Genomic DNA, 57671 nt, shown 5'->3' with positions numbered 1-57671 from the left:
CGTTCGACGTCCGCGACGGGCCGCGGCGCCGGCTCCAGCGCAAGAAGCGGCCGCAGGCGCTGGATGACCCGGCAGACGGTGGCCGGGGAGATCCCGAAGAGCGGGGCGAGCTGCCGCATCGTGAGGTTGGTGCGGTAGTAGACGGCCACCAGCAGGACCCGGTCCGCCAGCGGCAGGCACCACGGCCGGCCGCCACCGGGACCATTACCTCCCCGCTCCCGTACCGCCTTCACCAACTTCTCGAACCGGCCCATCCGTAAGCCGGTGAATGTCTCCACCCACAACGGCTCAGCCCGCAACACCCCGCCCATACAAGAGGAATGCCCTATCCCAGACGTTCTGCAACAACCTTTACGAGCTCGTGCGCGGTAGGCGGTGAGGCGTCGTGGGCCCTCGGCGGGGCCTGATGTTTCACATGGTGCATGCCGGAGTCTGGTCAGCGGTCTGTTGGTGGGAAAGTAGGGCGGCGACGGCTTGCATGGTGTCACTGATGTGCTCGCGGCGGCCGAGGTGGCGGGCCAGTGCCCGCCAGTTCTTCAGATGGGCGATGCCGTGCTCGACGCGGATGCGTCGTGAGGAGTGCGCCTTGCGCTGGCGCTCGTGCATCTCTTCGTACCAGTCCGGGGCGTTCTTCTTGAACTTGCGGTGCGGTGGCGTCACCACGCGCCCGCCAGTCTGGGCGCCCAGACCCTGGTAGCCGGCATCCGCGAGGATCTCCAATGCTGGTCCGCCGTCCAGGAGCTTGACCAGCCCTAATTGGCGGGCGTGGGTGATGTCTGCGCAGCTGCCGTGCTGAGCCGGGCTGCAGAAGAGGACGCGGCTGTCGCCGTCCGTGACGACCATGGTCTTGACCGCGTTCTGCTTGCTCTTGCCGGAGATGAACTTGTCCCGGTCCTTGCGCCCGGCGGCCGGGCGCCTGACGCGGATCTCGGTTCCGTCGATGATGCCGGTCTTCCCGCTGGCTCCGAGGTGGTCGAGGACCTCGGCCAGTGTCCGCAGCCGCACACCCGGGCCGATGGTGCACCCCCGCTCGGCGAGCAGGGGCCGCACCTCGCCGATGGCCCGGGTGATGGTGGAGCGGTCCACACCGAACCAGCAGGCCAGCACGTCATGAGTGACGGCATGGCGCAGATGCACGAGCGTCGCCAGGAGCCGGTCGACGAACACCAGCCGGTGCTTCGCACCCGCGCCCACAGCCCGCTTCCGCGGCCTGGACGCGAGCTTGGCCTGATGCCGGTCGTGCCACAGCGGCCCCACCTCAGCGACGAGTTCGGCGATCACGTCAGCCGACAGGCCGGTAATCCTCCGATCGCTGATGATCGCTACACGAGACGCGTTCCCCACCACACGACCATGATCGACGATCAGGCGCCGGACGCCTCACCGCCTACCGTGCACGAGCTCGTTAGGGACGAGACCCCCTGTGGTGGATCGCCCCCGACAGCTCGGCCAGCGGGCGCCCCGTGCCGCCCCAGCGGTGCTGGATGATCTCGGCGGCGATGGAGACCGCCGTCTCCTCCGGCGTACGGGCTCCGAGGTCGAGGCCCACGGGTGAGGCGAGGCGGGACAGGTGCGCCTCGTCCACCCCGGCCTCGCGGAGCCGGGCGAGGCGGTCGTCGTGGGTGCGGCGGCTGCCCATGACGCCGATGTACGCGGCGGGGGTGCGCAGGGCGGCGACCAGCAGGGGCACGTCGAACTTGGGGTCGTGGGTGAGGACGCAGATCACCGTGCGGGCGTCGACCTCGGTCGCCTCCAGACAGTCGTGCGGCCAGGCGCACACCACCTCGTCGGCCGTCGGGAAGCGTTCCCGGGTGGCGAAGGCGGGGCGGGCGTCGCAGACGGTGACCCGGTAGCCGAGGAAGGAGCCGATGCGGGCGGTGGCCGCCGCGTGGTCGATGGCGCCGAAGACGAGCATCCGGGGCGGCGGGGTGTGGGACCGGACGAAGACCGCGACCTCCGCCATCCGTCGCTGGCCGCGCGCCCCGTACCACTGGATGCCGGTGAGGCCCTGTTCCAGCAGGCCCCGGGCGTCGTCCGTGACGGCCGCATCGAGCCCTTCCGTACCGAGAGTGCCGGTGACGCCGGTGGCGCGGACCACCATGCGGGCGCCGGTCTCCGCCGCACCGGAGAGGACCGTGGCCTCCGCGACCGGCACATCGGCGGCGATCAGGTCGAGGAGGGCCGTGAGACCGGCCGGCTCGGACCCGGTGGCGTACGCGCGGACCAGCACCTCGATGGTGCCGCCGCACGTCAGCCCGACGCCGAACGCCTCGTCGTCGCTGATCCCGTACGACACCACGCGGGGTGCCGCTCCGGCGAGCACCTCGCGGGCGACCTCGTACACATCGGCCTCGACACAGCCCCCGGAGACGCTGCCGAGCACGGTGCCCTCCGCGTCGACGGCCATGACCGCGCCCGGTTCGCGGGGCGCGCTGCCGTGCACGGCGACGACGGTCGCCAGGGCGAGGGGCGTACCGGCGGCGCAGCGGGAGCGGAGGCCGGGCAGGATGTCGCGCACCCTGCCAGCATCCGCCGTCCCCGGGCCGGGTGCACGGGGAAGGGGTGCGTCAGTGGGTGCGGTCGTAGGCGGCGACCAGCTCGCTGCACCGCTTCACGTCGGCGGCCATCGCCACCAGGAGGTCGTCGATCGTGTCGAACTTCAGCATCCCGCGGACGTACGCGAGGAAGTCGACGGCCACGTGCAGCCCGTACAGGTCGAGGCCGACGCGGTCGATCGCGTAGGCCTCCACCGTGCGCTCGGTGCCGTCGAACTGCGGGTTGGTGCCGACCGAGATGGCGGCGGGCATCGACTCGCCCGCCACCTCCAGCCACCCCGCGTAGACGCCGTCGGCCGGGATCGCGGTGTGCGGGAGGGTCTCCACGTTGGCCGTGGGGAAGCCCAGCTCGCGGCCGCGCTGGGCGCCGCGCACCACGATGCCCTCCACCCGGTGCGGACGGCCGAGGATCTCGGCGGCGCCGGTGACATCGCCCTCGGCAACCAGCCGGCGGGTGAGGGTGGAGGAGAACGGCTGGCCGCCGCCGGCCGCACCGGTCACGAACAGGTCGATGACCTCGACGCCGTAGTCGTAGGTGGCGCCCAGCTCGGTGAGCAGGGCCACGTTCCCGGCGGCCTTGTGGCCGAAGCGGAAGTTGGGGCCCTCGATGACGGCCTTCGCGTGGAGCTTGTCGACGAGGACCTTCACGATGAAGTCGGCCGGCGACAGCTTGGAGAACTCCGCGGTGAACGGCAGGATCAGCACCGCGTCCACGCCCAGTGCCGCCATCAGTTCGGCTCGGCGGTGGTGCGGGGCCAGCAGCGGCGGGTGGCTGCCGGGGCGGACGACCTCGCTGGGGTGCGGGTCGAAGGTGACCACGACGGACGGGACTCCCAGCTCACGGGCGCGCTCGACGGCCCGGCCGATGATCAGCTGGTGGCCGCGGTGCACGCCGTCGTAGGAGCCGATGGTGACGACGCTGCGTCCCCAGTCCTGGGGGATGTCCTCCAAGCCACGCCAGCGCTGCACTGTGACCGCTCCTCGCCCGAACCCGTGTACGTGTGTAGGTGTGCCGTTACGCAGGTCTAAGACTGCCATGCTCACGCCCCGCCGCCTGCATCGGCATCGGCATCGCCCGACGTGATGTCTCCGACGCCTCCACGGTGTGCCGGGCGCTGGGGCCGACCACCGCGGCCCACTCCTGCGGGGCGTCGCTGAGCCAGCGGAGGACGAGGGCGGCGAATCCGGGCACGTCACGGGCGAGTTCGACCAGGCTGCGGTCGAAGCGGGCGGCGCCTTCGGGGGTGCGCACGAGGAGCATGCCGGTGCGGTGGACGAGCGCGCGCGTGCGGATCTCGGGGCGGCCGTGGGCTCCGTCGGCGGCGGCCCGGAGGAGGGCGTCCAGCACGTCCGGGTCGCGTCCGGTGGTCCCCTCGAACTCCAGCAGCACCTCCAGCAGCTCGGCCCGCAGCGGCCGGGAGGCGGTGGACCCGGCCCCGGCGAGGACCCGGGCGAGGGCGGCGCGTACGGGGGGCGGGGCGGGGCGGTCCCGGAGCAGGCCGGTGACCAGGGGCAGCAGCAGGGCGCGGGCGGCGGGCCCGTGTTCCAGCCGGAGGTCCACGTACTCGGCGGCGTGGGTGCCGTCGTCGGGGTGGGCGTCGATGTACTCCCGTACGAGCCCGGCGACGTGCAGCGCGAGGGCGGGGGTGTCGAGCCCGGCGAGGGCCCGCAGCACCGCCGCCGCGGCCTCGCCCGGGTGGGCCAGCCGGGCGCGGAGGGCGGCGAGGACCGGCTCGGGGTGGGCCGGGAAGACCTCCGCGAGCAGCTCCACGGTGAGGCCGGGCTCCCCGTGGGCGAAGAGGCGGAGGGCCTGCGGGAGGTGGCGGCCGCGCGACTTCGGGTCCCGGACGAGGAGGGTGAGGGCGGCCGGGTGCAGCTCCCGGTCCTCCGGGCGCGCCACCAGGATCCCGGCGGCGGACCGGAGCAGCGCCCGGTCGCCCTCGGCGGTGATCCGGGGCTGGAGCAGTCCGGCGTACCGGGCGGCGGCGGAGCGGCGGGCCGGGCGGTCCTCGTCACGGGCCCACCGTTCGACGGCCCGGCAGAGCGCGGTGGGCTCGTCCTCCGCGAGGGCGGCGAGCAGCTCACCGGCCCGGGTGTGCGGGGTGGCGATCAGGGCGTCGGCCAGCTCGTCGACGGCCAGGTCCCGGCGGGCGTAGAGCAGGGCCTGCGCGGCGTCGGCCACGGTGGGGCGCAGGCTGCCCTCCTCCGGTGCTCCGGGGACTTCGGGGGCGCCAGCGGCGCCGGGGGCGCCGGCGGCGAACAGCAGCGGGCGCTCGTCGGTGAACCAGCGGCAGAGCAGCGGCTGCACGGTGGAGGGGTCGTAGCCCAGACGGCGGGCCACCGCGTCGAGATAGCGCTCGTCGCCGTCGGTGCGAGGCACCCCGTCGGCGGGGACCAGACGGCGGAGGAGGTCGATCCGGTCCTCCTCGGGCAGCCGGAGCCGCCGCCAGAACCAGGGGCCGAACTCCCCGTACGCCCCCGGCCCCGCCGGTCCCCCGGCGGCTCCCGCGGTGGCCGCCGCGCACCGGGTGATACGGCCGGCGAGGACCCGCAGGACGCCCAGATACGGGCGGGCGTCGGCCACCCGGAGCAGGCTTCCGGCGAGCAGGTGCGCCGCCCACCAAGCGGCGTCCTCGTCCCGGGGGCCGCGGCGGGGGCGTTCGCCCTGCTGCCCCTCGTACGTCCACAGCCGGTCCAGCGCCTCGATCAGGTCGGCCATCCGGTGCGCGAGGGCGGCGGTGCCCTGGCGGCGGCCGAGCAGCACCATCGCCTGGATCACCGGCCCGATCCGGTGCCGGGGCACGGGAAGGGAGCGGGGCTCGCCGTCGCCCTCGGGCGGCGCGTCACCGAGGCGCGGCTCCCCGGCCCCGGGGGAACCCGCCACCGGGTCCGGCGCGCCCCTCCTCCTCCGGTACGCCGTCCGGTCCGGGCCGAGCGCCCCACCGGCACCGGGCCCACCCGCGGCACCGGGCATGCCCGCGACACCAGGACGGACGGCGACACCGACACCAACACCGGCACCGGCCCCACCGGTCCGCCCACCGGCGGCGCGCCGCCCCCCGCTCCCCCGGTGCCAGCGGTGCACCAGGGAGCGCAGGGCCGCGTCCAGGTCCAGGTGCGCGCCCTGGACCCAGTCGCCCAGCTCCTCGTGGGCGAAGCGGTAACCGGCCCCCGCCGGGACGAGCAGCCCCTCCGTGAGCACGGCCGAGGCCCACCCGGTGCGCCAGGGGAAGATCTCCTCGAACGCCTCCCGGTCCAGCTCCCCCTGGCCCGGGCCCAGACAGCGCCGGGCCGCCTCGTGGACCTGGCCCGCGACCCGGGCGGCCAGCCGGCGGACGGCGGCGCCCCGGGGCTGCTCACCGGCGGCGGCCGCGATCCGGACGGCGATGCGCACGCACATCAGGTCCAGGTGGGCGCCGAAGACGTCCTCCGTGTCGGGGCGGCCCTGGACGCCGGGCGGCAGGGCCTCGCGGACCTCCGCGAGCAGCCGCAGGGTGAGCGGGTGCCGGTCGTGGCCCGGGGCGAGGGCGTGCGGCGGGATGTCGAACCGCTCCCGCGCCTGTTCGGCCTGGGCCCGGGTGAGGTCGGCCAGGCGCAGCGAGGACGGGAGGCCGCGGGCGGGCCGCCGGGGGCGGTGCAGGGCGTCCGGCGGGTGGAGGGCCCCGGCGGTCTCCCAGTGCTCGGGCCGGCAGGCGACGACGAGCCGGACGCGGTGCTCGCGCAGCCAGCGGGCGGTGCCCGCCGTCCACTCGGCCAGCCGGTGGGCCAGCAGCGGCGGCATCTCCTCGGGGCCGTCCAGGACCACGAGGAGGGGGTGGCCCGCGTCGGCCGCGAGGCGGGCGACGCGCTCGGCGGTCGCCGTCGCCATGTCGCCGGGGGCCCCGGTGGCGGCGACGATCCGGGCCGAGCGGGTCAGCGTACGGTCGGCCGCTTCCGCCACGGAGGTGTCGTCGGCGAGCAGGTCGGCGCCGCGCAGCCAGAGCGTGGGGGCGGGCGCTCCCCGGTCGGCGCGGCGGGCGGCGAGGGCGGCCAGCTCGGTGGTGCGGCCGGTGCCGGGTCCGCCGACGAGGCCCAGGACCGTGGCCGTACCGGCTTCGAAGGCGGTGAACTCGGCGTGGATGTCCTCGCGTTCGACGGGGACGGTGCGCGGCTCGGGCCCGTCCGCCGAGCCGACGGAGGTGGCGGTGAGCTGGAGGACCCCGGCGAGGTTGAGGTCGGGGCCGTAGGCGGGGGCGGCGGTGGCGTTGCGGGCGAGGAGGGCGTCGAGGGTGGCGTCGGCGCCGCGCGGGAGGGGCAGGGCGAGCCCGGCGGACTCGTACGGGGTGGTGAGGGCGGTGCACAGCAGGCCGAGCACCGCGCCCGTGGCCGGGTCCGTGACCGGTCCCCCGACGGCCGCTCCGCCCGAGCGCAGGGCGTCGCGCCCGTCGGTGCCGAGGGCCAGCTCCAGGGCTGCCGGGACCGGATGGGTGCCGTCCGGGGCGGTGTAGGTGGCGGGGGCGGTGCCGAGGACCCGGGCCTCGCGGCGGCCGTGGGCGGCGATCCCGACGTAGCTCCCGGGCTCGATCCGTTCCCGTACGGCGATGGGCAGCGGCTCCACGTCGAGCGTCCCGGAGCCGCCCGTACGCAGGAGGGCGAGGCCGAGGGCGGGGAGCGGGGTGATGTCGTCGGCGCCGATGGAGCAGGTGCGGCCGTCGGTGCCGTGCAGGAGGTACGGGCCGGGGGCGGTGGTGGCCTGGTGGGCGGTGACGACCGTGCCGCGGTCGTCCGCGACGAAGCCCGTCCCCCGCGGCCGGCCGGCCTGATCACAGATTCTCACCAGCGTCGACCGGTCCCCACTGCCCATGGTCCGACCGTAGGCCGCCGGTGATCGTGCGGCGTAGCGCGGAGGGCGAAAGCGCCCCCCGCGCCCCCGGTGTTCACTCCGAGCGCCCGTCCAATGGGGTGAATAGCCGTGACCTGGACGGAGCAGGGATGGTGCCGGGGTGGGGGAAGGTGGAGCGGGCACCGGTGGGGGGTGGGTGCCCGCTCCACATGATCCGGGGATCAGGTCTCCGCGTGGTCCGGGCGAGGAAGAGGCCTCTCCTGATTCCGGGACCGGGTGGCGATCAGTCCTCTCCTGGTCCAGGTGGGGATCAGTGCTCCCCGGTCCATTCAGGGATCAGATCTCCACCCGGTCCGGGGCCAGATCTCCACCCGGTCCCTGGAGCAGGTCTCCACCCGGTCCCGGGGTCAGGCGAAGACGGCGAGGCTCTTGGCCTTGCCCTTCTCCTCCTCCACGAGCACCAGGAACGCCCCGTCCGGCCCGAAGACCGCGACCGGCCCCGGCGGGTGGGCGGGCATGTCCAGCCGTACGCCGTTGAGGAGCAGCCGGGCGCGCTTCTCGTCGACGTCCCAGCGCGGGAAGGCGGACGCGGCGGCCTCGGCGACCGGCATGACCGTCAGCTCCTCCTGGTGCTGGTCGAGCGTGCGGGCCGTGTCCAGTCCGTACGGGCCGACGCGGGTGCGGCGCAGCGCGGTGAGGTGGCCGCCGACGCCGAGTCCGGCGCCGAGGTCCCGGGCGAGGGCGCGGATGTACGTCCCCGAGGAGCAGACGACGGAGACGACCAGGTCCAGGACGGGGGTGCCGTCCTCGGCGACGGCCTCGCGGACGTCGTAGACGCGGAAGGAGGAGACGGTCACCGGGCGGGCCGGGATCTCGAACTCCTCGCCGCCGCGCACCCGCGCGTAGGACCGCTTGCCGTCGATCTTGATGGCGCTGACCTTGGACGGGACCTGCATGATCGCGCCGGTCAGGGCCGCCACCCCGGCGTCGATCCCCTCGCGGGTCACCCCGGAGGCGTCGGTGGAGGAGGTGATCTCGCCCTCGGCGTCGTCGGTGACGGTGTCCTGGCCGAGCCGGATCGTGCCCAGGTACTCCTTCTCGGTCAGCGCGAGGTGGCCGAGGAGTTTGGTGGCCCGCTGGACGCCGAGCACGAGGACTCCGGTCGCCATCGGGTCCAGCGTTCCGGCGTGGCCGACGCGGCGGGTGCGGGCGATGCCGCGCATCTTGGCCACCACGTCGTGCGAAGTGAAGCCGGACGGCTTGTCGACGATGACAAGGCCGTCCGGCGTCGGGTTCTGGTCGGTCATGCGGAGGCCGGGCCCTCGTTCTTCTCGGAGGGGCCGTCGGTCTCGTCCTCGTCGTCCTCGGGCTTGCGGTACGGGTCCGCGTCACCGGCGTACGTCGCGCCGGTGGACACCTGGCGCACCTCCGCGTCCTTGGCGCGCGCCTTGTCGAGGAGGTCCTCGATGGTGCGGGCGTTGTCCGGGAGGGCGTCCGGGACGAAGGCCAGGGTCGGGGTGAACCGGACCCCGGTCTGCCGTCCGACCTCGGAGCGGAGGACGCCCTTGGCGCTCTCCAGCGCCGCGGCGGAGGCCGCGCGCTCCTCGTCGTCGCCGTAGACCGTGTAGAAGACCGTGGCCTCCCGCAGGTCGCCGGTGACCCGGGCGTCCGTGATCGTCACGAAGCCGAGCCGCGGATCCTTGATCCGCCGGTCCAGGGTCTCCGCGACCACGACCTGGATGCGATCGGCCAGCTTGCGGGCCCGCGCGTTGTCGGTCACCGGTCCGTCACTCTTCCTTCTGGTGTTCGCTTGCGTGTCAGTCTTCGTCACTGTGCAGCCGCCGCCTCACCGACAGCAGCTCCACCTCGGGGCGGGCGGCCACCAGCCGCTCGCACCGGTCCAGCACGTCCGTCAGGTGTCCGGTGTCACCGGAGACCACGGCGAGGCCGATCTCGGCCCTGCGGTGGAGATCCTGCCCGCCGGTCTCCGCCGCACTCACCGCGTACTTGCGCTGGAGTTCGGCGACGATCGGACGGACGACGGAGCGTTTCTCCTTCAACGACCGTACGTCGCCCAGGAGCAGATCGAAGGACAGGGTCCCCACATACATGTGTGTCCGGATGTCCCGCCGGTTCGGGTTCGTGCCCCGCCAGAGCTTGGCGGGGACAGCAGAACCGTACCGGAACGGCCGGGGCCGATCGACGGAAATACGACCCGTCGACCGGCCCCGACCGTGGTGGCCGGGTTCCGGGGGCGAACCCCCGGAACCCCGCCGAATCCCAGCGGATCCTTGCGGACCCGAGGTGGATCAGCCTCGCGGCTTCTCGCGCATCTCGTACGTCGCGATGACGTCGTCGATCTTGATGTCGTTGAAGTTCCCGAGGTTGATACCGCCCTCGAAGCCTTCGCGGATCTCGGTGACGTCGTCCTTGAAGCGGCGCAGACCGGAGATGTTGAGGTTCTCCGCGATGACCTTGCCATCGCGCAGCAGGCGCGCCTTGGTGTTGCGCTTGACCTCGCCGGAGCGGACCAGCACACCGGCGATGTTGCCCAGCTTGGACGAGCGGAAGATCTCGCGGATCTCCGCCGTACCGAGCTCGACCTCTTCGTACTCCGGCTTGAGCATGCCCTTGAGGGCCGCTTCGATCTCTTCGATCGCCTGGTAGATGACCGAGTAGTACCGGACGTCCACGCCTTCGCGCTCGGCCATCTGCTCGGCACGCCCGGCGGCGCGCACGTTGAAGCCGATCACGATGGCGTCGGAACCCGTCGCCAGGTTGATGTCCGACTCGGTGACCGCACCCACACCGCGGTGCAGGACCCGGATGTCGACCTCTTCACCGACGTCGAGCTGGAGCAGCGAGGACTCGAGGGCCTCCACCGAACCGGACGCGTCGCCCTTGATGATGAGGTTGAGCTCCTGGACCAGACCGGCCTTGAGCGCCTCGTCCAGGTTCTCCAGGGAGAACCGGACACCCTTGCGGGCGAAGTTGGCGTTGCGCTCGCGGGCGGCACGCTTCTCGGCGATCTGACGGGCCGTACGGTCCTCGTCGACGACCAGGAAGTTGTCTCCGGCGCCCGGGACGTTGGTGAGACCGAGGACCAGGACGGGGGTCGAGGGACCCGCTTCCTGCACGTTCTGACCGTTGTCGTCGAGCATGGCGCGGACGCGACCGTAGGCGTCGCCCACGACCATCGTGTCGCCGATGCGCAGCGTTCCGCGCTGGACCAGGACGGTCGAGACGGCACCGCGACCGCGGTCGAGGTGGGACTCGATCGCAATACCCTGCGCGTCCTGGTCCGGGTTGGCCCGCAGGTCGAGCGAGGCGTCGGCGGTGAGGACGACGGCCTCCAGGAGCGCCTCGATGTTGAGGCCCTGCTTGGCGGAGATGTCGACGAACATGGTGTCGCCGCCGTACTCCTCGGCCACCAGACCGAACTCGGTGAGCTGACCGCGCACCTTGGTCGGGTCGGCGCCCTCGACGTCGATCTTGTTGACCGCGACCACGATCGGCACCTCGGCCGCCTTGGCGTGGTTCAGCGCCTCGATCGTCTGGGGCATCACACCGTCGTTGGCCGCCACCACGAGGATCGCGATGTCGGTCGACTTCGCACCACGGGCACGCATGGCGGTGAACGCCTCGTGACCCGGGGTGTCGATGAAGGTGATCTTGCGCTCTTCGTCGTTGACGTCGGTCGTGACCTGGTAGGCACCGATGTGCTGGGTGATGCCACCGGCCTCGCCCGCGACCACGTTGGTCTTGCGGATCGCGTCGAGGAGTCGGGTCTTACCGTGGTCGACGTGACCCATGACGGTCACGACCGGCGGACGGGAGACCAGGGCCTCTTCGCCGCCCTCGTCCTCGCCGAACTCGATGTCGAAGGACTCGAGCAGCTCGCGGTCCTCCTCCTCGGGGCTGACGATCTCCAGGACGTAGTTCATCTCCTCGGCGAGGAGCTTCAGCGTCTCGTCGGAGACGGACTGCGTCGCCGTGACCATCTCACCGAGGTTCATCATCACGGCGACGAGCGACGCCGGGTTGGCGTTGATCTTCTCCGCGAAGTCGGTGAGGGAGGCACCGCGCGACAGCCGGACGGCCTGTCCGTTGCCGCGGGGCAGCATGACGCCGCCGACCGACGGGGCCTGCATGGCCTCGTACTCCTGGCGCCTCTGCCGCTTCGACTTGCGGCCACGACGCGCGGGACCGCCGGGACGGCCGAACGCACCCTGCGTGCCACCGCGGCCACCGGGACCACCCGGACGACCGCCGAAGCCGGGACGGCCGCCGAAGCCGCCGCCACCACCGGGACGACCGGCACCGCCGCCGCCACCGCCGGGACCGGCCGGGCGGCCGGCGAACCCGCCGCCACCGCCACCGGGACGACCGGCGAAGCCGCCGCCGCCGGGACGACCGCCACCGGCACCGCCGGGACGACCGCCACCGCCGGGACCACGGCCGCCGCCACCAGGACCGGGGCGCGGGCCGGCAGCGGGACGCTGCGGCATCATGCCCGGGTTGGGGCGGTTACCGGCGGGACCGGCACCGGGACGCGGGGCCTGCGGACGGGGCATGCCGCCCGGAGAGGGACGGGCACCGCCCTGGGCCTGACCGCCCTGGGGACGCGGGGCGCCACCGGGGCCGCCCTGCGGACGCGGGGCGCCGGGGCGCTCCTGGCCGCCGCCGGGGCGCGGGGCACCGCCGGGACGGGGCGCCGAGGGGCGCGCCATGCCGGTGGAGCCGCCGGAGGTGAAGGGGTTGTTGCCCGGACGGGGACCGGCCGGACGGGCGCCGCCGGGGCGCGGGGCACCCTGGCCGGCGGGACGCGCGGGGCGGTCGCCGCCACGCTCGCCACCACGGCCGCCGTCACGCTGGCCACCGTCGCGCTGACCGCCGGCCGGGGCCGGACGGGCGGGGGTGGGACGCGGGCCCGGGGTGGCGCCCGTGGGCCGCGGGGCGGCCGGACGCTCGGGGGCCGGAGCCGGAGCCGAGAACTCGGCGGCCGGGACCGGGGTCACCGGGGCCGCCTTCGGCGCGGGCTTCGGGCCCGGACGCGGGGCGGGGGACGGCGCTGCGGGCGCCGCCGGGGAGCTGCTCGGGGCCTCGGCGGCGGCCGGCTTGGGGGCCGGTGCGCCGGGCTTGGGGGCAGCGGGACGTGCCGCAGCGGCCGGGGAGGGCGCTGCGGGCTTCGCGGGCGTCGCCTTGCGGGGCGCGCCCGGCTTCGCAGCGGACTTGCCGGCGTTGCCGCCGGGCCCCTGCAGTGCGTCGGTCAACTTGCGTACAACCGGCGCCTCGATCGTCGAGGACGCCGAACGGACGAATTCACCGAGTTCTTGGAGCTTGGCCATGACGACCTTGCTCTCGACGCCGAACTCCTTGGCGAGTTCGTATACCCGGACCTTAGCCACTTCGCTCCTTTTAGGTCCGGGTTACCGCCGGACCGTCGCTACTTCATGGGCGTACTCATCGCGTACTCATCGAGTGCTCATCGCAATCTCGACCTACTTCCAACTCGCGAGGTACCTGACCGCACGGGGTCCCGTGCCGTTCACTTTCTTACGGTGTCACCCGCTCGATGAACCGCGTGAGTGCCGCGGTGTCGAGCGGCCCCTTGGCCTTGAAGGCCCGGGGGAATGCCCGGCGGCGAACCGCCAGGTCCAGACAGACAGAGGTGGGGTGCACGTAAGCACCCCGGCCGGGCAGCGTACCGCGTGGATCAGGGGCGCAGGCGCCCTCGTCCACCACGATGCGCAGCAGCTCGCTCTTGGCCACTCGCTCCCGGCATCCCACACAGGTCCGCTCAGGACAAGCGCCGGCTTGCGTCCGGCCAGACACGATTAAGTCTACCTCCCCGTACCGACCTCACCCCTTTGGGGCAAAAATCGAACGGATGTTGTCGTGATCTCAGCTGCGTACGGCCAAGATCTATTCCCTGGAGCGGCTCCGGGTCAACGCCTTTCCGAGCGCTCCCGGGCCCGCTCGGCCCGCTCGCGGTCGGCGCTCTCCCGCTCCTCGTCGGTCTCGGTGTCGGGCCGGATGTCGATGCGCCAGCCGGTGAGGCGGGCGGCGAGGCGGGCGTTCTGGCCCTCCTTGCCGATCGCCAGCGAGAGCTGGTAGTCCGGCACGGTGACCCGCGCGGAGCGGGCGCCGAGGTCGACGACCTCGACCTTGCTCACCCGGGCGGGCGAGAGCGCGTTGGCGACCATCTCGGCCGGGTCGTCCGACCAGTCCACGATGTCGATCTTCTCGCCGTGCAGCTCGGCCATGACGTTGCGGACCCGGCCGCCCATCGGGCCGATGCAGGCGCCCTTGGCGTTGAGGCCCGAACGGGTGGAGCGGACCGCGATCTTGGTGCGGTGCCCGGCCTCGCGGGCGATCGCGGAGATCTCGACGGAACCGTCGGCGATCTCCGGGACCTCCAGCGCGAAGAGCTTCTTCACCAGGTTGGGGTGGGTGCGCGAGAGCGTCACGGAGGGGCCGCGGACGCCCTTGGCGACCCGGACGACATAGGTGCGCAGGCGCAGGCCGTGGGTGTACTCCTCGCCCGGCACCTGCTCCTGGACCGGGAGGATGGCCTCCAGCTTGCCGATGTCGACCAGGACGTTCTTGGGGTCCTTGCCCTGCTGGACGACGCCGGTGACGACATCGCCCTCGTGGCCCGCGTACTCCCCGAAGGTCTTGTCGTCCTCGGCGTCGCGCAGCCGCTGCAGGATGACCTGCTTGGCGGTGGACGCGGCGATCCGGCCGAAACCGGAGGGGGTGTCGTCGAACTCCTTGGGCTCCTGGCCCTCTTCGAGGTCGGCCGGGTCCTCGGTGGCCCAGACGGTCACATGGCCGCGCTCGTCGATCTTCACGCGCGCCCGGCGGTAGCTGCCGTCGGTGCGGTGGTACGCGATGAGGAGGGCCGACTCGATCGCCCCGACGAGCACGTCGAACGGGATCTCCTTGTCCTGCGCCAAGCCCTTCAGAAGCTTCACATCGATGTCCACGGCTACGCCTCCTCTTCCTTCTTGTCCTTGCGGTTGAATTCGATCTCCACGCGCGCCTTGGCGATCTCGTCGAAGGCGAGGCGGCGGGCGGTGGGCTTGCGGCCCTTGACGCCGGGCACTTCGAGGTCGAGCCCGTCCTCGTCGACGGCGAGGATACGGGCGACCAGTTCACCGGAGCCGTCGGCGGCGAGGTGGAAGCGGGCCAGCCGGCCGGTGGCGCGGACGTAGTGGCGGGGCTCGGAGAGCGGGCGCTCGGCGCCCGGGGAGCTGACCTCGAGGACGTACTCGCCCTCGCCCATCACATCGGTCTCGTCCAGCTTCTGGGAGATCGCGCGGCTCAGCTCCGCGCAGGTGTCCAGCTCCACGCCCTCGTCCGAGTCGACGATGATCCGCAGCACTCCGCGTCGGCCGGCCCGGGACACCTCGATCTCCTCGAGGTCCAGCTGCTGCGCGCTGACGAGCGGTTCCAGCAGCCCGCGCAGCCTCTCGCTCTGGGTGGTGCTCATCCGGGTGACTCCTCGGCCGCGTGTGCTGTTGTGGGGATCGTGGTGTGTCAGGTCAAAGGGTATCCGGTCGCCAGGGGTGTTGCCGTCCGCCTGCCCCGTTGCCGCGGGTACGCTCGCCTGCGGTGATCAGTTCAGGACAGATCCTGTCAGGATCGGTCCCGGCCCGAAGGAGAAACGTGCGGCGCACGGGGACGACCCGCAGGGGGGCGCTCACCGCGACGGGGGCTCTCGCACTGGGTGCGGTGCTGACCGGCTGCGGGGAGGACGACGAGGGCACGCGTGCGGGCAGACCCGTGCTCGCCGAGGCCGGGGCGGTCCGGGCCGACAAGGCGCTGCGCCGGGCCGCGGCCCGCACCGGCGCCCTGGCGCTCGCCCACTACGACCTGGTCACCGAGGCCCACCCGGACGCCGCGGCGGGCCTGGCGCCCCTGCGGGCGGCCGTGCGGCAGCACATCGGGGCCGTGTCGGCGGGGGGCCCGCAGCCGTCGCCCGCCGCACCGGGCCCCGTCTCCGCCGACCGGCCCACGGCCCTCAAGGAGCTGGCCGCGGCCGAGCGCCGCCGCGCCGACGCCCACGCCGAGGCGCTGCTCACCGCGGAACCGGAGCTGGCCCGGCTGCTGGCCTCCGTGGCGGCGGGCGCGGCGGCCCACGCGTATCTGCTGACCGAGCTGGCCAAGGAGACCCCGTCATGACCCTTCGCTCCGAGGACGAGGCCCCCTCCCCCGCCCTCACCGCCGCCCAGGCCGCGCTGGCCGCCGAACACGCGGCGGTCTACGGGTACGGGGTGCTCGGCGGCCGGGTGGAGGCGGGGCGGCGCACCGAGGCGCGCGCGGCGTACGACGGGCACCGCGCACGCCGGGACACGCTCATGCGCACCGTGCGTGACCTGGGCGGTGCGCCGGTCGCCGCCGACGCCGCGTACGCTCTGCCCTTCGCGGTTGCCGACACCGCGTCGGCGCTGCGGCTCGCCGCCGTCCTGGAGGACCGGGTGGCGGGCGTCTACGCCGATCTCGTACGGGCCACCGAAGGGCCCGCGCGCGCCGAGGCGGCGGGCGCCCTCCGGGAGGCCGCCGTCCGGGCGGCCCGCTGGCGGGGCGGCAACGTAGCCTTTCCGGGGCTCGCCGAGCGGGCCCCGGACACCGATCCGGCGGAGACGGGCCCGGTGGGGGCCGCGGGGGCACCGACCCCCTGAGCCCCGGGGCCGACCGAAGGACCGGAAAGGGAACAAAGGACGTATGGGTTGCGAACCGCCGCAGCGCCTGGTGCGCGCGCTCGGCGAGATGTACGGGGACGGCACGGCGGCCGACTGGCTGGACCGGCTCCCCGCGCTCACCGAACGGGCCGTCGGCGCCGCCGGGCCGGACCTCGCCGTGGAGCGGGTGGCCGCCCCCGGCGGGCGCAGCGCCCTGGTGCTGCTGGTGCGGCGGGCCGACGGGACCCCGGCGGCGCTGAAGATCGCCCCGCCGCCCGCCGAGCCGGAGCGGGAGCGGGCGGCGCTGGCGCACTGGAACGGCTGGGGCGCGGTGAAGCCGCTGGAGCCGGACGCGGAGCTATCGGGCTCCGGGGCGCTGCTGCTGGAGCGGCTGCACCACGAGGTGTCGCTGCGCTCGCTGCCCGAGGCCAAGGCGCTCCTGGAGGCGGCGGGCACGCTCCGGCGGCTCTGGGTGGAGCCGCCCGCCGGCCACCCCTTCGAGACGGTGGCCGAGCGGACCGGGCGGCAGGCCGGGGCGATGCGGGCCGCGGCCGAGGCGGACCCGGCGCTCGCGCCCCTGGTGGAGGCGGCCCTCGCGGCCCGTACGGACCTGGTGGCGGCCTCCCCCGAACTCCTGCTGCTGCACGGCAACTTCCGCCAGAGCAAGGTCCTCGCGGGCGAGCGCGCCCCCTGGCTGACGGTGGGCCCCGAGCCGCTGGTGGGCGAGCGCGCCTACGACCTGGCGCGGCTGGTGCGCGACCGGGCGGAGGACCTGGTCGCCTCCTCGGGCGGCGGGGCGACGGCCCGGCGCCGGGTGAAGAAGCTGGCGGAGTCCCTGGAGGTGGACCAGGCCCGGCTGCTCGGCTGGACGCTGTTCCGGGCGGTCGAGTCGGGGACCCGCGCGCTGACGGAGGGGCGGCGGCAGATGGGCGAGGTCAACCTGGAGTTCGCGGGCTGGCTGTAGCAGGTGAGGACGTGCGGGGAGGCCCCTGGCGGGTGGTGTGCCGGGGGCCTTCGCCGTACGACGGACGCCTCCTGAGCGGGAGCCGGCCTCGTACGTTCCGGTACGGCGGAGGCCCCCACGCCGTGCGGCGTGGGGGCCTCCGCCGTGTCCGTACGGGAGCGGATCAGGCCAGGTCGGCCGTGAGGCGGGCGATCGCCTCGTCCACCGTCAGCTCCTCGCGCTCGCCGGTGCGGCGGTCCTTCAGCTCCAGGACGCCGTCGGCGGAGCGGCGGCCGGCGACCAGGATCTTCGGGACACCGATCAGCTCGGAGTCGGTGAACTTCACGCCGGGCGAGACGCCGGGGCGGTCGTCGACCAGGACGCGCAGGCCCGCCGCGTTGAGCTTCTCCGAGACCTCCAGGGCCAGCTCGGTCTGGAGGGCCTTGCCCGCGGCGACGACGTGGACGTCGGCCGGGGCGACCTCGCGGGGCCAGCAGAGGCCCTTGTCGTCGGCGGTCTGCTCGGTGAGCGCGGCCACGGCGCGGGAGACGCCGATGCCGTACGAACCCATCGTGACGCGGACGGGCTTGCCCTGCTGGCCGAGGACGTCGAGCTGGAAGGTGTCGGCGTACTTGCGGCCGAGCTGGAAGATGTGGCCGATCTCGATGGCGCGGTCCAGGGTGAGCCCGGTGCCGCACTCGGGGCAGGGGTCGCCCTCCTCGACCACGACGACGTCGAGGTACTCGTCGACCTCGAAGTCACGGCCCGCGACGACGTTCCTGGCGTGCTTGCCGTCCTGGTTGGCGCCGGTGATCCAGGCGGTGCCGGGGGCGACGCGGGGGTCGGCGAGGTAGCGGACCTTCTCCAGGCCCTGGGGGCCGACGTAGCCGCGTACGAGGTCTTCACGGCCGACGAAGTCCTCGGCGGTGACCAGCTCGACGACGGCGGGCGCCAGGTGCTCGCCCAGCTTGCCGAGGTCGACCTCGCGATGGCCGGGGACGCCGACGGCCACGATCTCGCCGTCCACCTTGACCAGCAGGTTCTTCAGGGTGGCGGAGGCGGGGACGCCCAGGTGCTCGGCGAGGGTCTCGATGGTCGGGGTGTCGGGGGTGTCCAGCTCCTCGACCGCGCCGTGCGCCGAGCCGTCGACCGGGGCGAGCGCGAAGGTCACGGCCTCGGTGTTGGCGGCGTAGTCGCAGTTCGGGCAGTCGGCGAAGGTGTCCTCACCGGCGGCGGCGGGCGCGAGGAACTCCTCGGAGGCCGAGCCGCCCATGGCGCCGGAGACGGCGGAGACGATGCGGTGGTCCAGGCCCAGGCGCTCGAAGATCTTGATGTACGCGGCCCGGTGCAGGGCGTAGGAGTGCGCCAGGCCCTCGTCGGTGGTGTCGAAGCTGTACGAGTCCTTCATCTGGAACTCGCGGCCGCGGAGCACACCGGAGCGGGGGCGGGCCTCGTCGCGGTACTTGGTCTGGATCTGGTAGAGCATCACCGGCAGGTCCTTGTAGGACGTGCACTGGTCCTTGACGGTCTGGGTGAAGATCTCCTCGTGGGTGGGGCCGAGGAGGTAGTCGCCGCCCTTGCGGTCCTGGAGGCGGAAGAGGAGGTCGCCGTACTCCTCCCAGCGGCCGGACGCCTCGTAGGGCTCCTTGGGCAGCAGGGCGGGGAGCAGGACCTCCTGGGCGCCGATGGCGTCCATCTCCTCGCGGACCACGTTGGAGATGTTGTCCAGGACCTTCTTGCCCAGCGGCAGCCAGGTCCAGATGCCGGCCGCGTTGCGGCGGACGTATCCCGCGCGGACCAGCAGCTTGTGGCTGAGCGTCTCGGCGTCCGCCGGGTCGTCGCGCAGTGTCTTGATCATCAATCGGGACATGCGCTGGACCTGGGCCATGATGAACTCCTGCTCGCGAAAGTGGTGAGCCCGAGGTTAACCGGGCGGTGCGGGCGGGCGGAAATCCATTCAGCCCCGGGGGCGCAGCAGCGGCAGGGGCGCGCCCATGACCGCGTACGGGAGCGGGGCGCTGGGGAAGACCACCCGGCGGGCCAGGTCGCGGTAGCCGAGGGCGTGGTAGAGCGCGCGGGCCGGGGAGTCGCGGTCGATCGCGGAGAGGATCGAGCGGGGCTGCGGGACGGCGTCGGTGATGGTGGTGATCAGGGTGCGGCCGATGCCGCGCTGCTGGTGGTCGGGGTGGACGTGCAGCTCCGTGATGACGAAGGAGTCGTCGAGCCAGCCGTCGGTGCCGGTGGCGCGGAGGTGGGGCTCGACGACGGTGGACCACCAGTGGGCGCGGTCGTTGGGGAGCCCGTAGACGAAGCCGACGAGCCGCCCGTCGGGGGTGAGGGCGCCGAGTGCGCGGGCCTGGGGGTGGTCGAGGTGGCGCAGGACGATGTGGCGGCGTACGTCGACCTCGTCCTGGCTCAGCCCGAAGGCGACCGCCTGGACGTGGAGGGCTTCGTCGACGCGTGCGGCCAGGTCGATCGGGCCGACCTCGATGCCGGGGTCCGCGGGGCCGTGCGCGGTGACTGGTGCCATGCGCGAACCATACTGGCCGGGGCGGGCGGGCCGGTACGCGCGGCGGCCGGAACGGTACGCCCGACGGCGCGTACGCGTTCGGGGGTCAGGAGCCGCGTACGCGTCCGGGGCAGAAGCACGTACGGGGCAGAAGCGCGTACGCGTACGGGCTCAGAACAGCACGCTCATGAAGGTGCCGGTCTCGCGGAAGCCGACGCGGTGGTAGGCCTTGCGGGCGGGGGTGTTGTAGTCGTTCACGTACAGGCTGACGACGGGGGCGACGTCGGCCAGGGCGTAGCGCAGGACGGCGGCCATGCCGGTCTCGGAGAGGCCCTTGCCGCGGTGTTCGGGGGCGACCCAGACGCCCTGGATCTGGCAGGCCTGGGGGGTGGCGGCGCCGATCTCCGCCTTGAAGACGACCTTGCCGTCGTCGATCCGGGCGAAGGAGCGTCCGGCGCCGATGAGTTCGGCGACCCGGGCCTGGTAGAGGAGCCCGCCGTCACCGGCCAGCGGGGAGATCCCGACCTCCTCGGTGAACATCGCGACGCAGGCCGGCATCAGGACCTCCATCTCGTCCTTGCGGATGCGGCGGACGAGCGGGTCGGGGGTGATGTCGACGGACGGGCTCTCGGTGACCATGAGGGGCTGGTTGGCGCGGACCTCGCGGGCGGGTCCCCAGCCCGGCTCCAGGAGCCGCCAGAGGAGGGCGGTGGGCTCGGCGGGGCCGACGATGGAGGAGCAGCGGCGGCCGGCCCGGCGGGCCCGGTCGGCGAAGGCGCGTACGGCCTCGGGCCCGGCGCAGATGGGGACCAGGTTGGCACCGGCGTAGCAGAGGGAGCGGAGCCTGCCGTCCGCGTACCAGCCCCACATCTCGCCGCCCAGGCGCCAGGGGTCGAGCCCCGCGACCTGGACCCGGGACGTGACGAAGGCGTTGGCCACGGGTTCGCTCTCCAGGATGGCGAGCGCTGCGCCGAGGTCGCTGGGTTCGAGGACCCGGGTGGTGGTCTGCGTCAACACGAGGGGGCCTCACCATGCGGTCTGCTGATTTCCGCACTGTACCCAACAAGCCTCTTGAACGCTGCCCGGGTCCGTGTCCGGGGATCCCGCGGACGTCCCGCACACGCCGCCGCCCCGCCGGGCGCTGGGCCCGGCGGGGCGGTGAGGGGCTGTGCAGCGGCAGGTCAGGCGCCGATGGAGACCTGGGGCTCGCCGGACGGGATGCCGTCCTTCTCCATCTGCTCCGCGATCTTGAGGGCTTCCTCGATGAGCGTCTCGACGATCTTCGACTCGGGCACGGTCTTGATGACCTCGCCCTTGACGAAGATCTGGCCCTTGCCGTTGCCGGAGGCGACGCCGAGGTCGGCCTCGCGGGCCTCGCCGGGGCCGTTGACGACGCAGCCCATGACGGCGACGCGCAGCGGGACCTCCATGCCCTCCAGACCGGCGCTGACCTGGTCCGCGAGCTTGTAGACGTCGACCTGGGCGCGGCCGCAGGAGGGGCAGGAGACGATCTCCAGGCGGCGCTGCTTGAGGTTGAGCGCCTCCAGGATCTGCAGGCCGACCTTGACCTCCTCGGCGGGCGGGGCCGAGAGGGAGACGCGGATGGTGTCGCCGATGCCCTCGGAGAGCAGGGCGCCGAAGGCCACGGCCGACTTGATGGTGCCCTGGAACGCCGGTCCGGCCTCGGTGACGCCGAGGTGGAGCGGGTAGTCGCTCCGGGCGGCGAGCTGGCGGTAGGCGTTGACCATGACGACCGGGTCGTTGTGCTTGACCGAGATCTTGATGTCGCCGAAGCCGTGCTCCTCGAAGAGGGACGCCTCCCAGAGGGCCGACTCGACGAGGGCCTCGGGGGTGGCCTTGCCGTACTTCTTCAGGAGCCGCGCGTCCAGGGAGCCGGCGTTGACGCCGATCCGGATCGGGGTGCGGGTCTCGGAGGCCGCCTTGGCGATCTCCTTGACCTTGTCGTCGAACTGCTTGATGTTGCCGGGGTTGACACGGACCGCGGCGCAGCCGGCGTCGATGGCGGCGAAGACGTACTTCGGCTGGAAGTGGATGTCCGCGATCACCGGGATCTGCGACTTCTTCGCGATGGTGGCGAGCGCGTCGGCGTCGTCCTGGGTCGGGCAGGCGACGCGGACGATCTGGCAGCCGGAGGCCGTCAGCTCGGCGATCTGCTGGAGCGTGGCACCGATGTCCGACGTACGCGTCGTCGTCATCGACTGCACGGAAACGGGCGCGTCACCGCCGACCGCGACCGAGCCGACCTGGATCTGTCGGCTGACCCTTCGGTCGGCGAGCTTGGTCGGAACGGCCGGCATTCCGAGAGAAATCGCAGTCATGCGCTGTGCATCCCCAAGGTGTGGATCAAGGTCCCGATGTCGGCGGGCTCCAGGCTTCGAGGTTACGGCACCGGAGCCAGGACGCACGCACCGTCTGGACAAGTCAACCAGATGGTGACCGACCGGACACGACGCGTGTGCCCGGTGGCCATGTGTGGGGCGGAAGGGACGACGCCGTCCGGGCCGAAGGCGGTTCCGGCGGGCCGAGGACGATCCTGTCCGGGGCCGGAAGCGACCTCGTCCGGGCCGGAAGGGGTCGCCCCCTCCGCGCTCCCACGTGGCGGATCATCAGCTGATCTTGACCGGATTCACGATATCGGCCACCAGGACCAGCAGCGTGAAGCAGATGAAGAGCCCGGCGACCACATAGGCGACCGGCATCAGCTTGGCCACGTCGAACGGCCCCGGGTCCGGGCGCCGGAAGACCTTGGCCACATTGCGCCGCAGCGACTCCCAGAGCGCGCCCGCGATGTGCCCGCCGTCCAGCGGCAGCAGCGGCAGCATGTTGAAGAGGAACAGGGACAGGTTGAACCCCGCGAGCAGGAACAGCATCATCGCGACCTGGTTCTGGGCCGGGATGTCGAGGTTCATCACCTCGCCGCCGATCCGGGCCGCGCCGACCACGCCGACCGGCGAGTCGTCGGCGCGCTGGCCGTCGCTGAAGGCCGCGTTCCACAGGTCGGGGATCTTGGAGGGCAGCGCGATGATCGCGTCGACGCCGTTCTCGATCATGTCGCCCATGCGGACGACCGAGTCGCCGAAGGAGAGCGGCACGATCTCGGTCTGGGCGGCGAAGCCGAGGTAGCCGGCCTTGATGTACTGGTCGGGGATGATCTCGCCCCTGCCGTCCTTCTTCGCGACGGCGTTCTCGCGCAGGACGGCGTTGAGGGTCAGCTCCTGGCCGCCGCGCTCGACGGTGATGGTGGCGGGGCCGATGGTCTTGCGGATGCGGTCCGAGAGGGTGGCCCAGTCGTCGACCCTCTGCCCGTCGAAGGCGACGATCCTGTCGCCCTCCTTGAGCCCCGCGGCCTTGGCCGGGGAGACCGGGTCGGTGCCCTTGCAGGTGTCGCGCTTCTCGCTCTGCGAGATCACGCACTGCTGGACCCCGGCGACCTCGGTGGTCTGCGTCTGGAAGCCGAAGGTCATCGCGACGCCCATGAAGATCGCGACGGCGAGGATCAGGTTCATGAAGGGGCCGGCGAACATCACGATGACGCGCTTCCACGGCTTGCGCGTGTAGAAGAGCCGCTTCTCGTCGCCGGGCTCCAGCTCCTCGTACGCGGCGGAGCGGGCGTCCTCGATCATGCCGCGCCACGGTGAGGTGGAGCGGGCTTCGAGGCGGCCGTCGGCGCCGGGCGGGAACATCCCGATCATGCGGATGTAGCCGCCGGCCGGGATGGCCTTGATGCCGTACTCGGTGTCGCCCTTCTGCTTCGACCAGAGGGTGGGCCCGAATCCGACCATGTACTGCGGGACCCGGATGCCGAACATCTTGGCCGTGGAGAGGTGGCCCAGCTCGTGCCAGGCGATGGAGAACAGCAGGCCCACGACGAAGACGGCGATCCCCAGGACCGTCAGCAGGATCGAGGTCAGACTCATGCGCGCGCCTCCGCTGTCGCTTTCGCCGAGAGTTCCCGGGCCCGTGCGCGGGCCCAGGTTTCCGCTTCGAGGACGTCCGCGAGGCTGAGCGGGGTTCCCGGGGCGGGGGTGCCGTGTTCGGTCACCACAGCGGTGACCGTATCCATGATTCCGTTGAAGGGCAGCTGTCCGGCGAGGAAGGCGTCGACGCACTCCTCGTTGGCCGCGTTGAAGACGGCGGGGGCGGTGGAGCCGAGCGTGCCGACGTGGCGGGCCAGGCCGACGGAGGGGAAGGCCTCGGTGTCCAGCGGGAAGAACTCCCAGGTGGAGGCCTTCGTCCAGTCGAAGGCGGGGGCGGCGTCCGGGACGCGCTCGGGCCAGCCGAGGCCGATGGCGATGGGTCCGCCCATGTCGGGCGGGGTGGCCTGGGCGAGGGTGGAGCCGTCGGTGAACTCGACCATGGAGTGCACGTACGACTGCGGGTGGACCACGACCTCGATGCGGTCGAAGGGGATGTCGTAGAGGAGGTGTGCCTCGATGACCTCGAGACCCTTGTTGACCAGCGTCGCGGAGTTGATCGTGATGACCGGTCCCATCGCCCAGGTGGGGTGGGTCAGGGCCTGCTCGCGGGTGACGTCGGCCAGTTCCTCGCGCGTACGGCCCCGGAAGGGCCCGCCGGAGGCGGTGACGACGAGCTTGCGGACGTCGGCCCGCTTGCCGGCCGCCAGCGCCTGGAAGAGCGCGGCGTGCTCGGAGTCGACCGGGATGATCTGGCCGGGGGCGGCGAGCGCCTTCACCAGGGGGCCGCCGACGATCAGCGACTCCTTGTTGGCGAGGGCGAGCGTGCGGCCCGCCTCCAGGGCGGCCAGCGTCGGGGCGAGCCCGATGGAGCCGGTGATGCCGTTCAGCACGGTGTGGCACTCGCTCGCGGCGAGCGTGGCCGCCGCGTCGGGTCCGGCGAGGATCTCGGGGAGCGGCTCCCCGGCCCCGTACCGCTCGCGCAGCGCCTCGCGGAGGGCGGGGACCGCGCCCGGGTCGGCGACGGCGACCGTATTCACCCGCAGGAGGTGCGCCTGCTCGGCGAGGAGGGCGGTCCGGCCGCCGGCGGCGGAGAGCGCGGTGACCCGGAAGCGGTCGGGGTTGCGCAGGACCAGGTCGACGGCCTGGGTGCCGATGGACCCGGTGGAGCCGAGGATCACCAGATCCCGGCGGCCGTCCGCGGTGTCGAAGAGGAGATGCGGATCGGCGAGGGGGGCGGGGCTGTCGCTCATGCCCCCATTGTTGCCGCTCCGGCTGTGTGCGTGGACAGCGCGTCCCGGTGGGGCGCGGATCGGGTACGGAGGGGGCGCGCGCGGCGCACGCACACGCCCCCGTGAGGGGTGGGACTCAGCGCACGGGCCGGTGCCGGTTGTCGCGGGCGGAGGGGCCGGGGGTGGCGTCCGCGATCCAGGGGCCTTCGCCGCTGGGGTCGACGACGCCCTCCTCCAGCCAGGCGTACGTACCGGAGAGGACCCCGTCCACCACCCGCCGGTCCAGGTCGTCGGTGTTCGACCAGAGCCGCCCGAACAGTTCCTCCACCCGGATGCGGGCCTGTTCGCAGAAGGCGTCCGCGAGCTGGTACGCCTCCCGGCCGTGCTCCCCCGCCCCGCGCAGATGCTCGGCGCGGACGCAGGCAGCGCTCATGGCGAAGAGTTCGGCGCCGATGTCGACGATCCGGCCGAGGAAGCCCTGTTTGGTCTCCATCCGCCCCTGCCAGCGGGACATGGCGTAGAAGGTGGACCGGGCGAGCTTGCGCGAGGAGCGCTCGACGTACCGGAGGTGCCCGGAGAGGTCGCGGTGGCCGGGCGGATGGAACTCCCCGTACGTACGCGGCAGCTGCCCGGCCCCGGTGACGAGCTGCGGCAGCCAACGGGCGTAGAAGACGGCGGCGTTGGCACCGGCCCTGGCCTTGTCCGCGAGCGCCTTCTCCGGATCGATGATGTCGCCGGCGACCTTGAGGTGGGCGTCGACGGCCTCCCGGGCGATCAGCAGGTGCATGATCTCGGTGGAACCCTCGAAGATCCGGTTGATGCGCATGTCCCGGAGCATCTGCTCGGCCGGAACGGCGCGCTCCCCCCGGGCGGCGAGCGACTCGGCGGTCTCGAAGCCGCGCCCGCCGCGGATCTGGACCAGTTCGTCGGCGATGAGCCAGCCCATCTCGGAGCCGTACAGCTTGGCGAGGGCGGCCTCGATACGGATGTCGTTGCGGTCCTCGTCGGCCATCTGCGAGGAGAGGTCGACGATCGCCTCCAGGGCGAAGGTGGTGGCCGCGATGAAGGAGATCTTCGCGCCGACCGCCTCGTGCTTCGCGACGGGCCGCCCCCACTGCTCCCGTACGGCGGACCACTCACGGGCGATCTTCAGGCACCACTTGCCCGCGCCGACGCACATGGCGGGCAGCGACAGGCGCCCGGTGTTGAGGGTGGTCAGCGCGATCTTCAGCCCGGCGCCTTCCGGCCCGATCCGGTTCACGGCCGGGACCCGGACCTGGTGGAAGCGGGTGACGCCGTTCTCGATGCCGCGGAGCCCCATGAAGGCGTTGCGGTGCTCCACGGTGACGCCGGGGGCGTCGGCGTCGACGACGAAGGCGGTGATGCCGCCGGGATGCCCCTCGGATACGGGCACCCGGGCCATGACCACCAGCAGATCGGCGACGACCCCATTGGTCGTCCAGAGCTTCACACCGTCCAGCAGATAGTCGTTCCCGTCGGGGACGGCGGTGGTGGCGAGCCGGGCGGGGTCGGAGCCGACGTCGGGCTCGGTGAGCAGGAACGCGGAGATGTCGGTGGTGGCGAGCCGGGGCAGGAAGGCGTCCTTCTGCTCCTGGGTGCCGAAGATCTTCAGCGGCTGCGGTACGCCGATCGACTGATGCGCCGAGAGCAGCGCCCCGATGGCGGGGCTCGCGGAGCCGACCAGGGCGAGCGCCTTGTTGTAGTACACCTGGGTGAGCCCGAGACCGCCGTACTTGGTCTCGATCTTCATCCCCAGGGCCCCGAGGCGCTTGAGCCCGTCGACCACCTCGTCCGGGATCCTCGCCTCGCGCTCGATCCGGGCACTGTCGACGTGCTCCTCGCAGAAGACTCGCAGCCGCGCCAGGAACTCCTCGCCGCGCCGGATGTCGTCGGGCGGCGGCAGGGGGTGCGGGTGGACCAGATCGAGCCGGAACCGCCCCAGGAACAGCTCCTTGGCGAAGCTGGGCTTACGCCAGTCCTGCTCCCGGGCGGCCTCCGCGACCCGGCGCGCCTCACGCTCGGTGACCTTGGGTGCCTTCGGGACCTGGGGGGTGTTGTGTGGTGCGGACATGGGGCCTCACCTCGCTGGGCGTCACCAGGACGGACCCTCGGACGCGCGGACTGCGCAGGAGCCGAGCTGCTCACTGGTCCGTATGTAACCCGTGTACCCGGAGTTCGGCACCCGCACCAGCCCTGGCGTACGAGGAGGCGCCCGGGGCTCCCGGGCCAAGGCCCGTCCGGTGCGCGGCCGGTCTCCGGGGCCCGCGCGACCGGGTCGGCGTGCCCTGGTCAGACGCCCAGGACCGCTTTGGCGGTGAGGAAGTAGATGACCAGGCCGGTGGCGTCCACCAGGGTGGTGACCATCGGGGCGGAGACGACCGCCGGGTCGATGCGCAGCCGCCTCGCGAGCAGGGGCATGGCGCCGCCGATGGTGGCCGCCCAGCCGCAGATCAGCACCAGGGTGATGCCGACCACGAGGGCGATCTTCACACTGACGAAGAGTGTGCCCAGCACCAGCCCGAGCGCGGCCAGCAGGGAGCCGAGCACCAGACCGACCCGGCACTCGCGCCAGATCACCTTCAGCAGGTCCGAGCCCCGGACCTCGCCGACCGCCAGAGCGCGGACACAGGCGGTCGCGGCCTGGGCACCCGCGTTGCCGCCGGCCCCGATCAGCATGGGAATGAACAGGGCGAGCTGGGCGACCTGCTCCAGCGTGGCTTCGAAGGCCTGCGTCACCCCGACCGTCAGGGTCGCCGCGACCAGCAGCAGCGTCAGCCACAGCGCCCGGTACCGGGCCAGTTGCCAGACCGAGGCGGCCATGTAGTGGCCGGCCCAGGGAGCCGCGCCGGACTGCCGGGCCACGTCCTCGGTGTCGGCGGCCTCGATGGCCTCCAGGGCGTCATCGCTCGTGAACAGGCCGACGAGCCGTTCCTCGCTGTCGACGACCGGCAGGTTCAGAACGTTGGTCTCCCGCATCAACCGGGCGGCCTGCTCGGCGGACTCGGTGGCGTACGCGGACGCGGGCTCGCTGACCACCAGGTGCGACACCATGGTCTCCGGGCTGTTGAGCACCAGCTCACGCAGCTCCACCACGCCGGTCAGCCGGCGCCCGGCGTCCACCACGGGGAGCGTGTACACCGTCTCCGCGTCCGTCCCCTTCGCCCGCACCGTCCGCAGCGCCTGTCCGACCGTCAGGTTCTGCGAGAGCGCCACCACCTCGGGGCTCATCCAGCGGCCGACCGACCCCTCCGGGTAGCCCAGCAGCGCGGAGGTCATCTGCTGCTCGTTGGCGCTCAGACCGGCCAGCACCCGCTGGGCGACCTTCGCCGGGGCCTCGCGCAGCATCCGGGCCCGGTCGTCCGGGTCCATGCCCTCGACGATCTCCCGGAACGTCCGGTCCCGCAGGCCTTCCAGGATCTGCTGCTGGTCGACCGGCTCCAGTTCCTCGAACACCGCCAGCGCCCGGTCCTTGTCCAGGACCCGGAAGGCGACTCCGGCGTCGACCGCGTCCATACGCGCCAACTCGTCGGCGATCACGTGCGGCGGATGCGCCCCCAGCCACTCCTGGACAGCGGTCAGGCGGCGGGCTCCGACGGCCTCCCGCAGCGACGTGGCGAGCTCGGGGCCCGGCTCGTGGGGCGGACGTGGTTGCGGCATGGCAGGTCCTCAACACAGGAGTGGGATCACGGTGGGCGCGGACGGACGCCGCGAGCACGGGCCGGCGGACCGCTCCCGCGGGAGCGGAGGGCGGGTGCTACGCGGCGCACCGACTGGGAGGCTCACTGCTCATCGCAGCACCACCCCCGCTCTCGCTTCACCGCCGGTCTGCCGCGCCACCCCACGGAGGACGCCCTCCCAGCGTACGTGGCCCGACCGGACCGGAACGGACCCGGCCGGCGGGCCGCGTTCCGGTCCGTGTCGCACCGGGCTCCGCTCGGGGAGCCGGACTCCGCACAGCCGGAAACGGCCGGAGCCCCCGCACAGTGGGCTCCGGCCGTTCGATTCGCCGCCTCCTCGCCCGACCTCGCTGTCCGGGCGGAAGGGCGGGCGGAGGGGCGTCGGCGGGGTGTTACAGGGCGAGGCCGGTGAGGACCAGGACGCGCTCGTAGGTGTAGTCGTCCATCGCGTAGCGGACGCCCTCGCGGCCGACGCCGGACTGCTTGGCGCCGCCGTACGGCATCTGGTCGGCGCGGTACGAGGGGACGTCGCCGATGATCACGCCGCCGACCTCCAGGGCGCGGTGGGCGCGGAAGGCGGTCTGGAGGTCGTGGGTGAAGACGCCTGCCTGGAGGCCGTACTTGGAGGAGTTGACGGCGGCGAACGCCTCGGCCTCGCCGTCGACCCGCTGGAGGGACATGACCGGGCCGAAGACCTCTTCGCAGGCGAGCTGCACGTCGTCGGGGAGGCCCGCCAGGACCGTGGGGGCGTAGGTGGCGCCGTCGCGCTTGCCGCCGGTGAGGAGTTCGGCGCCGGCGTCGACCGCCTCCGCGACCCAGGACTCGACGCGCTTCGCGGCGTCCTCGCTGACCAGGGGGCCGACATCCGTGGTGGCGTCGGCGGGGTCGCCGGTGACCAGGGCCTCGACGGCGGCGACGATCTTCGGGACGAGGCGGTCGTAGACCGAGGCGTCCGCGATGACGCGCTGGACCGAGATGCAGGACTGGCCGCCCTGGTAGTTGGAGAAGGTGGCGATCCGGGTCGCCGCCCAGTCCAGGTCCTCGTCGGAGGCGTAGTCGGACAGGACGACCGCCGCGCCGTTGCCGCCCAGCTCCAGGGTGCAGTGCTTGCGCGGCACCGAGTCCATGATCGCGTAACCGACCGGGCCCGAGCCGGTGAAGGAGATGACCGGGAGGCGCTCGTCCTGGACCAGGGCGGGCATCTTGTCGTTCGGGACCGTCAGGACGGACCAGGAGCCCGCCGGGAGGTCGGTCTCGGCCAGCAGCTCGCCCAGGATCAGCGAGGAGATCGGGGTGGCCGGGGCCGGCTTCAGGATGATCGGGGCGCCGACGGCGATGGCCGGGGCCACCTTGTGGGCGCTGAGGTTGAGGGGGAAGTTGAAGGGGGCGATGCCCAGGACCGCCCCGCGCGGGAAGCGGCGGACCAGGCCCAGGCGGCCGGTGCCGCCGAGGTCGGTGTCCAGGCGCTGCGCCTCGCCGCCGTTGAAGCGGCGGGCCTCCTCGGCCGCGAACCGGAACACCGAGACCGCCCGGCCGACCTCGCCGCGCGCCCACTTGATCGGCTTGCCGTTCTCCGCCGAGATCAGCTGCGCGATCTCCTCGGTGCGCTCCCCCAGCCGCCGTACGACGTGGTCCAGCGCGGCCGCCCGGACGTGTGCCGGGGTCGCGGCGAACTCGTCGCGTACGGCGTGGGCGGCGGCGACGGCCTCCTCGACCTGGGCGTCGGTCGGCACACTGACGGTGCCGACGAGGCGTCCGTCGTACGGGTTGGTGACGTCGAAGCTGTCGGCACCGGTGGCCCGGCGGCCGGCCACCCAGAAGGCGTGGGGCGAAGTCATGGAGGTTCCGGCCCTTCGGAGGTCGTGAGGAGGTCGTACGGAGGTCGGGATGTACTGCGTCGTGGGCGCCCGGGAGGCTCCCTCTGTGGTCCCACGGTAGGACGGGGCAGCCCCGATCGCGTTTAGCCGGGGTGGAGTGGGTTCGGCCTCCCCTGCTACGGATTGGCAGGGGGCGCGCAGGAGGGGGCTACGCCTCCGGTGGGGTCGCCGCCTCCGTCGCCTTCAGCGCCAGCCACAGCTCCATCCGCGCGTCCGGGTCGTCCAGCGAGCGGCCCAGGATCTCCTCCACCCGGCGCATCCGGTAGCGCAGGGTGTGGCGGTGGACGCCCAGGTCGGCGGCGGCCGCGTCCCACTGGCCGTGGCGGGAGAGCCAGGCGCGCAGGGAGGCCACGAGGTCGCCGCGGCCCTTGGCGTCGTGCTCGTGCAGGGCGCGGAGCATGCCGTCGGCGAAGGCCCGTACGGCGTCGTCCGCGAGGAGCGGCAGGACCGAACCGGCGGCCAGCTCCTCGTGCTCGACCAGGGCCCTGCCCCGGCGGCGGGCGACCGAGAGTGCCTGTTCGGCCTGTTTGTACGCGGAGGAGACGGCGATCGGGCCGCAGGGGGCGGAGAGGCCGACGACCACGTCGCTGTCGTCCGGGCCCCCTTCGCGCGGGGCACGGTCGTCCTGGGCCTCGGCGTAGGCCGCGCAGGCGGCGACCGCCGTGCCGCCGTCGGCCGCCAGGACCACCACGCGCTCACCCTCGGGCACCATCAGCAGCGCCTCGCCGGCCCGCGCGGCGGCGGCCTCCATGGTCTCGGTGAGCAGTTCGTACGCGGCCGGCGCGGCGGCCTCCGCGATCAGCAGCCGGAAGGGGGCGTCGAGCAGCCCGCCGTAGAGGTCCCCGGCGACCGCGCGGGCGTGGTCGGGCTGGCCGGCCAGCAGCATCCGCAGGACGGCGGCGCCCAGGCGCTGTTCGGCGCCCTGGAGGGAGCGGGAGCGGGCGGTGGTGAGGGTGAGGAGGGCGACGGCGGAGTGCACGGCGTACCGCTCGGCGGTGCCCGGGGCGGCGCCCGTGCCGACGGCCAGGGCCCCGCGCGCCCGGCGGCCGGTGCCCAGCGACTGGAGCTCGACCCGGTCCTCGCTGTCCGCGACGACGATGCTGGCCGGGGCCGGGCGGTCCCGCAGCCGCTGGACGTCCGGGGTGAGGCGGGCCGCACGGCGGGCGGCCCAGTCGGGGGCGGCGGCGAGGACCGCGCCGGAGGTGTCGTACAGCGCGGCCCACCCGTCGACGTGGGCGGCGAGACGGGCGAGGAGGTCGGCGGGACCGTCCCCGGCGAGCGCGGCCTTCGTCAGCTCGCGCTGGGCCTCGAAACCGGCGGTCACCGCGCGGTACTGGTCGGCGGCGATGGCGGCGGAGACGGCCTTGCTGATGGCGAGGAACGGGGTGCGGCGGGGCACTTCGAGGAGGGGCAGGCCCGCTTCCTCGGCGGCCTCGACGAGCGCGTCCGGGATGTCCTCGTAGTTCACGCCGACCCCGAAGCCGACCCCCGCGACCCCCGCTCCGGCCAGCCGTCGTACGTACCGGCGCATGGACTCGGCGTTCTCGGCGTCCAGGTTGGTGGCGGTCACCAGGAGCAGTTCGCCGCCGTCCATGTAGGGGACGGGGTCGGCCAGCTCGCTGGCGTGGGCCCAGCGCACCGGGGTGCCGAGCCGGTCCGCCCCGGCCCGCACCGTGAGCTTGAGCGCCGAGTGCTGGACGAGCGAGGCGAGCGTGGGGGGCATGGGACCGGGACCCTCGGTGTCGGTGGCGCCGGGCCGACGAGGGGGTTCGCCAGCCGGATGGGCAGTGGGTATTTCGCCGTCCCGTATGAACGGCTGCCATCGATTCTGCCAGGGCGGCAGAGTTCCTGTAACCGCTCTCAGCGCTCCCCGTCCCGCGGGACGCCCTTATCGGCCACCCAGCTCCACCAGCAGCGGCGGCGCGTACTCGCCGTCCACCGTCGTCAGCCGGATCACCGCGTGCCCGGCCGGGACCGCGTACGCCAGCTCGGAGGCCGACCAGCGCTCCTTCTCCACCTGCCGCACGGTCACCGCGTCCGTGGTCACCGCCTTCCCGGTGACCAGCTTGCGCAGCGCGTGCAGGGCGCGGGTGAAGGGCTGGTCGGCGAAGACGGTGTGCTGGGCGACCTCGCGGGTCTCGACCCACTCCTTGCCCCAGGCCTCCGCGAACCGCTTGCCGTCCCAGGTGGTGATGCCGGAGAAGGCGGCCGTGCAGCCGACCGCGCCGAGCAGCGGGGTGTGCAGGGCCTCAGGGACGTCATCGACCGTACGGAGGGTGAGGACGGCCCCCGCGTTGACCGAGCGCAGCCGGCGGATGCCGCGTACGGTCTCGGCGGTCACCGCGTGGGTCGCGTCGTCCAGCACCAGGCCCGCGAAGAGCGCGGTGTCCGTGCGGGCCGCCGTGATCGCGGTGAACTGGGCGAGCAGGAGGCGGGTGAGGAGGCGGGAGGCCTCGGCGTGGCCGCGCTCGGGCAGGTCGACGCGGACCCGCAGCGGATACTGGCCGAGCGAGCGCAGCTCGAAGGGGCGGGCGTCGGGTCCGGTGGCGAAGAACCCGGCGAAGGCGGGCCGGTCGAGCAGGGCGACCCGGTCCGCGAGGACGGGCGCGGGGTCGCCGGGGCCGCCCGCCTGCCGGGCCCGGGCCTCCAGCTCGCGGAGCATCGCGTGGTGCCCGGCGGCTTCGAGGGCGGCGCGGAGGGCGGCGAGCGCGGCCGGGGCTCCGTCGAGGAGTTCGCGCAGCTCCGGTACGGAGGGGAAGTGGCCGTGGGCCGCCCGGTAGGGGCCGAGCAGCTGGGCGAGGACGGTGGCGGCGCGGCGGCTGTCCAGGCTGCCGACGTCGCCGACGAGCCCCTCCGCGAGGACGGCGGCGGCCTCGTCGGGGTCGCTGGTGCCGCCGTAGAGGTCCAGGTCGTGGGCGGAGGCGGGGTTGCCGACGCGGACGACGACGTCGAAGGCCTCGTCCGGGCCCAGCGGTGCCCCCGCGCCGCCGACGGCGAGGACGGCCGCCTGTCCGGCCAGGGCACGCAGGCCCAGGGCCTCGACGACGGGCCGCACCAGCCGGTCGGACTTGCCGGAGCCGGGCGGCCCGACGGCCAGCAGCGAGGTGCCGAGCAGGGCGGGGTCCAGGGCGAGGCCGGTGGAGCGGCGGGCGTAGGGGTTGTGCGGGTCCTCGGCGCAGCGCCCGATGCGGACCTGGCCGGTGAGCACGTCGTGGCGGGCGGTTCGGTGGGGCAGGTCGCGCCGGCCCGAGGGGTGCAGGGCGGCGGCTCCCCCGGTGCGGAGGACGGCCTCGGCCAGGGGGGCGAGCCGGTCGGGGCTGCGGGTGGCCTCCGCCCAGGCGTGGCGGAGGCGGGCCGCGTCCACGTCGTTCATCCGGCCGGTGCGGACCTCGGCGGTGAGGGTGTCGGCCGCGTCGGTCCAGCCGGCCGCCCGGAGTTCGGGCCAGCGGTCGGCGGAGGTCTCGGTGGCGGGGGCCGGGTCGTCGGCGGGGGGCGGGGTGGCGGTCCCCCTGCGGGCGGCGATCAGCTCGCGCCAGCGGCCGAGGCGGGCGAAGGGCCAGAGGACGGCGGCGGCGATCAGTCCGTAGACGATGTTGACGACGGTCTGGCTCTGGTAGATCTCGCCGCCCGCCACGGCGGCCACGAGGACCAGCACCGGGCGGACGACCGGCAGGGCCTCGTTCCAGACGAGCAGTTGGGTGAGGCCCGCCGCCGCGGCCGCCGCGAGGGCGAGGAAGGGCTGCCCCCGGTCGACGGCATGGCGGCGGAACAGCTCGGAGAAGTTGCCGATCCGGCCGCAGCCGTAGACGAGGAGCCCGAAGAGGAGGGCCTCGTACACGGTGAGGGCGTCGGAGCCCTCGATGGTGCGGGGGCCGCCGGAGGTGCCCGGGTTCCACCACTCGCCCGGGGTGAAGAGCTTGAGCGGGACGAGCCGGTACGGGAGGTAGCCGTTCCGCCAGAGCGACCAGAGGAGGAGGGCGGAGAGGAGGGTGATGACGGCGCCCACGACGAGCGAGCGGTCGGAGACCTCCTCGCCCTGCTCGGGCGGGCGCGGGGTGAACCCGAACCGCCAGACGCCCGGGGCCGCGGGCGGGCGGGGCGTCCGCAGCCAGACGTCCAGGGCGGCGGGCGGCTGCTCCGTGGGGGGCGGCGGCGCGGCGGGGCGGGCGGCGGACGGCCCGGCCGGGGGCGGGATCGCGGGCACCCGTGGTGCCTCCGGCTCGCCACCGCGCGGGCCCCAGGGCTGTCCCGACGCGGGGGTCCCCGCTCCCGGCACCTTCGGCGGTCCCGCCGGAGGCGGTGGCACCGCCGGGCCCGGCACCCTGTCCGCGCCCGTGCCCCGTACGCCCCGCGCGCCCTCGTCGTCCATGAACCACTGCCCCCTTGACCTGCCGGTCCGTCCGCTGCCCCGGTCAATCTAGTGCGCGCGCACGGGGAGTTCAGCAACCCGCCCGAAGAGTGACCGTCCCGGGCCGTCCCGGCCCGTCCCCGCACCCGCATCGCGCCAGGTCGGCGGGGCGTCGGCCGCCGTCCTGTCCGCCGCGGACAACGACACGCACCCACCACTCCCGATCGGAGCATGCCCGGGTCCCTCCCCCGCCCCTAGCCTGCAGAAAAGAAGAGCGTCCGCAACACCCCCAGGAGCCCCGCATGACCGCCATTCCGCAGGAGCGCCGCGTCGTCACTGCCATCCCCGGCCCGAAGTCGGCCGAGCTTCAGGCTCGCCGTGTCGCCGCCGTCGCCGCAGGTGTGGGCTCCACCCTGCCGGTGTTCACCGCCCGCGCGGGCGGCGGGATCATCGAGGACGTGGACGGCAACCGGCTGATCGACTTCGGCTCCGGGATCGCCGTGACCTCGGTCGGCGCCTCCGCCGAGGCCGTCGTGCGCCGCGCCACCGCGCAGCTCGCGGACTTCACCCACACCTGTTTCATGGTCACGCCGTACGAGGGGTACGTCGAGGTCTGCGAGCAGCTGGCCGAGCTGACGCCGGGCGACCACGCGAAGAAGTCGGCGCTGTTCAACTCGGGCGCCGAGGCCGTCGAGAACGCGGTGAAGATCGCCCGCGCCTACACCAAGCGCACCGCCGTCGTCGTCTTCGACCACGGCTACCACGGCCGGACGAACCTCACCATGGGCATGACGGCGAAGAACATGCCGTACAAGCAGGGCTTCGGCCCGTTCGCGCCCGAGGTCTACCGCGTCCCGGTCGCCTACGGCTACCGCTGGCCGACCGGCCCCGAGAACGCCGGTGCCGAGGCGTCCGCCCAGGCCATCGACGAGATCACCAAGCAGATCGGCGCGGAGAACGTCGCCGCGATCATCATCGAGCCGGTGCTCGGCGAGGGCGGCTTCATCGAGCCGGCCAAGGGCTTCCTCCCGGCGATCGCGCGGTTCGCCGAGGAGAACGGCATCGTCTTCGTCGCGGACGAGATCCAGTCCGGCTTCTGCCGCACCGGCCAGTGGTTCGCCTGCGAGGACGAGGGCATCGTCCCGGACCTGATCACCACCGCCAAGGGCATCGCGGGCGGTCTGCCGCTCTCCGCCGTGACCGGCCGCGCCGAGATCATGGACGCCGCGCACGCGGGCGGCCTGGGTGGCACGTACGGCGGCAACCCGGTCGCCTGCGCCGGTGCGCTCGGCGCCATCGAGACGATGCGCGAGCTGGACCTGAACGGGAAGGCCAAGCGGATCGAGGAGGTCATGAAGGGCCGCCTCGCCGAGATGCGGGCGAAGCTCCCGAACGGCGACATCATCGGGGACATCCGGGGCCGTGGCGCGATGATCGCGATCGAGCTGGTGAAGTCCGGCACGAAGGACCCGGACCCGGAGGCGGCCGGGGCGCTCGCCAAGGCCTGCCACGCCGAGGGCGTCATGGTCCTGACCTGTGGCACCTACGGCAACGTGCTGCGCTTCCTGCCGCCGCTGGTGATCGGCGAGGACCTGCTCAACGAGGGTCTGGACGTCATCGAGCAGGCGTTCGGCACGCTCTGATCCTCCGGCCCCGGGCGCGTACGGAGGCGGCTCCGCGCCGCTGCCGTACGGCGTCCGGGTGAGGGCCTGTGAAGAAGGTGTGCGGGGGCGATGGCGGGTGGCGGCTGCGGCTGTCGGCCGCCCCCTCACTGCCGTACGGTTTCTGCAGATGAGAGAAACACATCGCCCGCGGGAGACCGCGGGGGATTCCGGGCCGGAGCTTCCCCGGCGCCGTCCCGGGCGTGCCTCTGCGCACGGCACCGGAGCCTCCGGCTCCGGGACTCCTCACCGATCGGACGGCCGCCCGCCCCACACCCCCCGGGGCGCGCGGCAACCCGGTCCCGCCGGCCATCCCGGAACAACCCCCCCTGTTCCCGGGTGGCCGGCCTCTCTCGTTCTCGCCCCGCTGGTGGCCCTGTTCGGGCTGATCACCTGGCAGGTGGCGGCCGACGGCCCGCTGGTCCGGCTGGACGAACGCCTCGGCGAGAGCCTGTTCCGGCGCGGCCCCGCCGCCCTGACCCAGCTCTTCTCCGACCTCGGCGGGGTGCCGGTGGCGCTCCCGGTGCTGGTCTGCGCGATCGCGTACGCGCTGTGGCGCGGGGCCAGGCGGCTGCCGGTGTACGCGGCCCTCACCATGGCGGCCGTGCCCGCGCTGGTGATCCCCCTGAAGGTGGCCACCGCCCGGCAGGGCCCGCTGACCGAGGCCGTCAACTACTACCCGTCGGGCCATACGGCGACGGCGGCGGTGGCGTACGGGGCGTCCGCCCTGCTCCTCCTCGCGGTGGACCGGCCGGCGTGGCTGCGCGCGTGGCTGCCGCCCGCCGCCGCGGTGCTGCTGACCGCGGCGACGGGCGTCGGGCTGGTGCTGCACGGCTACCACTGGCCCCTGGACGTGCTGGCGAGCTGGTGCCTGGGGCCGGTACTGCTGGCGCCGCTGTGGTGGGCGGGCCGCCGCCGGGCCGGCCGCGGGCGCTGAGCGGGCCGGAGGCGGGCGCTGAGCGGTCCGGCGGCGGGCCCGCGTCGGCACTTCGGCGCCCGGCCGACGCCTCTGGGCCCGGCCGGCGCCTCTGCGTCCGTCGGCGCCTCTGCGTCCGTCGGTGCTTCCCGAGCGGGACGGCCGGGTCGCGGGTCCCGGGCGGCCGGGGCGCGGCGACCCGGGGCCGGGCATGGGTGATGCCCGGCGCCGCGGTCCTCTTCACCCCGGCGACGGGCATCGGTCTGGTGGGCGTACGGCCGGGTGCGGCCGGCCGTACGCCGGTCGGTCAGCGGCCGAAGTAGCTGTTGAAGTTGCGGCTGAACTCCCAGTTGTTGAACCGGTCCCAGTTGATCGACCAGGTCATCAGGCCGCGCAGGTCCGTCCAGGTGCCGTGCGTCTGGTAGGAACCGCAGTCGGTCTTCTTGATCAGGCAGTTGAGCGCCTTGTTGACCTCGGCCGGTGAGGTGTGGCCGTTGCCCGCGTTGGTCGAGGCCGGGAGGCCGATGGCGACCTGGTCGGGGCGCAAGCCCGGGAAGACGCGGCTGGTGTTGCCCGCGACCGGGAAGCCGGCGAGCAGCATGTCGGTCATCGCGATGTGGAAGTCCGCGCCGCCCATCGAGTGGTACTGGTTGTCCAGTCCCATGATCGGGCCCGAGTTGTAGTCCTGGACGTGCAGCAGGGTCAGGTCGTCGCGGAGGGCGTGGATGACCGGGAGGTACGCGCCGGCGCGCGGGTCCTGGCCGCCCCAGGGGCCGGAGCCGTAGAACTGGTAGCCCAGCTGGACGAAGAAGGTCTCGGGCGCCATGGTCAGGATGAAGTCGGAGCCGTACTTCGCCTTGAGGGTCTTCACCGCCGAGATCAGGTTGACGATCACCGGTGAGGTCGGGGCGCGGAAGTCGGTGTCGCCGGTGTTCAGCGAGAGGGAGTGGCCCTCGAAGTCGATGTCCAGGCCGTCCAGGCCGTAGGTGTCGATGATCTTCGAGACCGAGGTGACGAAGGCGTCCCGGGCGGCGGTGGAGGCGAGCTGCACCTGGCCGTTCTGGCCGCCGATGGAGATCAGGACCTTCTTGCCCGCGGCCTGCTTGGCCTTGATCGCGGCCTTGAAGTCCGCCTCGGACTCGACGTTCGGGCACTCGGTGACCGGGCAGAGCGAGAAGCGGATGTCGCCGGAGGTGACGGTGGTGGGCTCACCGAAGGCGAGGTTGATGACGTCCCAGGAGTCGGGCACGTCCGCCATGCGGGTGTAGCCGGAGCCGTTGGCGAAGCTGGAGTGGAGGTAGCCGACGAGCGCCCGCGCGGGCAGCTTGCCCCCGCCGCCCCCGCCGCCCGCGGTGGTGGTCGCGACGAGGCCGGCCGACTTCGCGGACTCACCGGCCGCGTTGGTGGCGGTGACCTGGAAGGTGTACGCGGTGGAGGGGGTCAGCCCGGTCACCGTGGCGGCGGGGCCGGTGGCCGAGGCCACCTTCGTACCGCCCCGGTAGACGTTGTAGCCGGTCGCGCCGGAGACGGCGTTCCAGGAGAGGGCGACCGAGGAGGAGGTGAGCGCGGTGGTCCGCAGGCCCGCGGGGACGGCCGGGACGACCACGGGGTCGCCGCCGGGGCCGACCAGGGTGAGGTCGTCGACGTAGTGGGCGGGCGTGCCGTACCAGCCGTGGGTGTAGACGCTGACGGAGGTGGTGTTCGGGCCGGTGGTGAAGCTCGTGGTGAGCTGCTTCCAGGCGCCCGGGGACTGGGTCCAGGTGGAGACGTCGGTGGTGCCGGTGCCGGTGGCGCCGAGGTAGACGTGGCTGCCCTGCACCCAGGCGCTCAGCGTGTAGCGGGAGTTGGGCTTCACCGTGACGCTCTGGGAGCACCGGGCGTTGTCGTTGCCCGCCGGGGTCGCTTTGAGGGCCGCCGTGCCGCTGCGTACGGGGGTGGAGACGGCCGCCCCGCTGGCGGCGCTGCAGCTCCAGCCGTCGAGGCCCGCCTCGAAGCCGCCGTTGCGTGCCACGTCCACGTCGGCCGCGCTCGCCGCCGGTGCCGTGGCGACCAGGGCACCGGCGGCGAGCACCGCCGCCGTACAGGTGGCCAGAAGTCCGGAAAATCTGACGGTTGGTCCGGTGCGTCCCACAACAGCCTCCGAGCAGGGGGGAATCGGGTGTGGCGTGCGCACAACATGGTCCAGACCAATCAGGTTGTCAAGACCTCTGGCAGCCGGTCACTCCTCCTCGTCACCGCCCCGGGCCTCCGGCGGCCACCCGCCCCCGCGGTCGTGCCGGGACGCCGCGGCCCCGGCCGCCTCGTGCATCGCCAGCTCCAGCAGCCCGGCGTCCGTGAGGGTCCCCGAGCCGTCCGGCGGGATCAGCCAGCGCACTCCCCCGGCCGCCCGGCCCGGGTGCGGCACGACGATCCAGGTGCCGGGGCCCGCCCCCCTGATGCCGGTCCCGAGCCAGCGGGACACGGTGCCGGGCGGGACGAAGAACCCCATGCGGGACTCGCCGAAGTCGGCGAGGACCGGGCCCGGCCGGTCGATGAGACGGGTGAGCACGTCGAGCGTCGGATATCCCAGCTCACCCGGCAGGATCAGCACGTCCCAGCGCTTGCCGGCGGGGAGGAGCGCGACCCCCTGCGGATTGCGCTCCCACTCCCGCCGACAGGCACGCGGTTCCGGTGCCACCGATGTGAGCCACTCGACCGCGGCCCTGGTCTCCGAGCCAGTCATGGCCTGCCTCCCGTTGACGTGGGCACCGGCAGGGTCCCGCCGGTGCGTTCACGTGCGAGAGAGCGGCGGGCGCCAACTATGACGCGGGTTCAGGCTACTTGTTGGTAGTGAACTGGGTCACACTGTTGGACGGGGTGTCAGCTGTCGAAGCCGAGCCCCAGCTTGTCCATGGTCCTCAGCCACAGATTGCGGCGGCCCCCGTTGCCGTCGGCGCGGGCGAGCGACCGCCGGGTGATCTCGATCCCGGCCCAGGCGAACGGCTCCGGCGGGAACGGCATCGGCTTGGAGCGGACCATCTCCAGCCGGGTCCGCCCGGTCTCCTCACCGGCGAGGAGATCGAGCATCACATCGGCCCCGAAACGCGTCGAGCCGACGCCGAGACCGGTATATCCGGCGGCGTACGCGACCCGCCCCTGATGGGCCGTGCCGAAGAACGCGGTGAAACGCGAACAGGTGTCGATCGCACCGCCCCAGGCGTGCGAGAAATTCACCCCGGAAAGCTGCGGAAAACAGTCGAAGAACTGCCCGGCGAGCTTCAGGAACGTCTCCGGCCGCTGGTCCAGATCGGCGCTGAGCTTTCCGCCGTACGGATAGATCGCGTCGTAGCCGCCCCACAAAATCCGGTTGTCCGCGGAGAGCCGGAAGTAATGGAACTGATTGGCGCTGTCACCGAGTCCCTGACGGCCCTTCCAGCCGATGGATTCCAGCTGCTCGGAGGTGAGCGGCTCGGTCATCAGCGCGTAGTCGTAGACCGGCACGGTGTACGGGCGGACCCGCTTGACGAGCGAGGGGAAGATGTTGGTGCCGAGCGCGACCCGGCGGGCGAAGATCCGCCCGTACGGTGTCCGCACCGCCATCCCCTCGCCGGAGCGGACCAGGTCCAGGCCCCGGGTGCCCTCGTAGATCCGTACGCCCAGCTCCCGGCAGGCCCGCTTCAGCCCCCAGGCGAGCTTGGCCGGGTGCAGCATCGCGACCCCGCGGCGGTCCCAGAGGCCGCCGAGGAAGGTGGGCGAGTCGACCTCGGCGCGCACGGCGTCGCGGTCCAGGAAGTCGACCCCCGTGATGCCGAGCGCCACGATCTCCTGGTGCCATTCCCGCAGCTCGTCGAGCTGGTACGGCTCGGTGGCGACATCGATCTCGCCGGTCCGCTCGAACTCGCAGTCGATGCCGTAGCGGGCGACGGCTTCCTCGATGGCGTCGAGGTTCCGCGCGCCCAGCTCCTCCAGCTCCGCGATCTCGTCCGGCCACCGCTCGACGCCGTTGGCCAGGCCGTGGGTGAGGGAGGCGGCGCAGAAGCCGCCGTTGCGGCCCGAGGCGGCCCAGCCCACCTCGTGCCCCTCGATGAGGACGACGTCCCGCTCCGGATCGCGCTCCTTGGCGATGAGCGCGGTCCACAGTCCGCTGTAGCCGCCGCCGACGACCAGGAGGTCGGTGTGCTCGTCGCCGGTGAGGGCGGGGAGGGCGGCGGGCTTTTCCGGGTCGTCGAGCCAGTAGGAGACCGGCTTGGCGCCGGAGAGGGATCGTGCGGCGATACGCATGGCAGCTGGGGCCATGGTTTCCAACTCCTTCAGGGATGTTCAGTTCCGTGCACTGCTCTTCCGGCGGCTCGCGATGAGCTGGCCGACGAGCACCACCATCACCGCAATGATGAACATCGCGGTGCCGATGACGTTGATCTGGACGGGCGTGCCGCGCTGCGCCGAACCCCAGACGAACATGGGGAAGGTGACGGTGGAGCCCGCGTTGAAATTCGTGATGATGAAATCGTCGAACGAGAGCGCGAAGGCGAGCAGCGCACCCGCCGCGATTCCGGGCGCGGCGATCGGGAGGGTCACCCGCACGAAAGTCTGTACGGGTCCCGCGTAGAGGTCGCGGGCGGCTTCCTCGAGCCGCGGGTCCATCGACATCACGCGCGCCTTGACGGCGGTCACCACGAAGCTGAGGCAGAACATGATGTGCGCGATCAGCACGGTCCAGAAGCCGAGCTGGGCGCCCATGTTCAGGAAGAGGGTGAGCAGCGAGGCGGCCATGACGACCTCGGGCATCGCCATCGGCAGGAAGATCAGCGAGCTGATCGCGCCGCGCGCCCGGAAGCGGTAGCGGACCAGCGCGAAGGCGACCGCCGTGCCGAGCGCGGTGGCGCCCAGGGTGGCCCAGAAGGCGATCTGGAGGGAGAGCGAGAGCGAGCCGCAGAGGTCCGCGACCCCGCAGGGGTCCTTCCAGGCGTCCAGCGAGAACCGCTGCCACTCGTAGTTGAACCGCCCGTTGGGCTTGTTGAACGAGAACACCATCACGACGATGTTCGGCAGGATCATGTACGCGAGGGTCAGCAGACCCGCGATGACGACCAGGTTCCGGCGTATCCAGCGCAGTACGGGCATCAGACCAGGTCCTCCGTCCCGGAGCGGCGGATGTAGAAGGTGACCATCAGCAGGACGATCGCCATGAGGATGAACGAGAGCGCGGCGGCCGTCGGATAGTCCAGGACCCGCAGGAACTGGCTCTGGATGACGCTGCCGACCATCTTGGTGTCGGTGGAGCCCAGCAGTTCGGCGTTGACGTAGTCACCGCTGGCCGGGATGAAGGTCAGCAGGGTGCCGGAGACCACGCCGGGCATGGAGAGCGGGAACGTCACCTTCCGGAAGGTGGTGGCGGGGGTCGCGTAGAGGTCGCCCGCCGCCTCGTGGAGCCGGCCGTCGATCCGCTCCAGCGAGGTGTAGAGCGGCAGGATCATGAACGGCAGGAAGTTGTACGTCAGACCGCAGACGACCGCCATGGGCGTGGCGAGCACCCGGTTGGACTCGGTCCAGCCGAGCCAGCTGGTGACGTCCAGGACGTGCAGGGTGTTGAGCACGTCCACGACCGCGCCGCCGTCGGCGAGGATCGTCTTCCAGGCCAGCGTACGGATGAGGAAGCTGGTGAAGAACGGGGCGATGACCAGCACCAGCACCAGGTTGCGCCAGCGGCCCGCCTTGAAGGCGATGAGATAGGCGAGCGGGTAGCCCAGCAGCAGGCAGAGGATCGTGGCGGTGCCCGCGTACAGCAGGGACCGGATGAACTGCGGGTAGTACTCGCGCAGCGCGTCCACGTACGTCTGGAAGTGCCAGGTCACCTCGAAGCCCTGTTCCAGGGAGCCGGTCTGTACGGAGGTGGAGGCCTGGTAGACCAGCGGCAGGGCGAAGAAGACCAGCAGCCAGAGGATGCCGGGGAGCAGCAGCCAGTAGGGGACGAGCCGCTTGCGGGTGGAGGGCTTGCGGAGCGTCAGCTCCCGGGGTCCCTCGGGGGTCGGCGCGGGCGGCGCCTCGGTGGCGCTCATTCCGCGTCCTCCACGCTGGTGGCGCCCGCGTCGATGTCCTGGGCGGCGTCGAGGCCGAAGGTGTGGGCGGGGTTCCAGTGGAGGACGACCTCGGCGCCGGGGACCAGGCGCGTGTCGCGCTCGATGTTCTGCTCGTACACCTGGAGGGCGGTTCCGGCCGGGCTCTCGACGACGTACTGGGTGGAGACGCCGATGAAGCTGGAGTCGGTGATGCGGCCGGTGACCCGGTTGCGGCCCGCGGCGACGGTGTCGGCGTCGTCCGCGTGGGCGAGGGATATCTTCTCGGGCCGGATGCCGAGGAGGAGCCGGCCGCCGCTGCTGGTGGGGGCCGAACATCGCTCGCGGGGCAGGGTGAGCCTGCCGCCGCCGGCCGCCACGACCAGGTCGCTCCCGGTGGAGACGATCTCGCCCTCGATGAGGTTGGAGGTGCCGAGGAAGTTGGCGACGAAGGTGGTGCGGGGGTTCTCGTAGAGGTCGGCGGGGGCGCCGAGCTGTTCGACGCGGCCGCCGTTCATCACCGCGACGGTGTCGGCCATGGTCATGGCCTCCTCCTGGTCGTGGGTGACGTGCACGAAGGTGATGCCGACCTCGGTCTGGATCCGCTTCAGCTCCAGCTGCATCTGGCGGCGGAGCTTGAGGTCGAGGGCGCCGAGCGGTTCGTCGAGCAGCAGGACCTGCGGGTGGTTGATGAGCGCGCGGGCGACGGCGACGCGCTGCTGCTGGCCGCCGGAGAGCTGGTGCGGTTTGCGGCGGGCGAAGTCCCCGAGCTGGACGAGGTCGAGCATCTCGTCGACCTGCTTCTTCACCGACTTGATGCCGCGCCTGCGGAGTCCGAAGGCCACGTTCTCGGTGATGTCCAGGTGCGGGAAGAGGGCGTAGCTCTGGAAGACGGTGTTGACCGGCCGCTTGTACGGGGGCAGGTCGGTGATGTCCTTCTCGCCGAGGAGCACCGTGCCGGTGGTGGCCTCCTCCAGCCCCGCGATCATCCGCAGGGTGGTGGTCTTGCCGCAGCCGGAGGCGCCGAGCAGGGCGAAGAAGGAGCCCTGGGGGACGGTCAGGTCGAGCGGGTGCACGGCGGTGAAGGAGCCGTAGGTCTTGCTGATACCGGCGAGGCGGACATCGCCGCCGGCGGTCTGCTGCTGTGTCATGGGTCGCGGTCCCAGTGTGTTCGGTGAGGTGAGGAAGGGGGTGACCGGGCGGAAGGGGCCCGGCCCGCGGCGGGGCCGGTGGCCGGGGCGCCGGGTCAGGCGCCGATGAGTTTGGCGAACTTCTCCTCGTACGCCGTCTCTTCCTCCGTGCTCAGGGAGCGGAAGGCGCGGGACTTCGACGCCATCTCCCTGTCGGGGAGGATCAGGGTGTTGGAGGCCATCGACTCGTCGATCCTGGCGAGTTCCTCGCGTACGCCGTCGACCGGGCAGACGTAGTTGATGTACGCGGCGAGCTGGGCGGCGACCGGGGGCTCGTAGTAGTAGTCGATGAGCTTCTCGGCGTTGGTCTTGTGCCGGGCCTGGGCGGGGACCAGGAGGCTGTCGCTGGAGATGATGTAGCCGGCGGCCGGGATGGTGAACTCGATGTCCGGGTTGTCGGCCTGGAGCTGGATGATGTCCCCGGCCCAGGCGACGCAGGCGGCGATGTCGCCCTTGCTGAGGTCGGCGGTGTAGTCGTTGCCGGTGAAGCGGCGGATCTGCTTCTTGTCGACGGCCTTCTGGAGCCGTCCGATCGCCCCGTCGAAGTCGGCGTCGGTGAACTTCCCCGGGTCCTTGCCCTGGTCGAGGAGGGTCATGCCGACGGTGTCGCGCATCTCGGAGAGGAAGGAGACGCGGCCCTTGAGCTTCGGGTCGTCGAGGAGCTGGGTGACCGAGTCGACCTTGCGGCCGCCGGTGGCCTTGGCGTTGTACGCGATGACCGTGGGGATGCCGGTCCAGGGGTAGGAGTAGGCGCGGCCGGGGTCCCAGTCGGGGCTGCGGAACTGGGCGGAGACGTTGGCGAAGGCGTGCGGGAGGTTGGAGGCGTCGAGCTTCTGGGCCCAGCCGAGCCGGATGATCCGGGCGGCCAGCCAGTCGGTGACGCAGATGAGGTCGCGTCCGGTGTCCTGCCCGGCCGCGAGCTGCGGTTTGATCTTCCCGAAGAACTCGACGTTGTCGTTGATGTCCTCGGTGTACTTGACCTTGATGCCGGTCCGCTCGGTGAAGGCCGCGAGGGTGGGGCGGCTCTTCTCGTCCTCGCTGACGTCCATGTACTCGGTCCAGTTGGAGAAGTTCACCACCTTCTCCCGCTCCGAGTGGTCGTCGGCGGCGGCTGCTCCCTCGGCGCGTCCGGCGGGCGGGATGCCGCAGGCGCCGAGGGTGGCTATGCCGCCCAGCGCGAGGGCGCCCATGCCGGAGGCGCGCAGCAGGGAGCGGCGGGTGAGGGCGCCCCTGCCGTTGGTCAGGGACCGCCTCATGGCCGCCAGCTGGACCGGCGTGAGGCGCTCGGGCTCGTAACTCTCCATACGCGTTTGCCCTTTCGGGTGGGAGGCCGCTGGGGGCTTTCGGCCCCCGGTCGCGCGGCAGCTGCTATCGGTCCCCGAAGATCGTGCGGTGCCAGTCCTTGCGGACGACCGCGGTGTTGTCGTACATGACGTGCTTGACCTGCGTGTACTCCTCGAAGGAGTACGCCGACATGTCCTTGCCGAAGCCGCTGGCCTTGTACCCGCCGTGCGGCATCTCGGAGAGGATCGGGATGTGGTCGTTCACCCACACACAGCCCGCCTGGATCTCGCGGGTGGCGCGGTTCGCGCGGTACAGGTCGCGGGTCCAGGCGGAGGCGGCCAGTCCGTACGGGGTGTCGTTGGCGAGCGCGATGCCCTCGTCGTCGGTGTCGAAGGGGAGGACGACCAGGACCGGGCCGAAGATCTCCGACTGGACGACCTCGCTGTCCTGGGCGGCGTCCGCGATGAGGGTCGGCCGGTAGTACGCGCCGTCCGCCAGCTCCCCGCCCGGGGCCTCGCCGCCGGTGACGACCCGGGCGTAGCCGCGGGCGCGCTCGACGAAGGCGGCGACCCGGTCGCGCTGGGCGTGGCTGATGAGGGGGCCGAGGTCGGTGGTGGGGGCGAAGGGGTCGCCGAGCCGGACGGTCTCCATGAGCGCGGCGACGTCGCGGACGAAGGCGTCGTACAGCGGGCGCTGGACGTAGGCGCGGGTGGCGGCGGTGCAGTCCTGGCCGGTGTTGATGAGCGATCCGGCGACCGCGCCGTGGACGGCGGCCTCCAGGTCGGCGTCGTCGAAGACCACGAAGGGGGCCTTGCCGCCCAGCTCCAGGTGGAGGCGTTTGACGGTGGCGGTGGCGATCTCCGCGACCCGCTTGCCGACGGCGGTGGAGCCGGTGAAGGAGGTCATCACGACGTCCGGGTGGCCCACCAGGTGCTCGCCCGCCTCCTTGCCCGCGCCGGTGACGATGTTGATGACCCCGTCGGGAATGCCTGCCTCGGTGGCGGCCTGGGCGAACATCAGCGAGGTGAGCGGGGTCAGCTCGGCGGGCTTGAGGACGATGGTGTTGCCCGCGGCGACGGCCGGGAGGATCTTCCAGGCGGCCATCTGGAGCGGGTAGTTCCAGGGGGCGATCGATCCGACGACACCGATCGCCTCACGCCGTACGTACGAGGTGTGGTCGCCGTCGTACTCGGCGGCGGCCTTGCCCTCCAGGTGGCGGGCGGCGCCCGCGAAGAAGGCGACGTTGTCGACGGTGCCGGGGACGTCGAACTCGGTGGAGAGCTTGAGCGGCTTGCCGCACTGGAGGGACTCGGCGTACGCGAAGTCGTCGGCCTGCTCCGCGAGGACGGCGGCGAACCGGTGCAGGGCGTCGGAGCGCTCGCCGGGGGTGGCGCCGGACCAGCCGGGGAAGGCGGCGCGGGCGGCGGCGACCGCCGCGTCCACGTCGTCGGTGCCCGCCAGCTCGTAGCGGAGCACGCTCGCGCCGGTCGCGGGGTTCACGATGTCGTGGTGGCGGCCGGACGTGCCCGGGAGCAGCTTGCCGCCGATGTACTGCGCACCTTCCGCGAAGCGGTCCTGAACTGCGAAGCCGTTGCTCATGACGCTCTCCTCCGCCGCTGTACCCGCTGGGCGGGGTCGGCGTAGCCTCTTCGTGAATTGAGTGCCGATCCTGACAGAGGGGCCCGACCCCAACAAGTGATTCCGTTGTTGCCTTTTGGTTACGCGACGGAATCTGTCGACCATGTGTCGTGTCGGTGCGGAAATCCCCGTACGGAGTGTCAGTGGCGGATGCCACACTCACATGTCATGGGACCGATCGATGAGCTTCTGGCCGACGTGGCGCAGGGCAAGCGGGTGAAGTATCTGCCGTTCTGGGGCCACCGCCCGCGCCCCGACGGCCGGCTGGGGGCCGGCTGCCTGAGCCAGTGGTGGCCCTCGCCGTTCACGGTGGACGGGGTCGCGTACGCCAGTGCCGAGCACTGGATGATGGCCGGGAAGGCCCGCCTCTTCGGGGACGCGGAGGCCGAGAGGGCGGCGGTGTCCGCGACGAGCCCGGCGGCGGCGAAGAAGGCCGGGCGGCTGGTGCGCGGGTTCGACGAGGACGTGTGGATACGGGAGCGGTTCGCCCTGGTCGTGGAGGGCAGCCTCCACAAGTTCGGGCAGGACCCGGAGCTGGCCGGCTATCTGCTGTCCACGGGCGACCGGGTGCTGGTCGAGGCCTCCCCGCTGGACCGCGTCTGGGGCATCGGGCTGGCGGCGGACGACGAGCGGGTGGAGCGGCCGCGCGAGTGGGAGGGGCTGAATCTGCTGGGGTTCGCGCTGATGGAGGCGCGGGAGCGGCTGCGGGCGGTTCAGCCCCCGGGTACTGCGGTCTAGGGCCTGTCGTCAAACTGTCGCCTGCCGTGCGACGCCCGGCCCTAGCCCCCCGGGTACGACAGCGCCGCCCGGTCCGGCGGGGAGTGGTTCCCTGCCGGACCGGGCGGCGGACGCGGTACGCGCCGGTGGCTAGCCGCGGCCCTCGATGACCAGCGACGTGGCGAACGGGTCGTCGTCGTAGGTGTCGTCGAAGCTGGAGTCGCCGTTGGCGATGGCCCAGATGATGAAGCCGAGGAGCACGGATCCGACGACGATGCCGACCGAACCCGTGATGATCCCGGCGATCGCCATGCCCCGGTTGGTGGCCTCGCCGCGCTTGGCCCGGCCGAGGCCGATGATGCCGAAGATCAGCGCGAGGATGCCGAGGACGATGTTCACCCCGTACATGCAGAAGCCGACCACCGAGATGATGCCGAGCACCAGCGCGGCCGTGCCGAGCCCGTTGGAGGGCTGCGGCCCCCAGGGCTGCGGGCCGCCGTAGGCGTCGTACCCGGGGTAGCCGCCGTACGGCTGCGCCGGGGGCGCGGGGTAGCCGTAGTGCCCGGCGGCCGGCGGCTGCGGTGCCGCCGGGCCGGGGCCGCCGGGGCCGATCGGCGGCGGCGGTACGGCCGAGGGCGGCGGGCCGAAGCCACCGCCGGCCGGTATCGGTCCGGTGCCGTCCGGGGCCGGGCCCGCACTCGGCATCGACGTCACGGTCTGCTGGTCGTGGACGGCGGGCGGCGGCGGAGTGGGGGCGTCCTTCTTGCCCAGCTCCACCCCGCTGTCCGGCGGTGCCCACGGATCGCGCGGCGCGGCCCCGCCCCCGGGCTGCTCTGTGTTGTCTGACATGGGCCTCCCCCATCGTGATCCCGTCATGCTACGACCCGGTCCCGCGCGGCCTCACCCCGCCTACGATGATCGGTGCGGCCGGCCGGGCCCTGGGCCCCGCCGCCGTACACGCCGAACCGGGAGAGAGACACATGACCGATCCGCACCCCTTCATCGCCGGGCTGCCCAAGGCCGAGCTGCATGTCCACCACGTGGGGTCCGCCTCACCGCGGATCGTCGCCGAGCTGGCCGCCCGCCACCCGGACTCCAAGGTGCCGACCGACCCCGAGGCGCTGGCCGACTACTTCACCTTCACCGACTTCGCGCACTTCATCGACGTCTACCTCTCGGTGGTGGACCTGGTCCGCACCCCCGAGGACGTCCGGCTGCTCACCTTCGAGGTGGCCCGGGACATGGCCCGGCAGAACATCCGGTACGCGGAGCTGACCGTGACCCCGTTCAGCTCGACCACCCGCGGTATCCCGGAGGTGGCCTTCATGGAGGCCATCGAGGACGCCCGCAAGGCCGCCGAGTCCGAGCTGGGCGTCATCCTGCGCTGGTGCTTCGACATCCCGGGCGAGGCCGGGCTCCGGGCCGCCGAGGAGACCGCCCGGCTGGCGGTGGAGCGGCGGCCCGAGGGGCTGGTCTCGTTCGGCCTCGGCGGGCCGGAGCTCGATGTGGAGCGCCCGCAGTTCAAGCCGTACTTCGACCGGGCCATCGCGGAGGGCCTCCACTCGGTGCCGCACGCCGGGGAGACCACCGGGCCGCAGACCGTCTGGGACGCGCTCACCGTGCTGCGTGCCGAGCGCATCGGCCACGGCACCAGCGCCGTCCAGGACCCGAAGCTGCTGGAGCACCTGGCCGAGCACCGGATCGCCCTGGAGGTCTGCCCGACGTCGAACATCGCCACCCGCGCGGTCGCCGACATCGAGCTCCACCCGATCCGCGAGATGGTCGCGGCCGGGGTCCTGGTCACGGTCAACAGCGACGACCCGCACATGTTCGGCACCGACCTCAACAACGAGTACGGGATCGCCGCCCGGCTGCTGGGCCTGGACGAACAGGGCATCGCGGAGCTCGCGAAGAACGCGGTGGAGGCCTCGTTCATGGACCCGGCCGGCAAGCGGCGGCTGGCCGAGGAGATCGACACGTACACGGCGAACTGGCTCCGGGGCCCCGCCCGCTGACCCCGGTCGTCACAATGGCCCCATGGCCGACACCACTCCCCGCCTGACCGCCGTGGCCCACCGCGGCGATCCGTACCGGGTCCGCGAGAACACCCTGCCCTCGATCCGCTCCGCCCTCGACCGGGGGGCGGACGCGGTCGAGATCGACGTACGGGTGACCCGCGACGGGGTGCCCGTCCTGCTCCACGACGCCACGCTGGAGCGGCTGTGGGGCCATGAACTGCGGCTGGACCGGCTGGACTTCGACGAGGTGCGGGAGCTGACCGGCGGCGGGGTGCCGACCCTGCGCGAGGCGCTGGAGGCGACCCGGGACCACCGGGTGATGGTGGACCTGCCCGGCTCCACGGACGCCTCGGTGAAGAAGATCGTCGCCACGGTCCTGGAGTGCGGGGCGGGCGAGCGGGCGTACTACTGCGCGAACACGGACGCGATGCTGCGGGTCCGGGGAGCGGATCCGGCCGCCGAGATCGCCCTGACCTGGACGACGCTCGCCCCGCCGCGCCCGGTGCTGCTGGAGGCGGTGAAGCCGCGCTGGCTGAACTACCGCTTCGGGCTGGTCAGCCGGGAGCTGACCGACCGGGTGCACCGCGACGGGCTGCTGGTCTCCGTCTGGACCGCCGACACCAAGCGCACGATGCGGCGGCTGATCGAGCGGGGCGTCGACTCGATCACCACCAACCGGATCGACACCCTGCACAAGCTGCGCTCCAACTCCCCTGATTTCAGGCGCACTTGATTGATGCGGCATCATGGTCGACGCCATGGCACCGCATGGGTGTGCGAAGGAGCAGCAGACGTGAGTGACCGCCGACCGCAGGAGGCGGCCGCCGCCCGGATCCGTATCGATGTGGCGCACAACGCCCGGGTCTGGAACTACTGGCTGGGCGGCGAGGACCACTACCCGGTGGACCGGGCGGTGGGCGACCGGGTCACCGGGATGTATCCCGGCATCGGCGAAGTGGCCCGCGCCGACCGCGCGTTCCTCGGCCGGGTGGTGCGGCATCTGGCCGGGGACGTGGGCACCGACCAGTTCCTGGACATCGGCACCGGGCTGCCGACGGCCGACAACACCCATGAGATCGCCCAGCACACCGCCCCGCACGCCCGGGTGGTCTACGTCGACAACGACCCGATCGTGCTGGCCCACGCGCGGGTGCTGCTCAGCGGTTCGCTGGAGGGCGCCACCGAGTACGTGGACGCGGACGCGCACGATCCGGAGCGGATCCTGGAGGCGGCCCGGCACACCCTGGACCTGCGGCGGCCGGTCGCGGTGATGATGCTCGGCATCCTCAACTTCGTGCTGGACACCGACGAGGCGCGGTCCATCGTCCGTACGCTGATGGCGGCGGTCCCCGCCGGCAGCCATCTGGTGCTCACCCACCCGACGCTGGAGCTGGGCGGCGAGGGCAACGAGGCGGCGATGCGCTTCTGGAACGAGAACGCCACCCCGCCGATCACCGCCCGCGGCCGGGAGGAGTTCGCCTCGTTCCTGGACGGTCTGGAGCTGCTGGAGCCGGGGATCGTCCCCTGCTCCCGCTGGCGTACGAACCCGCGGGAGCCGGAGGTGGCCCAGTTCGGCGCGGTGGGCCGGAAGCCGTGAGGGGCGACCCCGCGCGAGGGTGTCCCGCCCCCGCGCATCCGCGGCGTACGCCCGCCTCGACGCCCCCCTCCACGGTGCCCCTGGTACGGGTTCACAACCCGACGATGGTGTTCCACTTCTTGGTGAGCCCCGTCCGCTCCTCGGCGGTGATGTCCCGGGCGATGGCCAGCCGCTCGCGCATCGCGTCGTCGGGGAAGATCAGCGGGTCCTCGGCGAGTGCGGCGGTCTCCTCGTCCTTCGATGAGGCGAGGACGTCCCGGGCGGCGGGCACCGGGCAGACGTAGTTGACCCAGGTGGCGAGTTCGGCGGCGATCTCGGGGTCGTAGTAGTGGTCGATCAGCCGTTCCGCGTTCCGCTTGTGGCGGGCGAGGTTGGGGATCATCAAGGACTCGGCCCACAGCTCCGCCCCCTCCTCGGGGACGACGAACTCGATGTCCGGGTTGTCCGCCTGGAGCTGGATGACATCGCCGGAGTACGCCTGGCAGGCCAGCACATCGCCGGTGGAGAGGTCCTTGATGTAGTCGTTGCCGGTGAAGCGGCGGATGTGCTTCGAGCGGACGCGCTTCTCGACGTGCTCGCACATGGTGTGGAAGTCGTCGGCGGTCCAGCGGGTGATGTCGACGCCGTCACCCTGCATCAGCAGCGCGAACGCCTCGTCGAGCCCGGAGAGCAGGGTCACCCTGCCCCGCAGGTCGTCCGCCCACAGGTCGCCGGTGGAGCGGATCTCGCGGCCCAGGCGCTTGCGGTTGTACGCGATGCCGGTGATCCCGGACTGCCAGGGGACGCTGTGCAGCCGTCCCGTGTCGAAGGCGGGTGAACGCAGCTGCGGGTCCAGGTACTTGGTGACGTTGGGCTGCTTCGCCCGGTCCATCTCCTGGACCCAGCCGAGGCGGACGAAGCGGGCGGCCATCCAGTCGCTGATGACGATCAGGTCGCGTCCGGTCTGCCGGCGGTTCATCAGGGCGGGGCTGATCTTCCCGAAGAACTCGTCGTTGTCGTTGATCTCCTCGGTGTACGTGACGGAGATCCCGGTCCGCTCGGTGAAGGCGTCCAGGGTGGGCCGCTTCGCGGTGTCCTCGTCGTCGGTGTCGATGTAGAGCGGCCAGTTGGCGAAGTGCAGGGTGCGGTCGGTGCCGGAGCTGTCGCGGCCGGCCCGGTCCCCCGGCTCGACGTAGGCGGCGGGCACCCCGCAGCCGGCCAGGACGGTCCCGGCGGCCCCCGCCCCGAGGGCGCGCAGCAGGGAACGGCGGGACACGGGGTGGTTCTTCGGGATCGCTCGCACCCGCGCAGGATGCCGGGTGGCCACCGCGGCGGACAATGGACCAACCGTCCAGCGGGACGGGCGCGCCCCGCACACGTTGTCCACCCCGCCGGACGGCGGCAGGGCACGGGAACGGGTACGGCCCCGGGCGGAAAGCCCGGGGCCGTACACCTCGCCGGCGCGGCGGTCGGGTCCTCGTACGACGTACGCGCCGACCGGCGCCGGCGTCAGTCCTCGATGGACGTCATGACGTGCTTGATGCGGGTGTAGTCCTCGAAGCCGTACGCCGAGAGGTCCTTGCCGTAGCCGGACTTCTTGAACCCGCCGTGCGGCATCTCCGCGACCAGCGGGATGTGGGTGTTGATCCACACGCAGCCGAAGTCGAGGCTCTTGGACATGCGCATGGCGCGGGAGTGGTTCTGCGTCCAGACCGATGAGGCGAGCGCGTACTCCACGCCGTTGGCGTACTCCACGGCCTGCTGCTCGTCGGTGAAGGACTGGACGGTGATGACGGGGCCGAAGACCTCGTTCTGGATGATCTCGTCGTCCTGCTTCAGGCCGGAGACAACGGTCGGGGCGTAGAAGTAGCCCTTGTCGCCGACCCGGTGGCCGCCCGCCTCGACCTTGGCGTGGGCGGGGAGCCGCTCGATGAAGCCGCTGACCTGCTTCAGCTGGTTGGCGTTGTTGAGCGGGCCGTACGCCACGTCCTCATCGTCCGGCTGCCCGGTCTTCGTGTCGGCGGCGGCCTTGGCGAGCGCGGTGACGAACTCGTCGTGGATCGACTCGTGGACCAGGACGCGGGTGGCGGCCGTACAGTCCTGGCCCGCGTTGAAGAAGCCCGCCTCGGAGACGCCCGAGACCGTCCTGGCGATGTCGGCGTCCTCGAAGACGACGACGGGCGCCTTGCCGCCCAGCTCCAGGTGGACGCGCTTGACGTCCTTGGCCGCGGACTCCGCGACCTGGATGCCGGCCCGGACCGAGCCGGTGATGGAGGCCATCGCCGGGGTCGGGTGCTCGACCATCGCGCGGCCGGTGTCCCGGTCGCCGCACAGCACGTTGAAGACGCCCTTCGGCAGGAACTGGCCCATGATCTCGGCCATCAGCACGGTCGACGCCGGGGTGGTGTCGGACGGCTTGAGCACGACGGTGTTGCCCGCGGCGAGCGCCGGGGCGAACTTCCAGACGGCCATCATCATCGGGTAGTTCCACGGCGCGACCTGCGCGCATACGCCGACGGGCTCGCGGCGCACGATGGAGGTCAGGCCCTCCATGTACTCACCGGCGGAGCGGCCCTCCAGCAGCCGGGCGGCGCCCGCGAAGAAGCGGATCTGGTCCACCATCGGCGGGACCTCTTCGCTGCGGGTGAGCCCGATGGGCTTGCCGGTGTTCTCCGACTCGGCGGCGACCAGGTCCTCGGCCCGCTCCTCGAAGGCGTCCGCGATCTTGAGCAGGGCCTTCTGGCGCTCGGCGGGCGTGGTGTCGCGCCAGGCCGGGAACGCGGCCGCGGCGGCCTCCATGGCGGCATCGACATCGGCCTGGCCGGAGAGCGGCGAGGTCGCGTAGACCTCTTCCGTCACCGGGCTGACCACATCGATGGTCCGCCCGTCCGCGGCGTCCCGGAACTCCCCGTTGATGTAGTTGCGCAGACGGCGCACCTCGGTGGTCATGACCACCCCTCCTGTCGGCTGTCCGATGGGTGAGACACCCACCCTAATCGTTTCGGTGACGCTTTCGACATAGGCAACCATCACCAGCTTCGGATTCAGTCGCCTTAGAGTGCTCAGTCAACGAATTTCATCGATCTGGGGTTGCGAGACAGACGAGTGCGGTGCAGAGTGGAGGCGTGGCCAGTCGCAGCGCAGACTCCAGGAACGGGAACGGATCACCGCCAGCGGTCGATGCCGTCTCCCTCGCGATCATCGAGCAGCTCCAGGAGGACGGACGCCGTCCGTACGCCGCGATCGGCAAGGCCGTCGGCCTCTCCGAGGCGGCCGTGCGCCAGCGGGTCCAGAAGCTGCTCGACCAGGGCGTGATGCAGATCGTCGCCGTCACCGACCCGCTCACCGTGGGATTCCGGCGCCAGGCGATGGTCGGCATCAATGTCGAGGGCGACCTCGACCCGGTGGCCGAGGCCCTGTCGGCCATGGCCGAGTGCGAGTACGTGGTGATGACCGCGGGCTCCTTCGACCTGATGGTGGAGATCGTCTGCGAGGACGACGACCACCTGCTGGAGACGATCAACAAACGCATCCGGGCGCTGCCCGGGGTGCGCTCCACCGAGAGCTTTGTTTACCTCAAGCTCAAGAAGCAGACCTATATGTGGGGAACCCGATAGCCGTGAGCAAGGACCTCAGCCGAACCGCGTACGACCACCTGTGGATGCACTTCACCCGCATGTCGGACTACGAGAACGCGCCCGTTCCCACCATCGTGCGTGGCGAGGGAACGTACATCTTCGACGACCAGGGCAAGCGCTACCTGGACGGCCTCTCCGGCCTGTTCGTGGTCAACGCCGGCCACGGTCGCCACGAGCTGGCCGAGACGGCGTACAAGCAGGGCCAGGAGCTCGGCTTCTTCCCGGTGTGGTCCTACGCCCACCCGAAGGCCGTCGAGCTGGCCGAGCGTCTCGCCGACTACGCCCCGGGCGACCTCAACAAGGTCTTCTTCACCACCGGTGGCGGCGAGGCCGTCGAGACCGCCTGGAAGCTGGCCAAGCAGTACTTCAAGCTCAAGGGCCAGCCGACCAAGTACAAGGTCATCTCGCGTGCGGTCGCCTACCACGGCACCCCGCAGGGCGCCCTCTCCATCACCGGCCTCCCGGCCCTGAAGGCCCCCTTCGAGCCGCTGGTGCCCGGTGCGCACAAGGTGCCGAACACCAACATCTACCGCGCCCCGCTCTTCGGCGACGACCCGGAGGCCTTCGGCCGCTGGGCCGCCGACCAGATCGAGCAGCAGATCCTCTTCGAGGGCCCCGAGACCGTCGCGGCCGTCTTCCTGGAGCCCGTGCAGAACGCGGGCGGCTGCTTCCCGCCGCCGCCCGGCTACTTCCAGCGGGTCCGCGAGATCTGCGACCAGTACGACGTGCTGCTCGTCTCCGACGAGGTCATCTGCGCCTTCGGCCGGCTCGGCACGATCTTCGCCTGCGACAAGTTCGGCTACGTGCCGGACATGATCACCTGCGCGAAGGGCATGACCTCGGGCTACTCCCCGATCGGCGCCTGCATCGTCTCGGACCGCATCGCCGAGCCGTTCTACAAGGGCGACAACACCTTCCTGCACGGCTACACCTTCGGCGGCCACCCGGTCTCCGCGGCGGTCGGCCTCGCCAACCTGGACATCTTCGAGCGCGAGAACCTCACGCAGCACGTCCTGGACAACGAGAACGCCTTCCTCACCACGCTGCAGAAGCTGCACGACCTGCCGATCGTCGGCGACGTCCGCGGCAACGGGTACTTCTACGGCATCGAGCTGGTGAAGGACAAGGCAACCAAGGAGACCTTCACCGACGAGGAGACCGAGCGCGTCCTGTACGGCTTCCTCTCCAAGGCGCTGTACGAGAACGGCCTCTACTGCCGGGCCGACGACCGCGGCGACCCGGTCGTCCAGCTCGCCCCGCCGCTGATCTCGGACCAGTCCACGTTCGACGAGATCGAGGGCATCCTGCGGAACGTGCTGACGGAGGCGTGGACGAAGCTCTGACCGTCACCACGTACGCCGGATGATCCGCAACGGAGCCCCGGAACGATCATCATCCAGCGCACCTTTCATACGGTCCACCCGGCCCGGATGCGCCCTTTCGAGTGAGAAGGGATGCGTCCGGGCCGCGTGCTGTCCGGACACCCCGGTCCGACTATCTACGGTGCCCATGACCGATCGGCCGCGTCCTCGTTCCCCCATACGGGGGAACGGGAAAACTCATCCGAACCGAGGTGTACGCCATGGTGGCCCCGCCGGACAACGACGTGATCTGGGCGCGCTCCCTGCACCACTCCCACAACGGATCGCCCGGTCTCGCCGGGGTCTCCGTCTCCGTGCGCGACGCCGAGATCCTGGCCGTGGCAGGACCGCGCGGCAGCGGCAAGACGACCCTGCTGCACTGCCTGTCGGGCCGGCTGGTGCCCGAGCAGGGCGAGGTCTGGTTCAACAGCCTCCCCGTCCACACCATGGCCCCGCGCGTGCGCGAACAGCTGCGGCGGGAACGGTTCGGCTGGATCTCCGCCGACCCGCAGCTCGTCCCCGAGCTGACCGCCTGGGAGAACGCCGCGCTGCCGCTGCTGCTCCGCGGCGTCGCGCACCGCGCCGCGAAGAAGGCCGCGACGGAGTGGCTGGAGCGCCTGGACATCGCCGCGCTCGCCCGGAAGCGCCCGCACGCCCTGCTCCAGGTGGAGCGCCAGCGGGTCTCCGTCGCCCGGGCCCTCTGCGCCCGGCCGACGGTGATCTTCGCGGACGAGCCCACCGCGACCCTGCACCGCGCCGAGCGCTCCCAGCTCCTGCGCACGCTGACCGCCGCGGCCCGCTCGCACGACATCACGGTGGTCCTCGCCACCCATGACGCCGAGGTCGCCGCCCTCGCCGACCGGACCGTCGCCCTGCTGGACGGCCGCCGGGTCTCCTCCGTCGACCTCCCCGCCGAACCGGATGCGGAGGGCAGCGCGGCGTGCTCGCTCTCCGTCTGACCCGCGGTACGCATCCCCTCGTCCTGGTCCGGCGGCTGCTGGTCGCCGCCGCCTCCGCCGGAGTGGGCTTCC

47 protein-coding genes (2 of these 47 running past the window's edge) are annotated in these 57671 nt (G+C 72.5%); 13 read left to right on the top strand and 34 right to left on the bottom strand.

Translation table 11 applies throughout. From position 1 onward, the window contains the following. The 12 genes from ACQ9ZG_RS25635 to rimP form a co-directional block, all read right to left on the bottom strand. Positions 1-311 carry the 5' portion of a transposase gene (locus ACQ9ZG_RS25635; RefSeq protein WP_109914620.1) on the bottom strand. It extends 460 nt beyond the left edge of the window, so 311 of the gene's 771 nt are visible here — the first part of the coding sequence; the start codon lies at positions 309-311; its stop codon lies beyond the left edge, outside the window. Between the two features lie 100 nt (positions 312-411). Next, positions 412-1194 carry a transposase family protein gene (locus tag ACQ9ZG_RS25630; protein ID WP_258312029.1) on the bottom strand — a complete coding sequence of 261 codons (783 nt, stop codon included), beginning with the start codon at positions 1192-1194 and terminating at the stop codon, positions 412-414. Positions 1195-1405: 211 nt separating this feature from the next. Further along, positions 1406-2518 carry an XdhC family protein gene (locus tag ACQ9ZG_RS25625; protein ID WP_499281262.1) on the bottom strand — a complete coding sequence of 371 codons (1113 nt, stop codon included), beginning with the start codon at positions 2516-2518 and terminating at the stop codon, positions 1406-1408. Positions 2519-2567: 49 nt separating this feature from the next. Beyond that, complete coding sequence (locus tag ACQ9ZG_RS25620) at positions 2568-3524, bottom strand: bifunctional riboflavin kinase/FAD synthetase (RefSeq protein WP_084991808.1); 957 nt, start codon at positions 3522-3524, stop codon at positions 2568-2570. Positions 3525-3570: 46 nt separating this feature from the next. Beyond that, positions 3571-7398, bottom strand: coding sequence for a serine protease (locus tag ACQ9ZG_RS25615; RefSeq protein ID WP_499281261.1), 3828 nt, complete (start codon positions 7396-7398; stop codon positions 3571-3573). A 386-nt stretch (positions 7399-7784) separates the two neighbouring features. Further along, positions 7785-8684: a tRNA pseudouridine(55) synthase TruB gene (gene truB / locus ACQ9ZG_RS25610; protein WP_028419421.1), complete on the bottom strand. Its 900-nt coding sequence runs from the start codon at positions 8682-8684 to the stop codon at positions 7785-7787. Further along, positions 8681-9157: a 30S ribosome-binding factor RbfA gene (rbfA, locus tag ACQ9ZG_RS25605; protein WP_028419422.1), complete on the bottom strand. Its 477-nt coding sequence runs from the start codon at positions 9155-9157 to the stop codon at positions 8681-8683. The genes truB and rbfA overlap by 4 nt, the downstream gene beginning before the upstream one ends. A gap of 37 nt (positions 9158-9194) precedes the next feature. Then, positions 9195-9488: a DUF503 domain-containing protein gene (locus ACQ9ZG_RS25600; RefSeq protein ID WP_015611818.1), complete on the bottom strand. Its 294-nt coding sequence runs from the start codon at positions 9486-9488 to the stop codon at positions 9195-9197. A 198-nt stretch (positions 9489-9686) separates the two neighbouring features. Continuing rightward, positions 9687-12785, bottom strand: coding sequence for a translation initiation factor IF-2 (infB, locus tag ACQ9ZG_RS25595; protein WP_078562685.1), 3099 nt, complete (start codon positions 12783-12785; stop codon positions 9687-9689). Positions 12786-12933: 148 nt separating this feature from the next. Further along, complete coding sequence (locus ACQ9ZG_RS25590; RefSeq protein ID WP_181398416.1) at positions 12934-13212, bottom strand: YlxR family protein; 279 nt, start codon at positions 13210-13212, stop codon at positions 12934-12936. A 113-nt stretch (positions 13213-13325) separates the two neighbouring features. Further along, positions 13326-14366: a transcription termination factor NusA gene (gene nusA, locus ACQ9ZG_RS25585; RefSeq protein WP_018488771.1), complete on the bottom strand. Its 1041-nt coding sequence runs from the start codon at positions 14364-14366 to the stop codon at positions 13326-13328. Between the two features lie 2 nt (positions 14367-14368). Next, complete coding sequence (rimP, locus tag ACQ9ZG_RS25580; protein ID WP_018488770.1) at positions 14369-14872, bottom strand: ribosome maturation factor RimP; 504 nt, start codon at positions 14870-14872, stop codon at positions 14369-14371. Between the two features lie 176 nt (positions 14873-15048). Here rimP and ACQ9ZG_RS25575 point away from each other — a divergent pair, with 176 nt between their 5' ends. The 3 genes from ACQ9ZG_RS25575 to ACQ9ZG_RS25565 are packed head-to-tail and all read left to right on the top strand — an operon-like array spanning position 15049 to position 17028. Further along, positions 15049-15564 carry a hypothetical protein gene (locus ACQ9ZG_RS25575; protein WP_499281260.1) on the top strand — a complete coding sequence of 172 codons (516 nt, stop codon included), beginning with the start codon at positions 15049-15051 and terminating at the stop codon, positions 15562-15564. Then, entirely contained in the window at positions 15561-16064 is a 504-nt protein-coding gene (locus tag ACQ9ZG_RS25570) for a ferritin-like domain-containing protein (protein ID WP_084991821.1), read from the top strand. The genes ACQ9ZG_RS25575 and ACQ9ZG_RS25570 overlap by 4 nt, the downstream gene beginning before the upstream one ends. Before the next feature lie 43 nt (positions 16065-16107). Then, positions 16108-17028, top strand: coding sequence for an aminoglycoside phosphotransferase family protein (locus ACQ9ZG_RS25565; RefSeq protein ID WP_084991823.1), 921 nt, complete (start codon positions 16108-16110; stop codon positions 17026-17028). Between the two features lie 163 nt (positions 17029-17191). Here the strand turns inward: ACQ9ZG_RS25565 and ACQ9ZG_RS25560 are convergent, their stop codons facing one another. The 11 genes from ACQ9ZG_RS25560 to ACQ9ZG_RS25510 form a co-directional block, all read right to left on the bottom strand. After that, entirely contained in the window at positions 17192-18895 is a 1704-nt protein-coding gene (locus tag ACQ9ZG_RS25560) for a proline--tRNA ligase (RefSeq protein WP_109916756.1), read from the bottom strand. Positions 18896-18964: 69 nt separating this feature from the next. Continuing rightward, a complete protein-coding gene (locus ACQ9ZG_RS25555; protein WP_084991827.1) occupies positions 18965-19537 on the bottom strand; it encodes a GNAT family N-acetyltransferase in 573 nt (190 codons plus the stop codon). 150 nt (positions 19538-19687) lie between these two features. Continuing rightward, positions 19688-20530 (bottom strand): GNAT family N-acetyltransferase, encoded by an 843-nt coding sequence (locus tag ACQ9ZG_RS25550; RefSeq protein WP_109916755.1) that lies wholly within the window; start codon positions 20528-20530, stop codon positions 19688-19690. Between the two features lie 167 nt (positions 20531-20697). Further along, positions 20698-21855 (bottom strand): flavodoxin-dependent (E)-4-hydroxy-3-methylbut-2-enyl-diphosphate synthase, encoded by a 1158-nt coding sequence (gene ispG, locus ACQ9ZG_RS25545; protein WP_109916754.1) that lies wholly within the window; start codon positions 21853-21855, stop codon positions 20698-20700. Positions 21856-22143: 288 nt separating this feature from the next. Next, the gene (locus tag ACQ9ZG_RS25540) at positions 22144-23454 is read right to left on the bottom strand and encodes a M50 family metallopeptidase (protein WP_018488762.1); all 1311 of its coding nucleotides are present in this window, start codon (positions 23452-23454) and stop codon (positions 22144-22146) included. Next, positions 23451-24704 carry a 1-deoxy-D-xylulose-5-phosphate reductoisomerase gene (gene dxr / locus ACQ9ZG_RS25535; protein ID WP_109916753.1) on the bottom strand — a complete coding sequence of 418 codons (1254 nt, stop codon included), beginning with the start codon at positions 24702-24704 and terminating at the stop codon, positions 23451-23453. Before dxr ends, ACQ9ZG_RS25540 begins: the two co-directional genes overlap by 4 nt. A gap of 115 nt (positions 24705-24819) precedes the next feature. Beyond that, positions 24820-26775 (bottom strand): acyl-CoA dehydrogenase family protein, encoded by a 1956-nt coding sequence (locus tag ACQ9ZG_RS25530; RefSeq protein ID WP_109916752.1) that lies wholly within the window; start codon positions 26773-26775, stop codon positions 24820-24822. Between the two features lie 218 nt (positions 26776-26993). Beyond that, the gene (gene mgtE, locus ACQ9ZG_RS25525; protein ID WP_109916751.1) at positions 26994-28361 is read right to left on the bottom strand and encodes a magnesium transporter; all 1368 of its coding nucleotides are present in this window, start codon (positions 28359-28361) and stop codon (positions 26994-26996) included. A gap of 412 nt (positions 28362-28773) precedes the next feature. Beyond that, entirely contained in the window at positions 28774-30219 is a 1446-nt protein-coding gene (locus ACQ9ZG_RS25520; RefSeq protein ID WP_109916750.1) for an aldehyde dehydrogenase family protein, read from the bottom strand. A gap of 187 nt (positions 30220-30406) precedes the next feature. Beyond that, the gene (locus ACQ9ZG_RS25515; RefSeq protein WP_499281259.1) at positions 30407-31981 is read right to left on the bottom strand and encodes a PucR family transcriptional regulator; all 1575 of its coding nucleotides are present in this window, start codon (positions 31979-31981) and stop codon (positions 30407-30409) included. A gap of 165 nt (positions 31982-32146) precedes the next feature. After that, positions 32147-34627, bottom strand: coding sequence for an ATP/GTP-binding protein (locus ACQ9ZG_RS25510; protein WP_499281258.1), 2481 nt, complete (start codon positions 34625-34627; stop codon positions 32147-32149). A 281-nt stretch (positions 34628-34908) separates the two neighbouring features. Here ACQ9ZG_RS25510 and gabT point away from each other — a divergent pair, with 281 nt between their 5' ends. Both gabT and ACQ9ZG_RS25500 read left to right on the top strand, forming a co-directional pair. After that, positions 34909-36249 (top strand): 4-aminobutyrate--2-oxoglutarate transaminase, encoded by a 1341-nt coding sequence (gene gabT / locus ACQ9ZG_RS25505; protein ID WP_109917574.1) that lies wholly within the window; start codon positions 34909-34911, stop codon positions 36247-36249. A 148-nt stretch (positions 36250-36397) separates the two neighbouring features. Continuing rightward, a complete protein-coding gene (locus tag ACQ9ZG_RS25500) occupies positions 36398-37204 on the top strand; it encodes a phosphatase PAP2 family protein (protein ID WP_499281257.1) in 807 nt (268 codons plus the stop codon). Between the two features lie 286 nt (positions 37205-37490). Here the strand turns inward: ACQ9ZG_RS25500 and ACQ9ZG_RS25495 are convergent, their stop codons facing one another. The 8 genes from ACQ9ZG_RS25495 to ACQ9ZG_RS25460 all read right to left on the bottom strand — a co-directional run bounded on the left by ACQ9ZG_RS25495 (position 37491) and on the right by ACQ9ZG_RS25460 (position 47291). Next, positions 37491-39314, bottom strand: coding sequence for a chitinase (locus ACQ9ZG_RS25495; protein ID WP_109914276.1), 1824 nt, complete (start codon positions 39312-39314; stop codon positions 37491-37493). Between the two features lie 87 nt (positions 39315-39401). After that, positions 39402-39905: a hypothetical protein gene (locus ACQ9ZG_RS25490; protein ID WP_109914278.1), complete on the bottom strand. Its 504-nt coding sequence runs from the start codon at positions 39903-39905 to the stop codon at positions 39402-39404. Between the two features lie 137 nt (positions 39906-40042). Further along, the gene (locus ACQ9ZG_RS25485) at positions 40043-41458 is read right to left on the bottom strand and encodes an NAD(P)/FAD-dependent oxidoreductase (protein ID WP_109914279.1); all 1416 of its coding nucleotides are present in this window, start codon (positions 41456-41458) and stop codon (positions 40043-40045) included. 24 nt (positions 41459-41482) lie between these two features. Continuing rightward, positions 41483-42286, bottom strand: coding sequence for an ABC transporter permease (locus tag ACQ9ZG_RS25480; protein WP_018488750.1), 804 nt, complete (start codon positions 42284-42286; stop codon positions 41483-41485). Beyond that, on the bottom strand, positions 42286-43221 hold the full coding sequence (locus tag ACQ9ZG_RS25475) for an ABC transporter permease (RefSeq protein ID WP_018488749.1): 936 nt from the start codon (positions 43219-43221) through the stop codon (positions 42286-42288). Before ACQ9ZG_RS25475 ends, ACQ9ZG_RS25480 begins: the two co-directional genes overlap by 1 nt. Continuing rightward, on the bottom strand, positions 43218-44369 hold the full coding sequence (locus tag ACQ9ZG_RS25470; RefSeq protein ID WP_109914281.1) for an ABC transporter ATP-binding protein: 1152 nt from the start codon (positions 44367-44369) through the stop codon (positions 43218-43220). The genes ACQ9ZG_RS25475 and ACQ9ZG_RS25470 overlap by 4 nt, the downstream gene beginning before the upstream one ends. 95 nt (positions 44370-44464) lie before the next feature. Continuing rightward, complete coding sequence (locus ACQ9ZG_RS25465) at positions 44465-45712, bottom strand: ABC transporter substrate-binding protein (protein ID WP_109914282.1); 1248 nt, start codon at positions 45710-45712, stop codon at positions 44465-44467. Positions 45713-45776: 64 nt separating this feature from the next. Continuing rightward, a complete protein-coding gene (locus ACQ9ZG_RS25460; protein ID WP_109914283.1) occupies positions 45777-47291 on the bottom strand; it encodes a gamma-aminobutyraldehyde dehydrogenase in 1515 nt (504 codons plus the stop codon). Between the two features lie 207 nt (positions 47292-47498). Between ACQ9ZG_RS25460 and ybiA the strand changes: the two genes are divergently transcribed. Beyond that, positions 47499-48068: a riboflavin biosynthesis intermediates N-glycosidase gene (gene ybiA / locus ACQ9ZG_RS25455; protein ID WP_109914285.1), complete on the top strand. Its 570-nt coding sequence runs from the start codon at positions 47499-47501 to the stop codon at positions 48066-48068. 129 nt (positions 48069-48197) lie between these two features. Here the strand turns inward: ybiA and ACQ9ZG_RS25450 are convergent, their stop codons facing one another. Continuing rightward, positions 48198-48896: a DUF4190 domain-containing protein gene (locus ACQ9ZG_RS25450; RefSeq protein WP_084991856.1), complete on the bottom strand. Its 699-nt coding sequence runs from the start codon at positions 48894-48896 to the stop codon at positions 48198-48200. Between the two features lie 131 nt (positions 48897-49027). On the opposite strand from ACQ9ZG_RS25450, the gene ACQ9ZG_RS25445 reads away from it, so the two are divergent. The 3 genes from ACQ9ZG_RS25445 to ACQ9ZG_RS25435 are packed head-to-tail and all read left to right on the top strand — an operon-like array spanning position 49028 to position 51662. Further along, entirely contained in the window at positions 49028-50062 is a 1035-nt protein-coding gene (locus ACQ9ZG_RS25445; protein ID WP_109917044.1) for an adenosine deaminase, read from the top strand. 22 nt (positions 50063-50084) lie between these two features. After that, on the top strand, positions 50085-50798 hold the full coding sequence (locus ACQ9ZG_RS25440) for a glycerophosphodiester phosphodiesterase (protein WP_084991860.1): 714 nt from the start codon (positions 50085-50087) through the stop codon (positions 50796-50798). A 60-nt stretch (positions 50799-50858) separates the two neighbouring features. Beyond that, the gene (locus ACQ9ZG_RS25435) at positions 50859-51662 is read left to right on the top strand and encodes an SAM-dependent methyltransferase (protein WP_109917043.1); all 804 of its coding nucleotides are present in this window, start codon (positions 50859-50861) and stop codon (positions 51660-51662) included. Between the two features lie 91 nt (positions 51663-51753). Here the strand turns inward: ACQ9ZG_RS25435 and ACQ9ZG_RS25430 are convergent, their stop codons facing one another. After that, complete coding sequence (locus ACQ9ZG_RS25430) at positions 51754-52917, bottom strand: ABC transporter substrate-binding protein (protein WP_181398363.1); 1164 nt, start codon at positions 52915-52917, stop codon at positions 51754-51756. A gap of 233 nt (positions 52918-53150) precedes the next feature. After that, positions 53151-54590 (bottom strand): gamma-aminobutyraldehyde dehydrogenase, encoded by a 1440-nt coding sequence (locus ACQ9ZG_RS25425; protein ID WP_028419448.1) that lies wholly within the window; start codon positions 54588-54590, stop codon positions 53151-53153. Positions 54591-54766: 176 nt separating this feature from the next. Between ACQ9ZG_RS25425 and ACQ9ZG_RS25420 the strand changes: the two genes are divergently transcribed. The 4 genes from ACQ9ZG_RS25420 to ACQ9ZG_RS25405 all read left to right on the top strand — a co-directional run. Continuing rightward, positions 54767-55258: an Lrp/AsnC family transcriptional regulator gene (locus tag ACQ9ZG_RS25420; protein WP_018488738.1), complete on the top strand. Its 492-nt coding sequence runs from the start codon at positions 54767-54769 to the stop codon at positions 55256-55258. Beyond that, positions 55243-56622: an aspartate aminotransferase family protein gene (locus ACQ9ZG_RS25415; RefSeq protein ID WP_028419449.1), complete on the top strand. Its 1380-nt coding sequence runs from the start codon at positions 55243-55245 to the stop codon at positions 56620-56622. Before ACQ9ZG_RS25420 ends, ACQ9ZG_RS25415 begins: the two co-directional genes overlap by 16 nt. Before the next feature lie 239 nt (positions 56623-56861). Beyond that, the gene (locus ACQ9ZG_RS25410) at positions 56862-57599 is read left to right on the top strand and encodes an ABC transporter ATP-binding protein (RefSeq protein ID WP_499281256.1); all 738 of its coding nucleotides are present in this window, start codon (positions 56862-56864) and stop codon (positions 57597-57599) included. Next, positions 57581-57671 carry the 5' end (the start) of a hypothetical protein gene (locus ACQ9ZG_RS25405; RefSeq protein WP_084991862.1) on the top strand. 1070 nt of this gene lie beyond the right edge of the window, so only the first 91 of its 1161 coding nucleotides appear in the window; the start codon lies at positions 57581-57583; the stop codon falls past the right edge of the window. The genes ACQ9ZG_RS25410 and ACQ9ZG_RS25405 overlap by 19 nt, the downstream gene beginning before the upstream one ends.

It is taken from the genome of Streptomyces araujoniae (genome assembly GCF_050871195.1).
Classification (GTDB): Bacteria; Actinomycetota; Actinomycetes; order Streptomycetales; family Streptomycetaceae; genus Streptomyces; species Streptomyces bacillaris.
This window is presented reverse-complemented; position numbering and strand designations above follow the sequence as displayed.

Coding starts and splice junctions, on each gene's coding strand:
- ACQ9ZG_RS25615 (WP_499281261.1), bottom strand. CDS start 7,398: ATGGGCAGTGGGGACCGGTCGACGCTGGTGAGAATCTGTGATCAGGCC.
- truB (WP_028419421.1), bottom strand. CDS start 8,684: ATGACCGACCAGAACCCGACGCCGGACGGCCTTGTCATCGTCGACAAG.
- ACQ9ZG_RS25600 (WP_015611818.1), bottom strand. CDS start 9,488: ATGTATGTGGGGACCCTGTCCTTCGATCTGCTCCTGGGCGACGTACGG.
- rimP (WP_018488770.1), bottom strand. CDS start 14,872: ATGAGCACCACCCAGAGCGAGAGGCTGCGCGGGCTGCTGGAACCGCTC.
- ACQ9ZG_RS25570 (WP_084991821.1), top strand. CDS start 15,561: ATGACCCTTCGCTCCGAGGACGAGGCCCCCTCCCCCGCCCTCACCGCC.
- ACQ9ZG_RS25565 (WP_084991823.1), top strand. CDS start 16,108: ATGGGTTGCGAACCGCCGCAGCGCCTGGTGCGCGCGCTCGGCGAGATG.
- ACQ9ZG_RS25560 (WP_109916756.1), bottom strand. CDS start 18,895: ATGGCCCAGGTCCAGCGCATGTCCCGATTGATGATCAAGACACTGCGC.
- ACQ9ZG_RS25555 (WP_084991827.1), bottom strand. CDS start 19,537: ATGGCACCAGTCACCGCGCACGGCCCCGCGGACCCCGGCATCGAGGTC.
- ispG (WP_109916754.1), bottom strand. CDS start 21,855: ATGACTGCGATTTCTCTCGGAATGCCGGCCGTTCCGACCAAGCTCGCC.
- ACQ9ZG_RS25540 (WP_018488762.1), bottom strand. CDS start 23,454: ATGAGTCTGACCTCGATCCTGCTGACGGTCCTGGGGATCGCCGTCTTC.
- dxr (WP_109916753.1), bottom strand. CDS start 24,704: ATGAGCGACAGCCCCGCCCCCCTCGCCGATCCGCATCTCCTCTTCGAC.
- ACQ9ZG_RS25530 (WP_109916752.1), bottom strand. CDS start 26,775: ATGTCCGCACCACACAACACCCCCCAGGTCCCGAAGGCACCCAAGGTC.
- mgtE (WP_109916751.1), bottom strand. CDS start 28,361: ATGCCGCAACCACGTCCGCCCCACGAGCCGGGCCCCGAGCTCGCCACG.
- ACQ9ZG_RS25520 (WP_109916750.1), bottom strand. CDS start 30,219: ATGACTTCGCCCCACGCCTTCTGGGTGGCCGGCCGCCGGGCCACCGGT.
- ACQ9ZG_RS25515 (WP_499281259.1), bottom strand. CDS start 31,981: ATGCCCCCCACGCTCGCCTCGCTCGTCCAGCACTCGGCGCTCAAGCTC.
- ACQ9ZG_RS25510 (WP_499281258.1), bottom strand. CDS start 34,627: ATGGACGACGAGGGCGCGCGGGGCGTACGGGGCACGGGCGCGGACAGG.
- gabT (WP_109917574.1), top strand. CDS start 34,909: ATGACCGCCATTCCGCAGGAGCGCCGCGTCGTCACTGCCATCCCCGGC.
- ACQ9ZG_RS25500 (WP_499281257.1), top strand. CDS start 36,398: ATGAGAGAAACACATCGCCCGCGGGAGACCGCGGGGGATTCCGGGCCG.
- ACQ9ZG_RS25490 (WP_109914278.1), bottom strand. CDS start 39,905: ATGACTGGCTCGGAGACCAGGGCCGCGGTCGAGTGGCTCACATCGGTG.
- ACQ9ZG_RS25485 (WP_109914279.1), bottom strand. CDS start 41,458: ATGGCCCCAGCTGCCATGCGTATCGCCGCACGATCCCTCTCCGGCGCC.
- ACQ9ZG_RS25480 (WP_018488750.1), bottom strand. CDS start 42,286: ATGCCCGTACTGCGCTGGATACGCCGGAACCTGGTCGTCATCGCGGGT.
- ACQ9ZG_RS25475 (WP_018488749.1), bottom strand. CDS start 43,221: ATGAGCGCCACCGAGGCGCCGCCCGCGCCGACCCCCGAGGGACCCCGG.
- ACQ9ZG_RS25470 (WP_109914281.1), bottom strand. CDS start 44,369: ATGACACAGCAGCAGACCGCCGGCGGCGATGTCCGCCTCGCCGGTATC.
- ACQ9ZG_RS25465 (WP_109914282.1), bottom strand. CDS start 45,712: ATGGAGAGTTACGAGCCCGAGCGCCTCACGCCGGTCCAGCTGGCGGCC.
- ACQ9ZG_RS25460 (WP_109914283.1), bottom strand. CDS start 47,291: ATGAGCAACGGCTTCGCAGTTCAGGACCGCTTCGCGGAAGGTGCGCAG.
- ybiA (WP_109914285.1), top strand. CDS start 47,499: ATGGGACCGATCGATGAGCTTCTGGCCGACGTGGCGCAGGGCAAGCGG.
- ACQ9ZG_RS25450 (WP_084991856.1), bottom strand. CDS start 48,896: ATGTCAGACAACACAGAGCAGCCCGGGGGCGGGGCCGCGCCGCGCGAT.
- ACQ9ZG_RS25445 (WP_109917044.1), top strand. CDS start 49,028: ATGACCGATCCGCACCCCTTCATCGCCGGGCTGCCCAAGGCCGAGCTG.
- ACQ9ZG_RS25440 (WP_084991860.1), top strand. CDS start 50,085: ATGGCCGACACCACTCCCCGCCTGACCGCCGTGGCCCACCGCGGCGAT.
- ACQ9ZG_RS25425 (WP_028419448.1), bottom strand. CDS start 54,590: ATGACCACCGAGGTGCGCCGTCTGCGCAACTACATCAACGGGGAGTTC.
- ACQ9ZG_RS25410 (WP_499281256.1), top strand. CDS start 56,862: ATGGTGGCCCCGCCGGACAACGACGTGATCTGGGCGCGCTCCCTGCAC.